This is a genomic window from Rubritalea squalenifaciens DSM 18772 (assembly GCF_900141815.1).
Classification (GTDB): Bacteria; Verrucomicrobiota; Verrucomicrobiia; order Verrucomicrobiales; family Akkermansiaceae; genus Rubritalea; species Rubritalea squalenifaciens.
Genome location: NZ_FQYR01000005.1, coordinates 400,686 through 458,356 on the forward strand (window position 1 = coordinate 400,686; position 57,671 = coordinate 458,356).

48 protein-coding genes (2 of these 48 cut by a window edge) are annotated in these 57,671 nt (G+C 50.8%); 27 read left to right on the top strand and 21 right to left on the bottom strand.

Features of this window, described 5'->3' with window-relative positions:
- Nucleotides 1–564, top strand: the 3' portion of a protein-coding gene (locus BUB27_RS15030; RefSeq protein WP_143184680.1) for a GNAT family N-acetyltransferase. Its footprint begins 504 nt before the window's first position; 564 of the gene's 1,068 nt are visible here — the last part of the coding sequence; its start codon lies off the left edge, out of view; its stop codon occupies nt 562–564.
- Here the strand turns inward: BUB27_RS15030 and BUB27_RS15035 are convergent.
- The 3 genes from BUB27_RS15035 to proC form a co-directional block, all read right to left on the bottom strand.
- Nucleotides 561–1,487, bottom strand: a complete 927-nt coding sequence (locus BUB27_RS15035) for an endonuclease/exonuclease/phosphatase family protein (RefSeq protein ID WP_159434993.1) — start codon at nt 1,485–1,487, stop codon at nt 561–563. The two genes, BUB27_RS15030 and BUB27_RS15035, sit on opposite strands and share 4 nt — an antisense overlap.
- An 80-nt stretch (nt 1,488–1,567) precedes the next feature.
- Nucleotides 1,568–1,807 carry a Sec-independent protein translocase subunit TatA/TatB gene (locus BUB27_RS15040; RefSeq protein WP_143184682.1) on the bottom strand — a complete coding sequence of 80 codons (240 nt, stop codon included), beginning with the start codon at nt 1,805–1,807 and terminating at the stop codon, nt 1,568–1,570.
- Between the two features lie 113 nt (nt 1,808–1,920).
- Entirely contained in the window at nt 1,921–2,730 is an 810-nt protein-coding gene (gene proC, locus BUB27_RS15045; protein ID WP_143184683.1) for a pyrroline-5-carboxylate reductase, read from the bottom strand.
- Between the two features lie 108 nt (nt 2,731–2,838).
- Between proC and BUB27_RS15050 the strand changes: the two genes are divergently transcribed.
- Complete coding sequence (locus tag BUB27_RS15050; RefSeq protein ID WP_159434994.1) at nt 2,839–4,470, top strand: tetratricopeptide repeat protein; 1,632 nt, start codon at nt 2,839–2,841, stop codon at nt 4,468–4,470.
- A 5-nt stretch (nt 4,471–4,475) separates the two neighbouring features.
- Here BUB27_RS15050 and BUB27_RS15055 read toward each other — a convergent pair whose 3' ends face one another.
- The 5 genes from BUB27_RS15055 to BUB27_RS15075 all read right to left on the bottom strand — a co-directional run bounded on the left by BUB27_RS15055 (nt 4,476) and on the right by BUB27_RS15075 (nt 14,334).
- On the bottom strand, nt 4,476–5,180 hold the full coding sequence (locus BUB27_RS15055; RefSeq protein WP_143184685.1) for a hypothetical protein: 705 nt from the start codon (nt 5,178–5,180) through the stop codon (nt 4,476–4,478).
- A gap of 108 nt (nt 5,181–5,288) precedes the next feature.
- Nucleotides 5,289–7,757, bottom strand: a complete 2,469-nt coding sequence (locus tag BUB27_RS15060) for a WD40 domain-containing protein (RefSeq protein ID WP_143184686.1) — start codon at nt 7,755–7,757, stop codon at nt 5,289–5,291.
- 8 nt (nt 7,758–7,765) lie between these two features.
- Nucleotides 7,766–10,561 carry a PSD1 and planctomycete cytochrome C domain-containing protein gene (locus BUB27_RS15065; protein WP_200797136.1) on the bottom strand — a complete coding sequence of 932 codons (2,796 nt, stop codon included), beginning with the start codon at nt 10,559–10,561 and terminating at the stop codon, nt 7,766–7,768.
- 5 nt (nt 10,562–10,566) lie between these two features.
- Entirely contained in the window at nt 10,567–12,987 is a 2,421-nt protein-coding gene (locus BUB27_RS15070) for a PPC domain-containing protein (RefSeq protein WP_143184687.1), read from the bottom strand.
- An 18-nt stretch (nt 12,988–13,005) separates the two neighbouring features.
- Nucleotides 13,006–14,334, bottom strand: a complete 1,329-nt coding sequence (locus BUB27_RS15075; protein WP_143184688.1) for a DUF1501 domain-containing protein — start codon at nt 14,332–14,334, stop codon at nt 13,006–13,008.
- A 256-nt stretch (nt 14,335–14,590) separates the two neighbouring features.
- On the opposite strand from BUB27_RS15075, the gene BUB27_RS15080 reads away from it, so the two are divergent.
- The 5 genes from BUB27_RS15080 (at nt 14,591) to BUB27_RS15100 (ending at nt 20,092) form a co-directional block, all read left to right on the top strand.
- Nucleotides 14,591–16,360: a hypothetical protein gene (locus BUB27_RS15080; protein WP_143184689.1), complete on the top strand. Its 1,770-nt coding sequence runs from the start codon at nt 14,591–14,593 to the stop codon at nt 16,358–16,360.
- Between the two features lie 83 nt (nt 16,361–16,443).
- Nucleotides 16,444–18,075: a hypothetical protein gene (locus BUB27_RS15085; RefSeq protein ID WP_143184690.1), complete on the top strand. Its 1,632-nt coding sequence runs from the start codon at nt 16,444–16,446 to the stop codon at nt 18,073–18,075.
- Nucleotides 18,076–18,195: 120 nt separating this feature from the next.
- Nucleotides 18,196–18,843 carry a hypothetical protein gene (locus tag BUB27_RS15090; protein WP_143184691.1) on the top strand — a complete coding sequence of 216 codons (648 nt, stop codon included), beginning with the start codon at nt 18,196–18,198 and terminating at the stop codon, nt 18,841–18,843.
- Nucleotides 18,844–18,884: 41 nt separating this feature from the next.
- Complete coding sequence (locus tag BUB27_RS15095) at nt 18,885–19,613, top strand: hypothetical protein (protein WP_143184692.1); 729 nt, start codon at nt 18,885–18,887, stop codon at nt 19,611–19,613.
- Nucleotides 19,614–19,681: 68 nt separating this feature from the next.
- Nucleotides 19,682–20,092 (top strand): hypothetical protein, encoded by a 411-nt coding sequence (locus BUB27_RS15100; protein ID WP_143184693.1) that lies wholly within the window; start codon nt 19,682–19,684, stop codon nt 20,090–20,092.
- 71 nt (nt 20,093–20,163) lie between these two features.
- Here the strand turns inward: BUB27_RS15100 and BUB27_RS15105 are convergent, their stop codons facing one another.
- The 6 genes from BUB27_RS15105 to BUB27_RS15130 all read right to left on the bottom strand — a co-directional run bounded on the left by BUB27_RS15105 (nt 20,164) and on the right by BUB27_RS15130 (nt 25,299).
- Nucleotides 20,164–20,436, bottom strand: coding sequence for a type B 50S ribosomal protein L31 (locus BUB27_RS15105; RefSeq protein ID WP_143184694.1), 273 nt, complete (start codon nt 20,434–20,436; stop codon nt 20,164–20,166).
- Nucleotides 20,437–20,554: 118 nt separating this feature from the next.
- Nucleotides 20,555–20,992: a hypothetical protein gene (locus BUB27_RS15110; RefSeq protein WP_143184695.1), complete on the bottom strand. Its 438-nt coding sequence runs from the start codon at nt 20,990–20,992 to the stop codon at nt 20,555–20,557.
- On the bottom strand, nt 20,989–21,918 hold the full coding sequence (locus tag BUB27_RS15115) for a hypothetical protein (protein WP_143184696.1): 930 nt from the start codon (nt 21,916–21,918) through the stop codon (nt 20,989–20,991). The genes BUB27_RS15110 and BUB27_RS15115 overlap by 4 nt, the downstream gene beginning before the upstream one ends.
- A gap of 226 nt (nt 21,919–22,144) precedes the next feature.
- On the bottom strand, nt 22,145–23,050 hold the full coding sequence (locus BUB27_RS15120; protein ID WP_143184697.1) for a LysR family transcriptional regulator: 906 nt from the start codon (nt 23,048–23,050) through the stop codon (nt 22,145–22,147).
- 56 nt (nt 23,051–23,106) lie between these two features.
- Complete coding sequence (locus BUB27_RS15125) at nt 23,107–24,075, bottom strand: LysR family transcriptional regulator (RefSeq protein ID WP_143184698.1); 969 nt, start codon at nt 24,073–24,075, stop codon at nt 23,107–23,109.
- 345 nt (nt 24,076–24,420) lie between these two features.
- Nucleotides 24,421–25,299, bottom strand: coding sequence for a C39 family peptidase (locus tag BUB27_RS15130; RefSeq protein WP_143184699.1), 879 nt, complete (start codon nt 25,297–25,299; stop codon nt 24,421–24,423).
- A gap of 520 nt (nt 25,300–25,819) precedes the next feature.
- Here BUB27_RS15130 and fusA point away from each other — a divergent pair.
- From fusA to BUB27_RS15155, 5 genes are all read left to right on the top strand, one after another.
- On the top strand, nt 25,820–27,934 hold the full coding sequence (gene fusA / locus BUB27_RS15135; RefSeq protein ID WP_143184700.1) for an elongation factor G: 2,115 nt from the start codon (nt 25,820–25,822) through the stop codon (nt 27,932–27,934).
- 121 nt (nt 27,935–28,055) lie between these two features.
- A complete protein-coding gene (gene rsmD, locus BUB27_RS15140; protein WP_143184701.1) occupies nt 28,056–28,613 on the top strand; it encodes a 16S rRNA (guanine(966)-N(2))-methyltransferase RsmD in 558 nt (185 codons plus the stop codon).
- Complete coding sequence (locus BUB27_RS15145) at nt 28,610–29,890, top strand: 3-deoxy-D-manno-octulosonic acid transferase (protein WP_143184702.1); 1,281 nt, start codon at nt 28,610–28,612, stop codon at nt 29,888–29,890. Before rsmD ends, BUB27_RS15145 begins: the two co-directional genes overlap by 4 nt.
- Nucleotides 29,891–29,993: 103 nt before the next feature.
- Nucleotides 29,994–31,526: a hypothetical protein gene (locus BUB27_RS15150; protein ID WP_143184703.1), complete on the top strand. Its 1,533-nt coding sequence runs from the start codon at nt 29,994–29,996 to the stop codon at nt 31,524–31,526.
- A gap of 8 nt (nt 31,527–31,534) precedes the next feature.
- Complete coding sequence (locus tag BUB27_RS15155; RefSeq protein WP_143184704.1) at nt 31,535–31,912, top strand: hypothetical protein; 378 nt, start codon at nt 31,535–31,537, stop codon at nt 31,910–31,912.
- Nucleotides 31,913–31,918: 6 nt separating this feature from the next.
- Here BUB27_RS15155 and BUB27_RS15160 read toward each other — a convergent pair whose 3' ends face one another.
- Nucleotides 31,919–32,212 (bottom strand): hypothetical protein, encoded by a 294-nt coding sequence (locus BUB27_RS15160; RefSeq protein WP_143184705.1) that lies wholly within the window; start codon nt 32,210–32,212, stop codon nt 31,919–31,921.
- A 263-nt stretch (nt 32,213–32,475) separates the two neighbouring features.
- Here BUB27_RS15160 and BUB27_RS15165 point away from each other — a divergent pair, with 263 nt between their 5' ends.
- The 11 genes from BUB27_RS15165 to BUB27_RS15215 are packed head-to-tail and all read left to right on the top strand — an operon-like array spanning nt 32,476 to nt 44,246.
- Nucleotides 32,476–32,940, top strand: coding sequence for a division/cell wall cluster transcriptional repressor MraZ (locus tag BUB27_RS15165; protein ID WP_143184706.1), 465 nt, complete (start codon nt 32,476–32,478; stop codon nt 32,938–32,940).
- 30 nt (nt 32,941–32,970) lie between these two features.
- Nucleotides 32,971–34,014: a 16S rRNA (cytosine(1402)-N(4))-methyltransferase RsmH gene (rsmH, locus tag BUB27_RS15170; protein WP_234991769.1), complete on the top strand. Its 1,044-nt coding sequence runs from the start codon at nt 32,971–32,973 to the stop codon at nt 34,012–34,014.
- 19 nt (nt 34,015–34,033) lie between these two features.
- Entirely contained in the window at nt 34,034–34,378 is a 345-nt protein-coding gene (locus BUB27_RS15175; RefSeq protein ID WP_143184707.1) for a hypothetical protein, read from the top strand.
- Between the two features lie 3 nt (nt 34,379–34,381).
- Entirely contained in the window at nt 34,382–36,271 is a 1,890-nt protein-coding gene (locus tag BUB27_RS15180) for a peptidoglycan D,D-transpeptidase FtsI family protein (RefSeq protein WP_143184708.1), read from the top strand.
- Entirely contained in the window at nt 36,268–37,767 is a 1,500-nt protein-coding gene (locus BUB27_RS15185; RefSeq protein ID WP_143184709.1) for a UDP-N-acetylmuramoyl-L-alanyl-D-glutamate--2,6-diaminopimelate ligase, read from the top strand. Before BUB27_RS15180 ends, BUB27_RS15185 begins: the two co-directional genes overlap by 4 nt.
- 6 nt (nt 37,768–37,773) lie before the next feature.
- The gene (locus BUB27_RS15190; protein WP_143184710.1) at nt 37,774–39,150 is read left to right on the top strand and encodes a UDP-N-acetylmuramoyl-tripeptide--D-alanyl-D-alanine ligase; all 1,377 of its coding nucleotides are present in this window, start codon (nt 37,774–37,776) and stop codon (nt 39,148–39,150) included.
- Between the two features lie 3 nt (nt 39,151–39,153).
- Nucleotides 39,154–40,431, top strand: coding sequence for a phospho-N-acetylmuramoyl-pentapeptide-transferase (mraY, locus tag BUB27_RS15195; RefSeq protein ID WP_143184711.1), 1,278 nt, complete (start codon nt 39,154–39,156; stop codon nt 40,429–40,431).
- Nucleotides 40,431–41,735, top strand: a complete 1,305-nt coding sequence (gene murD, locus BUB27_RS15200) for a UDP-N-acetylmuramoyl-L-alanine--D-glutamate ligase (protein WP_143184712.1) — start codon at nt 40,431–40,433, stop codon at nt 41,733–41,735. Before mraY ends, murD begins: the two co-directional genes overlap by 1 nt.
- Before the next feature lie 33 nt (nt 41,736–41,768).
- Nucleotides 41,769–42,551 carry a LysM peptidoglycan-binding domain-containing protein gene (locus tag BUB27_RS15205; protein ID WP_143184713.1) on the top strand — a complete coding sequence of 261 codons (783 nt, stop codon included), beginning with the start codon at nt 41,769–41,771 and terminating at the stop codon, nt 42,549–42,551.
- Between the two features lie 4 nt (nt 42,552–42,555).
- A complete protein-coding gene (locus BUB27_RS15210) occupies nt 42,556–43,722 on the top strand; it encodes an FtsW/RodA/SpoVE family cell cycle protein (RefSeq protein ID WP_143184714.1) in 1,167 nt (388 codons plus the stop codon).
- Nucleotides 43,719–44,246, top strand: coding sequence for a CAP domain-containing protein (locus BUB27_RS15215; protein ID WP_159434995.1), 528 nt, complete (start codon nt 43,719–43,721; stop codon nt 44,244–44,246). Before BUB27_RS15210 ends, BUB27_RS15215 begins: the two co-directional genes overlap by 4 nt.
- 79 nt (nt 44,247–44,325) lie before the next feature.
- On the opposite strand, the gene BUB27_RS15220 is transcribed toward BUB27_RS15215, so the two are convergent.
- From BUB27_RS15220 to BUB27_RS15235, 4 genes are all read right to left on the bottom strand, one after another.
- Complete coding sequence (locus tag BUB27_RS15220) at nt 44,326–45,552, bottom strand: aspartate kinase (protein ID WP_143184716.1); 1,227 nt, start codon at nt 45,550–45,552, stop codon at nt 44,326–44,328.
- Nucleotides 45,553–45,876: 324 nt separating this feature from the next.
- Nucleotides 45,877–46,068, bottom strand: coding sequence for a hypothetical protein (locus BUB27_RS15225; protein WP_143184717.1), 192 nt, complete (start codon nt 46,066–46,068; stop codon nt 45,877–45,879).
- 65 nt (nt 46,069–46,133) lie between these two features.
- Nucleotides 46,134–48,044: a ferrous iron transport protein B gene (feoB, locus tag BUB27_RS15230; protein ID WP_143184718.1), complete on the bottom strand. Its 1,911-nt coding sequence runs from the start codon at nt 48,042–48,044 to the stop codon at nt 46,134–46,136.
- 18 nt (nt 48,045–48,062) lie between these two features.
- On the bottom strand, nt 48,063–48,317 hold the full coding sequence (locus tag BUB27_RS15235; RefSeq protein ID WP_143184719.1) for a FeoA family protein: 255 nt from the start codon (nt 48,315–48,317) through the stop codon (nt 48,063–48,065).
- A 143-nt stretch (nt 48,318–48,460) separates the two neighbouring features.
- Between BUB27_RS15235 and BUB27_RS15240 the strand changes: the two genes are divergently transcribed.
- The 4 genes from BUB27_RS15240 to BUB27_RS15255 all read left to right on the top strand — a co-directional run bounded on the left by BUB27_RS15240 (nt 48,461) and on the right by BUB27_RS15255 (nt 56,007).
- The gene (locus tag BUB27_RS15240) at nt 48,461–49,912 is read left to right on the top strand and encodes an NfeD family protein (protein WP_143184720.1); all 1,452 of its coding nucleotides are present in this window, start codon (nt 48,461–48,463) and stop codon (nt 49,910–49,912) included.
- On the top strand, nt 49,909–50,625 hold the full coding sequence (locus BUB27_RS15245; protein WP_143184721.1) for an RNA polymerase sigma factor: 717 nt from the start codon (nt 49,909–49,911) through the stop codon (nt 50,623–50,625). The genes BUB27_RS15240 and BUB27_RS15245 overlap by 4 nt, the downstream gene beginning before the upstream one ends.
- A 341-nt stretch (nt 50,626–50,966) precedes the next feature.
- Nucleotides 50,967–55,040 carry a hypothetical protein gene (locus tag BUB27_RS15250; RefSeq protein ID WP_143184722.1) on the top strand — a complete coding sequence of 1,358 codons (4,074 nt, stop codon included), beginning with the start codon at nt 50,967–50,969 and terminating at the stop codon, nt 55,038–55,040.
- A gap of 13 nt (nt 55,041–55,053) precedes the next feature.
- Complete coding sequence (locus BUB27_RS15255; protein ID WP_143184723.1) at nt 55,054–56,007, top strand: hypothetical protein; 954 nt, start codon at nt 55,054–55,056, stop codon at nt 56,005–56,007.
- A gap of 82 nt (nt 56,008–56,089) precedes the next feature.
- On the opposite strand, the gene BUB27_RS15260 is transcribed toward BUB27_RS15255, so the two are convergent.
- Together BUB27_RS15260 and BUB27_RS15265 are read right to left on the bottom strand one after the other, a co-directional pair.
- Nucleotides 56,090–57,010, bottom strand: a complete 921-nt coding sequence (locus BUB27_RS15260; protein WP_143184724.1) for a PEP-CTERM sorting domain-containing protein — start codon at nt 57,008–57,010, stop codon at nt 56,090–56,092.
- A 140-nt stretch (nt 57,011–57,150) separates the two neighbouring features.
- On the bottom strand, nt 57,151–57,671 hold the final stretch of the coding sequence (locus tag BUB27_RS15265) for a hypothetical protein (RefSeq protein WP_143184725.1). Its footprint extends 547 nt past the window's final position; the window shows 521 of its 1,068 coding nt (coding positions 548–1,068); the start codon falls outside the window, past its right edge; the stop codon is at nt 57,151–57,153.

Genomic DNA, 57,671 nt, shown 5'->3' on the forward strand with positions numbered 1-57,671 from the left:
AAGGCATGCAGTGAGGGTGTGAAGCGTGTACACATGCTTAATGCAAACATTCCCGGAGTGCTGCTGGATGAGCTCTTTTCCAACGAGGGGGTGGGCACCATGGTTTACAATGACAAGTATCGTCAAATTCGGCCACTAAAAGAAGAGGATATTTCCGAGTTGCTGGGCATGATTGGGCGTTCGGTACGAAACACCAATCTCGTCCCACGGCACTATGAAGACATAGCTGAGTGTCTGGATGCTTATGCCGTGATGCAAGTCGACGATAACGTGGTCGGCTGTGTGGCTCTGTACGAATATGACGGCATCGCTGAGATTGCTTGCCTCTATGTAAAACAATCACACGGCAGCACTGGATACGGGGCTGACCTCGTGCATTATATGGAGAATAAAGCGCGCCAGCTTGGGATGCCCGCAGTCTTTGCGCTGACCAACCGGGCTGCGGCTTTCTTCCAGGATAGGCTTGGTTATGCTGAAATGAATGTAGCGGAACTGCCTGAGGATAGAAGGAAGGTGCTGGAGTGCAGTGGCAGGAATTCCAAGGCCTTCAAGAAGTTGCTTTAGTTGATTTCCACGTAGAGAGGCCTGTGGTCACTGGCTTTTCTGACCTCGGGAGAGCTAATGATGTGACTCTTGGCGTGATTGATTCGTTTTTCCAGTCTCTTGGAAACGAAGATGTAGTCAAAGCGGGAATAGACGTCCTGATACTCCCAGTAGTGCGTCCAAGTGCTCAGATCCTTATCTTTAAGGTTAAGAGGTTTTAAATGCTTAGTGATGCTTCGAATACTGGTGGAGCGCTTGGTGTCATTGAAGTCACCATAAAGCAGCAATGCCGGATGGTCTCCAAGTTTGGCAAGATGTTGAGCCAAGAGGTAAGCTTCATGCCGGCGCATGAGCTCCTCGTCGTATTCAGGAACCTTGCGCTTGGATTTCAAATGAACTCCGAGAAAACGCACAGGGCCACCTGGAAGTTGTATGGAGACATCCAAAATTCCCCTGAACATTTGAAAATTCCTGCCATCCATCTGGAAATTGATATTTGGCTTAGGGCTCACAGTGATCGGGTAGCGGGAGAGAATGGCCTGACGACGGTAAGGGTCAGAGCCACTGCATAAATGGCTGTGTGGGAGCTCGAGGCCATTCGCTTCTAGCCTGTCTTGAAGGTTGTCCAGATCTGCCTGTGTACCGATCTCACACACTCCTAGGACGTCAGGCTGGGCCTTGGTCAGTACACTGATCAGAGCTGTGATTTCTTTTTCCGGCTTGGAGCGCATCGATTTCTTGTCGTCATCGTGGCGCACCATTGTCAGGTAATTCCTGAGATTATAGGAAACAAAGCGTGCTGGCAGCTTGCCAGTGACCGGATGATCCAAGGGGCGCGGTGCATCGATAGGCGCGCTCGCTTGCTCATGCTCTACCTGTCCTGAGGTACTGCGTGGCTTCCAGGTCTCGGTGGCAGGGCGTTTGTCGCACCCAGTGAGAAGCAAGAGCGTCAGGCAGAGACAAAAAACCCCGCTAAGCTGAATCGCTCGCGGGGGTTTGGGAAAACTGTGCATGCGGCACTAAATTAAGCGTCTTTTGATGCTTCTTCTGTTTTAGCGGGCTTTTTAGCGGAGACTTCGTCCTCACTACGGGTGATTTCTTGTTCGAATTCGTCTCTCGCGCGTTTAAATTCACCCATGCTCTTACCAATGCCTCGTGCGAGCTGAGGAAGTTTTTTTGCTCCAAAGAGAAGCAAGACGATGAGGAAAACGATCATCATTTCCTGACCGCCGAAACTTCCAAGGAAGAGTAGATAAGTATTCATAAGATTAGTCTAGGCTTGTTTACCGATGTTGCAAATCGCAAATCGGGAATGAGGGATACGACCACGAATGTCAAATCTTTCGTGAGTCTCCCAAATTTATGACCGTGAGGTGGTTATTTTCTGCCCAGCTCACGCGCCTTGTTGGCTGAGGCGCTTACTGCATTGATGGCAGCAGAACGGAAGCCATTGTCCTCCAAAGCCTTTACGGCCGTGATCGTAGTTCCGCCTGGAGAGCAGACCATATCACGCAAAATCGCCGGGTGCAGGCCTGTCTCAGCTACCATGGAGGCTGCTCCCAGAACGGTCTGAGTAGCCAGTTCGAGCGCTTGTTGACGTGGAAGCCCCTCAAAGACACCGCCGTCTGCGAGTGCTTCGATAAAGGTATAAACGTAGGCAGGGCCTGAGCCGGATACGCCTGTGACCGCATCCATGAGTTTTTCCGGTACCTCAATCACGCTGCCGGCTGCGCCGAGTAGCTTGCAAGTAGTCTCTGCATCAGCATCATTGGCATGGGTGCCTAGCGTGTAGGCGGCTGCCCCTTTGCCGATGAGAGAAGGAGTATTTGGCATGCAGCGCACCATGCGGGTGCCATGAGGTAGTGGTGACTCCAGAGTCTCCAGGGTGAGGCCTGCAGCAGCTGAAATGAGGAGGACATCATTGAGGCATTCTGGCTCTTCATTCAGTTCCACGAGAACGAGTGGGATGATATGTGGCTTCGTGCAGAGGTAGACGGCATTAGAATTCTGAACTACTTCCACATTGCTCTCCACCGCGTTCACACCGAGTTCATCAGAGAGAGCCTGGCGTGTCTCCGCAGTACGGGAGGATACATAGACGTCTTCTGCTTTTACGATACCGGCTTTGAGTGCTCCTTCGAGTAGTGCGCGGCCCATTTTGCCGCATCCGATTAATCCTAACTTCATAGATCTATCATGCTTGATGAGTGTATGGCTGTCCAGATTAACTCATGGATTCTCCCTGAGATCGTGTTTCCTGATTGATAGAAGATGCTGAATAGGAATAGTGGCTGCATGCAAAGAATCATTCTCGCTAGTCTGCTCCTCCTGATGTCTCTGCTCAGTGCCGGAGCAGAGGATGAAAAGCAGTTCGATGTGAACTCGGTCATTGCTGAGCCGGTGGCTAAGTTACCTGAACCTAGATTCTGGAATGGAGTGGGTGAGTTGAATCTACTGGTTTTTACGGAGGACGAATCAGTACGCAAGCACGTGAACCAAGGCTTTGTGTTACTACACGCCTCATGGGACTTTGAAGCTTATCGCCACTTTACCACTGCCCTAAAGAAGGATCCAAATTGCTTGATGGCTTACTGTGGGCTGGTTCTCTCAGTGGCAAACCCCACTCACGAATGGAAAGCGGAGAGAGCGAAAGCCTTTAACCGAATGATCACACTCTCGGAGTACAAAGTTGGTGAGGGTGAGCAAGCCAGATGGTATTATCCAGACATTGAGCGGGGCTATGCTTTCTGTATCGCTACACTGTTAACGGAAGGGTCCGGTCCGGGCTCAAAGGCTTTCAGGCAACTATCCAACAAGTATCCAAAGGATCTCCAACTGAAGCTCTTGGCCGCATTTCTTGAGCGTGGAGGCTACAGTGATTACGGCGACATACGACCATCTCAAAGAGCGTCTTTGGCAAAAGTGAGAGAGCTGGTTGACTTGTACCCAGAAAATCCTCTGGTATTGAACTTTTGGTTAATGATGCAGGCCGAAGCTCCTTATCAAGCTGTCGATGTCATGCAGGTTTTGATGCCTACAGCAAAGAAACTAGTGGTGCTGAGTGAGGGTAAGTTACCAACCTGGCATGCGGTATTAGGTCACCTGGCATGGCGCAGTGGTGAACTGGAGCTTGCTCGCTTGTCTTTCGAGAGAGCTATTGAACTCTACAGTCAGTGGCAGAGCAACGATCAGATCTCGGATGTGAATGCCATCGGCTTATGTCGGGCGAAGATTTTTCTGGCCGCTGTGCTGTATGCTGAAGGGAAGATTCAAGATGCTCTCCAGTTACTAGGTGAAGTGAAATCCATCGAGTTGCCTGATGGTAGGCAATTTTCCCAAGTGGCCACCGCCTTGCAATGGCATGCAAAGCTTCTACCTGCTCAAATCTATTTGGCCAGAGGAGGCAAAGGAGATCTCAAAAAAGCTCTCAGCGTACTACCTACTTTACCGGCTCAAGCTTCTGGCGGGTTTGACCCCTACAAAATTGTCATTGATGGTTATACTCTCTATATCCGGGCATTGGAGTCGGAGGAGGCTGGGAAGCCCGAGCAGGCAAGGGAATATTATGCCAAGCTGGTGCAGAACCTTGAACTGATGCAGAAAGCCCAGCCAAAGATGGTCCAGCAGCCATACTATGTGGATTATGTTCGCGCCCTTGGGGCTCTCAAAATCCACCAGTTCGAACTGCTAGGACTGCTTTCCGCGGAGAGTGAGTTGGCTGCAAACTGGTACAGGTCGGCAATCGATAGGCAGCACCCAAGCTCCCGCCTTCTACCTCCCGAGATTCTCTACCCGATGGAATTTCGTTTGGCCGAGTACTACCAAAATGAGAGTGATTTGGAGAATGCTCGTAAATTTGCCAATCAGGGACTGAAGCGCATGCCTTCATGCCCCAAGTGCAAAGCCTTGTTGAAATCGCTCAAATGAGTTCCCTACTTTTGGTTCCAAATGACCGTGATCCCGTTGTCTCCTTTGGTAGAGTAGATCAGAATAGTCACTTCTCTGTTATCCTTGGTACCCGTTAGGTTCCATTGGCCAGAGCCCTCAGCGGAGACGTGGTGGCGGTTCGTAGAGTAGTCCTGGTCGCCGAGCTGGGAGTTGAGTTGTTCAAAGGCGCTCTCTGCGGAGCCGCTTAAGGTGGCCGTGTATTGCCCCTTGGTTACTTCGTCGTTCTTATCCACAAAGAATACTCTCATGTTACTCAGGCCGTCAGGCTGGGGGACCCAGCCGGGAATTTTAGAAGTGTCATTGGAGCCCAGGGTGATGACGTTCCCGTCACTATCTTTGAGTACTATTTGTCCCTTGGCCGCATCTTTGTAGTCTAGGGTATAAGACTTGCCGTCTTTCTTATAGACGACGGTGACTGTGTGATCTTCGTCATTAAATTCCGCAGCCTCCAAGTCAGGGATGTTCTTGATGACGAGCTCAGCGGCGGTTTTCTGAGGATTCTCAATGAATTTACGGACCTTAACGACAACGATCCAGATACCAATGGCGGCAATGACCACACAGACTAGAGCGGCAGCACCGCAGCCAATGCCGACCTTAGCTCCGGTAGACATTCCTTTCGCTGGAGGAGTGTTCTCTGCTTGTGGTGATGGTGTAACGGGGGGAGAGGGTGGGGTTTGTTCAGACATGACAGTAAGCACACATTCATGCATGAGTGTTTCATGCTCTGATAGATTAGATCAAACTAGGTGGGCCTGTCCAGAATCATGTGACTAAGTGACTAATGGTCTGAGTCATTAGTTTTTGAGTGAGCTGAAGTACTCTTGGTCTAGTTTCAGATACTCTTCTCTGGCTCGCTGGCAGCTCAGAGCCATGTCATCGATTTGCTTTCTGAGTGTGAAAAGCGTCTGGGTATCGGGTTGCTTGCTTTTACTGAACTCCGAGAATTCATTCATAAGGCCTATCTGTTTCGCAGTAAGGTCTTCCAGAAGGTTCTTGGCGCGCAGGCGGTCGGTATTAATGGAAGCAGACACGAGAAAAGCCTCATGCTCCTGAAGCTTGTGCTGCTTTGCTCGGGTATTTTCCAGTTCTTTGACTATCTTGTGCTGCTCAGTTTTGGTTTGTTCGAGTTGCTTTTCTAGATTGGGTAGCGCCTTTTGGGTTTTAGAAATGATTTCTTGAGTGGTCTTTAGAGAAGCATGCGCTTGTTTCAGAGCTTCATTGATCTCTCTTCTGGAGTTGGTGAGTTTCTCCCAAGAGGGCACTGTGGCTTGCCACTTGGATTCCGTATCTTTTGAGCTTTGCTCAATCTTGGGGGTTAGTTTGACCAGAGAGTCGTGCTTCGCATAGCTAGATTTTTCCTGAGTTTTGAGTTCATTAAATTCAGACTCTCGTTTACTGAGTTGTTCGGATTTGGTGGCTATTTTTTCTGTTAGTTGACTATTATCAGGTTCATTAGCGGCGGCTTCTTTTAGCTTCTCTAGATCGGCCTTTAGTTTGCTGATGTGATTATTTGCCTGTTCGCGCTTATGTTTGGCTTGATCACAGTCTTTTTGAGATTGTGAAAGCTGTTTCCTGTGGTCTTGGAGTGCGGTGCGAGTATTTTTCCTCAGCTCAAGAAGCTGCTTTCTCTCATCGTCTAGTTTGGAGATGGTTTCATTCAGTTCTCGGACCTGATGATTGTGTCTCTCAATGGCTTTCTTAAGCTCTTCACGTTTTCGGTTATTCTTTGCGATGAGTTCCTTGCTTTGATTGCAGTTGGTTTGTAGCTGCTTGAATTTATCTGAGAGCTCCTTGTTTTTCGACTCAGTCGTTTGGATGGTATTTGGGAGTTTGTTGACTTGAGATCGGATGTTTTCCAATCGTTGCGCGATGCCTGCAGGTATCGAGCTTAGAGAAGCTATGACTTGGTGTGTTTTGCTGTCCCAGACAGAAAGTTTTCCCGCATAGTCACTGGTGATAAAACGTTTTGCGTCGTGAGAGAAGGTTGCCTGAGTAGGTAAGGATTCTTTCGCTTCTATTTGTTTAACCATCTTGTAATCTGGCGTCCAAAGCTTGATCATGTGGTCACGGCCAACAGAGAGAATATGTCCATCTCTAGCCCAGTCGAAATCAAGAATTCCAGCCTTATGAGCCTCAAGCTTCTTGATCTCTTTGCCTGAGCGCATATCCCAAAAACGAAGCGTGCCGTCTTCTGAAGCGCTGGCCAGGAAGTTGGCGTCCGCTGACCAGCGTAGCGCTGTGACCCGGTCTTGGTGGCCTCTTAGGGTATGTAGCAGATTGCCGGAGTGAGCTTCCCAAACCCAGAGGCCTCCGTTGCGGTCTGCTGACGCCAGCAGGATACCGTCTGGAGAGTAAGCCAGAGCTGTCACCCAGTCGGTGTGTTTCTTGATTGAGTGCTCTTGGCTATTGGTGGCTGTTTGCCAAATCTTGATCAAACGAGAAGGTCCTCCTGTCGCAATAGCTTTCATGTCCGGGCGTATCGAGGTGGAGATCACCGAATCGTACTCTTTGGCAATTTGCATGACTGGCTGACCATTTGTAATGCTGTAAGTAATGGTGGTGCCTGATTTGCCAGGTACGCCGCCTCCTACCGTGAGGAATTTACCAGATGGATGAAATGATAGTGAGTCAGGCTGACCCTGAGGGAATGGCAATACGCCTGCCAGTCTGAGTGTGTCCGTGTTGTAAAGAAGGACTTGTCTCTGAGAGGTGATGGCTACTAGCGGTGCCCATGGACTGGAGGCGATGTCCCTCACCACGGTGGAATGTTCTGGGGTGATGACGGGTTCTAGTAGGACATGTTCGGGGAGTGGAGGTGGGCCATCAGGTTTTCCTGTGTCGACCTGACTGAAGGATATCTTAGGCGTATCTGATTTTTTAGCCTTGGAGTCTTTAGTTTCTAACAGTCCTCCATCAATCCAAGCCCGGATAAGATCGGTCTCCTTTTTGCTGAGCTTTTCACCTTTGGGGGGCATGAATGGCTCTTCTGAGTGTGTAGAAGTGAGGAAAATGCGGGAGCTAGCTCCATCACCTGCGTCGGCAATTTTACCACCAGAACCACCAGCCATGGCTGCGGAGTATGAGCTGAGGTCCAGGCCTCCCTTCTTCTTGTCTGGGTTGTGGCAGTTTGTACAAGAGTTCTCTAAGATAGGAAGAACGTGGTCTTGATAAGTGATCTTCTCTTGTGCTAGGGCACTGCTGATCAGTGCGGCTGGAATCAACCTGAGGTAGATAGAGTTAAGTCTGTTGAAAAGTACGGGCATGGCTCGATCTAGTGGTTGAAGATGAATTCTTTGGAGTTCAGGAGAGCCCAGAAGATGTCTTCTAGTATGGCTTGCCGCTGATTGCGCTCGTTAGCCTCTTTCAGGTAGCCTTGTAGATTATTGAGTTCTTTTGCGGTCGGCTCACGGGTCAGTGTTGTGAGATAAAGGTGAGTAATGATCTCTTGGTTGGTTTTCTTCGCGTCCAGTTGCTGCTGGATGATTTTACCTTGGCGTATCCGGTTGTTGGTAGAGTCACCATTGAGTAGGTGTAGTGCCTGCGAGAGATTGGGCTCTAGCTTCACCTCACAAGAACATACTGTCTGGCGTGTGGCGCGTCCGAAGGTGGTCAGGAAATAAGTAGAGGTATTTCCATCGGCAATACGTACCGCTTTAGCTCCCTTGGGGAGGCCTTTGAACTTGTTTGGCGTGTTGGTGACTTGAGAGATAGTGTCTAACAATACTTCTGCTCGCAGGCGACGAGGGATGGCATGAGAAAAGTTGGTGGTATCACTCTGGTTGGTATCATTAACTTGTGTTGAAAGCTGGTAGGTGCGTGATGTGCAGATGTCTCTGACTAGTCGGCGGAAGTCGTAATCATAGTCTACAAAATGCTGAGCTAAATCATCTAGTAGCTCCGGGTTGGAGGGGGGATTTGATACCCGTACATCATCGACAGGGTTTACGATGCCGATTCCGAAAAAGTGATCCCACATGATATTGGAAACATTGCGTGCAAACCAGGGGTTGTCAGGAGATGTCAGCCAATCTGCAATGTGCTCACGGCGCTTTCTCCGGTCGTCCTCAGGTTCACCTCCGCCCAGAAACCTGGGCTTCACATTCTCTTTGGTGACCGGGTGTTTTACATCACCGCGTCCATCGAAGATAATCTGCTCACGCGGGTCTTCAGCCTGCTTGCGCTTCACCTCAGAGAAGAATGCTGCGAAACCATAGTAGTCGTCCATAGTCCAGCGGTCGAATGGGTGGTTGTGACATTGGGCGCATTGGATGCGGGTGCCCATAAATACCTGGGCCACATTCTCAGTGAGTTTCAGGTTGTCCCGCTCGATTTGGTAAAAATTGGTCGGAGGGTTGGCGAAGGTTCCGCCTTTGGCGGAGATGATATCCTTAACAATCAGGTTGAAGGGGCGGTTAGAGGCGATCTGCTCGCGTAACCAGGTGTGGTAAAGAATGGCAGCCTTGTAGCTTACTTCATTGTTGAAGGTCCTAATTTGCAGGAGTTCAGCCCACTTCATGACCCAAATGTCGGTAAACTCTGGTTGTTCTAACAGATGGTCCACAAGTGCAGAACGTTTGTCGGTAGCTTGATTGGCGAGGAAGGAGGTTCTTTGCTCCGGGGTGGGCAGCTTCCCAAGGATGTCCAAATAGACGCGTCTGACAAATACCTCGTCTGAGCAAACGTCAGAGGGGGTAATGTGTAGCTTGCCTAATTTGCGGTGAATGTGTTCATCGATATAATTGTAAGCTCCTATGGCGGGCGCGCTGTAATGGTCCTCTGCAGGGATCACAATTCCTTGAGAACCCTCTGTAAAGGTGTGGAACCGAGCCATGATAAAAGCTTCTCCTCGTTTCTTCGACTCAACCTGTGCGAATGTTTTGGGTACGATAGAAAGTGAGTTGTCATTACTTGTGGTGAAGGTAGACAGCTCGGTGACATCTCGATCCGTGCCGTCAGAATATCTTGCTCTCACGGTGAATCTGGATCTCTCTTCGGAGCCTTTGGTGACGATTTGCTTAGGCTCCACCTCAATGGATGTGGGGTGAGGGATGTCATCCTTGTCGAACTTGGCCCCCGACTGGATCCATTTTAGAAGGGTGGCGTATCCTGGGGAGTCAGGTAGCAGAATTTTTCCTCCTGTGTGAGGAACTTGGCCAGCGGCTTTGGTCAAGAGTAGGGATTCTTCCGGGATCGCTAGATTCAGTCTTCTGCCTGGAAGTTCTTTGGTAAGTCGGTGGTAATCGCCCTTAGGGTCAAAGCCGAAAAGGGAGAGGTGGAAACCGTCTTGGCCCCGGGCTGAACCATGGCAGGAGCCGGTGTTGCAGCCAGCAGCTGTCAGGACTGGCATTACATCAAGCTGAAATGAAATCGGACGTTCCTTGTCGGCATCCTTGACGCTCAGAGGAACAAGAACCTTGTGTTCGCCCAGATTGATCTGGATAGAGGTAGTGCCATCTTTAAGAGGAGTTAGTTTGTTGCCCTCTATTTTGGCAATGCTTGGGTCAGTTAGGGTGTATGTAGATATGTCTGTTAGGTCCTTTGTGGTGTCATCTTTGTAGTGTCCATAGATGATGAGCGAGTGATAATCTGAGGCGGACTCCAGGCTTATTTTTGAGGGGAATGCACTCAGCTTCTCTAGGTTTTTGGAGAGTGCAGCCACGCTGGGCTGGGATTTTTTCTCTTTAATCGTGGCGCCTTCTGGCCAAGGGGCTTTGGCGGAAAACCATTCTCTTAGCTTTTTGATCTCCTCTTGATTCAGTGGACGTCCTTTCGGCGGCATGATGTCATCGTGATCATGAGGTAGTGAGATGACTTTGAGCAGATGAGATTCCAGAGGTGAGTCCATGCTGATTGCATCCTCGTTGTCTCCTCCCTCAAGAAAGGCTTCCAGGTTGTCTAAGCGCAGACCACCTTTGGATTTGTCAGGCCCATGGCATGAGATACAGTGTTGCGATAGAACTGAGGCTGCCTCCTCAAAGCTTGACTGAGCAGATAGGGGGATAGCCGTGGTGCTCAATAGCAGGGAAGAGAGGAGGATGGTGTTTCTGGATGTTCGCGGCATCGTCATGGTTCCTATTTAAGTTCTTGGCGCAGCTGCTCTAGGCGTGACAGAGGCTTGGGTTTTGAACTGGGTTTCTTGCTTTCCTTCTTGGCCGTAGGTTTGTCTTTAGGAGGAGCATTTACTCGAAGGGATCCTCCGTGGCCTGTATTGTGGGAGATGTTGTGGCCGTTCTCAGGAACTTCGATATGGCAGAAGAGATTGGAATGGTTGCCTATGCGTGCATTCTCCGCTAGTTCGACAGGGATAAGCACTTCGGTGGTGCTGGAGTTAAGCGTTACAGGCTGGGCTTTGAAACCATCTGGGAGCCCGTGTAGTGTAAGTGTCGCATTTCCGGAGAAGTTGGCTAGTTGCTCTATCTTACAGGGTAGCGAGACTGGGGTTCCCTGATTAGTGGCTGCTATTTCCAGCTTTGCTGTCAGATACGGAGTCTTGACGTTTAATGGGACAAGGTTTGAGGAGAGAAGCACCTTGCCCCTATCAGTATCACTGAGGGCAGACACGCAGAGTTGCCAGTTTTTGACAGGAGCATCACCTTTGATCGAGAGATGGTAGACGGCTTGATTCTTTCCTTTAGGGATTTTTACATTTCCAGGTGCGGTGATTCCCGGAGGTAGCCAGGGGAAGAACAAGGTAATCTCTTTATCGAAGCCATCTTTACGGGTTACTGTGATTGTCAAATCGATCGTGCCGTTCTGAACAGCAGGGATCGCTGGTGTAGCCAGAGAAATATCAAAGGGCGCTGCCTCGGTCACAGCAATAGCCAGCTTGTCCGACTCGTAAGAGCAGTACACTCCTTGGTTGTTGATGGCGATGTGCTCAATATCCTCTGTGATGGCTTGCTTGAGATTTGGGTTTTTGGATTCCACATAGACTGGGTAGAGGCCTCCGCTGAGAGGTGCTGTGTCTGTGGCTTCAAAATACAGTGGGATGTTATTCACCCCATTCTCGGCCGTTAAGGAGGTTAATTTTACACCTTCCGGTAAATTATGCGCAGTGGTGAAGACGGCTGCGGAATGCCTGTCTCTGGCTACGTTCAGTTGGTAGGCGAGGCTGCTACCTCGTGGAATGTTGATCACCTTGCGCAATTGTGAATCATTGCGATCAGAGCGATTGATAGAAGCTTGCAGCGTCTGCTTGCGCGGGCTCACCTCAATCCGGTATGTAAAGTTCGGACCAGCGTTTGCCAGGTGGTCTCTGATATTAATGAAGTAAGTTCCGTCCTTGGGGATTTTAAAATTGAGGCTCGAATCTGGTCTATTGTTAGAGTCATCATTTGCAGCAAGTTGCTTGCCAGCGGAATCACGCAGAATGATTCGTGCGTCTAGAGGGGATCCTAGTTCTCTGGCCAAAACTTGGATGGAGATATCCTGATCTTTTTTTGCGGAAAACTGAAACCAATCGACATCATTTGTTTTGCTAATAATGCCATGAAACGCATGGGGAATCTCTTGAGCAGGTAGACTTTCTTTGGAGCCGTTGTTTGGTTCTTGCTCGTTGGTGAATGGATAGTGGCTCAATTTTAAAGGAATGCCGCTAGGGGAGATGAGCTGATTTTCACTGGCATGGATGAGCGCTGGTGCAGACGGTTTGAGAGTTTTTTCCAAGCGAGAGCCATCTGTGTTGATAAATTGAAAGGAGCTTTCCTGGCCGCTTATAGCACCGGGTGGGTAGATGGCTGCAGGGCGGGGAAAGTGCCCGGCGGTTAGAAGATAGTGAGAGGAATCCGACCCTTCGTAAGAGGACTCCCTGACAGCAAGGTAATAGGTGCCATCCTTGGGAGCTCTAATAGAGATAAATGGGTCTTGTTTCGTGAGGGAGTTATCGTCTGAGGTGGCGATTTCCCTGCCGTCGGGATCTAACACGGACAGGTGGGGGTCGAAGAACTTCCTGCCCAGTCGCATGCCTGCGATTTCTGCAGAGAGGACTTGCCCGCGCTTGAGAGGTATTTGGTAATAATCGACATCTTCGTTGGTTGTGATGCCGTGAATACACGTGTTCGGGGAGATGAGCTGGGCCTTGTCTCTACTGTCATTATTCTCCTTGGTTTCCTGATGAATGGGGTAGGCGGAGACATGAAACGTTTTCTGGTAGGTGATACCGTCCTCGCACCTGAGCCGCACTGGATGCATGCCGGGAGAGCTCTCAGGAGAAAGGTGAACCTGAAATGAAACGTGCTTTGGTGAGTGAATAGTAGGAGCCCCCTCTACGGTGACCCCTGGCTTGTAGAAGAGTAGCTCTTTGGCTTTATCGAGCCGATCGCCGTGGAAGTGTAATGTAGCTTTGGTCCCGTTTTGAATTGCCACGGGAGCCACGTACTTGAGTTCTGGGCTGTGAGCGTGGAGCTGCTGGGCCCCCGCGAACGCTGAGGCGAGCAGGCTTACTCGGATAAATTGATTTCTTCTGGAGTTGGTGAGTGTCTCTACAGAGGGCATGACTCTGGGCAATTTTAGTTAGGCGAGGATTTCCTTCAGAACGCGACCTCCGTCGACGATCTCGATCGGGCGCTCACCAGGCGCCATGAGTTCCTTGTCAGCATTAATGCCCAGCTGGTGATAGATTGTTTTGGCAAAGTCCTCCACTGATACCTTGTCTTCTTCCGGCTCTCCTCCAAGGGCATCAGATTTACCAAAGACCATGCCTTTTTTGACACCACCTCCAGCCATCATGGTTGAAAAGACGCGTGGCCAATGGTCTCTGCCCCCAGTGTTGTTGATCTTGGGGGTTCGACCAAACTCGGTGGAAAGAATGACCAATGTGGAGTCTAGCAAGCCACGTTCTTCAAGGTCATTGATCAGCGCCGCGACAGCCTGGTCTACCGATGGAAGATTGGACTCGATACCCTTCTGAAGATTATCATGGTGATCCCAGGAGCCTGAAGTCAGTGATACAAAGCGTACGCCTGCCTCGACCAGTCTGCGCGCTAGGATCATTCGCTGGCCTGCTTGGTTGCGGCCATAGCTGTCACGAAGCTTGTCAGGTTCTTTTTCCAAATTGAATGCCTCTCGCGCTTTTTCGGAGGAGATCAGTTTGTATGCGTGTTGGTAGAAGGCGTCCATCGACTCCAAGGCATCCGAATTTTCGAGAGTTCGGAAGTGATGGTCGACAGTTTCTAGTAGTGACTTGCGGCGATTGAATCGTGCTTCGTCCACTCCGCCGGGAAGATTCAGGTCGCGCACTTTGAAGTTACCCCGGGCAGGGTCTGCACCGAGTGCAAACGGGCCATGGGCTGAGGAAAGATAGCCAGAATTAGCATATTCGTTAGGGACATTGGGTACACACACATAGGGGGGAAGGTTGTTCTTGGGGCCGAACTCTTTGGAGATCACAGAGCCCATGGAGGGATACTCAACTGCCGGTGAAGGGCGGTAGCCCGTGAACATGTTGTGGGTGCCTCGCTCGTGAGCTGCCTCTCCGTGAGACATGGAATTAATCACTGTGATCTTGTGGGCGATTTTGGCCAGATGGGGGAGTTTTTCGCCAAAGTGAATACCGGGGATGGAGGTTTTGATTGAGGAAAAGGGGCCGCGATACTCTGGTGGAGCATAGGGCTTCGGGTCGAATGATTCGTGTTGGGCGAGCCCTCCTGGCAAGAAAATCTGAATGACGGCCTTGGCTTTACCTTCGACAGTTTCGTAGTGCTTTTGAGCTCCCATGGCCTGTATGCGGAGGAATTCTGGCAGGGTGAGACCAAGTCCACCTAAGAGGCCGACGTTAAGAAATTCCCGACGCGAAAAAGGTGAGGCCAAAGGGTTTCCTGGGCAGGATGTGGATTTTTTCATGGCTAAGTGTGTATTTGGGTGAGTATGGGAGACTCCTTGGTTTTCTAGGTACAAACAGAGGTTACGTTACACCGGTGGTGAAACTTTTCAGTTTAATGTTGGAAATATCGTGGAAAGTCCTTTAGAGGGTAGATTGTCTAAGATGACATTTTGTTCATAAATGATGATGGCCGTAAACTGAGGTCCCCCAGCTCTACCCCAATGGTGCTGCATCATGGAATAAGACGCTGAACCAAGATATCAAAAAAGGGGACCCATGAAGGATCAACATGTAGACGAGAATACCAGCAATCAGACAGGGGAGAATGATTGGTGGCACAAGTATGTCGACTCATCCGAGTTGCCGCAGCAAGAGGAAGTTGTGGAGGATCAGCCCCTGGAAGATCCTTGGTGGCGGAAAGTACTCGATTTTAGGCCGACCAAACTCCAGCTAATTTCAGCGGCGGGAATCACAGTCGTGGTGAGTGCGGCCAGCATTATCATAAGTCTCGCAAGCGATGTTTCATCGCTTGAAGCGTTGGTAGCGGAGCAGTCACATTTCAAGTCAGAGCTGGAGGAGAGGACATCGCAGCTTCATGCGCGAGGTGAGGAGATCGATCAGCTCAATTCACTGCTGGCTACAGAGAAGCGCTTGGTGGCAGCAAAGCAACAGGAACTGGAGAAAAGGCAGAGCCTGTTCGAAAAACACAAGCTAGCCGCTGAGTCAGAGATAGACCACTGGAAGCGACCCATGAGCAAGCTTCTGGGTACTCTGACAGATGTATACTCTATGAAGCTCGCCAGTAAGGACCCAATATACGGAGAGTTTGAAAACAAAGAAGAAGTATCGCGCCGAGTCCAGCAATCTTGGGAAGAGCTAGCTCAGGATCTGTCCTACTATGAGGAATATCGCAAGGAGGAGGCACTGCTGCGTGTCAGATTACTTGAGTCCTATGCCGCGGAAAAGAAGTGGAGTCAGGTAAAGCCTGAAGAGATTGATTGGAAATCGGCCGGCAAGGAGGCTGAGAAGCCAATGATTCTGGCCAAGACCTATTACTCAATGGCTATGCACTATCTCTCCACGGGGAATCAGGCTGATGGACAAAAGAGTCTCGATCTTTGCAGGAAGTATGCCGCGGAGGTAAAAGGAGATGAAGTCAAACTGGCGTACACCCGGGCGATGCTCGATCTGCTCAAGGGCAGGCAGATAGTAGCTGAGGATCCGGCAGGCTCCTTGAAGTATTTTAAGTCCGCCATCGCTGGATTGGATAAGGTAGTCGTCAAGGTGCCTAGCAGTGTCATGGTCCGCAGTGAGTTTGCAAAAGCCTGTCGTGACGGTGTGATGCTGTCCATGGAGGGGAATGATGCCGCTTGGGGAGAAGAGCTACAGAAGCAAGCCAAGCAAAACGCCAGTTGGTTAGTGAAGCATCATCCTGAGGTGAAGCTGCCTCACCTGATGTACGCTGAACTGGATATCGCGGAGGCTGAGGAGTGTGTTCGCAGTGGGCGTGAGGATGAGGTCGAGCCGCTACTGAAACGAGCAGAGAAATCCATCAAAGCTGCGGGAGGAGATGTTGTCTTGGAGTCCTCCGTGGAGGGTGTGCGTGCCTTTATTGCTTGGAATAAGGGCTACCTGACCAAGGCTAAGCAAGAGATGCAGAGCGAGATTAATAAGGTGAGTAAGCTCGTGAGTAGAGAACCAGCAAATATCGAGGCTAGATACAGGCTCTCAGCCCTACTTTGGGAACTCTCATCGATGCATACGGATCGGGAAGGTGCCCTAAAAGATGGTCATGCGGCAGCTGAACAGCTGAGGATCTTGCTCAAAGCCGGAGCAGGAGCTAGAGAGGCGTCCGTACGTAGGATGGCCGCCCTTGTATTGAGTGACCTGGGTCACTTGTCTGCCGAGAAGGGAGATAAAACGATCGCAAAGCAATGCTTTGGTGAGGCCAAGCAGCACTGGGGGTACTTGCGTGACAAGTGGGGTGATTGTGCGGAATATCGTGAAGGTGAGGCTTGGTGCTCCTACAAGCTACGCAGGCTCTGAGTGGGGGTAAGTGCTTCATGGTAGGTGCGTGCGTGCCTGAATCAGGGCTGGTAAATTAAGCGGGAGCTGTTAGCTTTTCTTTGATGAGCAACGATCCTGTGGTCCCCAAATACTCATGGTGTTGCGATAAGCGGAGTATTACTGTTTCTGTACTAGCCTTAGCCAGTGCTGTGGGGCTTGTCGTCGTCGGTGAGAATCTGCTGCGCCGGAATGTGGAGGTGCGTGATCTCGTTGAGGAGCGTGATCAGTTGAAGCAGGAGTTATCAGAGCTTTCTGAAGTGAACGGCAGTCGTTTGGCTTCCCTTGAGCAAAGTGAAAAAGAGCTCAGGAAGAAGGTGGATGACCTTGAAGTCGGTAATCAGGCCTTGACCGAGCTTGTTGCGCTCAAAAACCGCGACTTGGCTCGTATCAAGGAGCCTGTGAAGACGATTCTTGAGTCTATGCAGGATGTCTACGCCATGAAGTTTGAGGCGAATAATCCAGTCCTCAGGGAGCTGGAGAACCTGTCGCCACGTGGCCAGGAAATCAGAGACAAGTGGGAGCTGATTTGCAAAGAGCTGGAAAAGGATATCGATTTTAAGCGAGAATCTTCCTTGCTGAGGTTGCGCATAGCTCAGTCCTACATGGCTGCGGGCGTGTGGGAGAAGGTGGATGTTTCTAAAGTGGACTGGTCGCAAGCAGGCTTGGTGGATCGCAAAGCGGATATCCTTGCTCGTTTGTATTATGGCATGGCATTGTCCCAGATAGAGGGGGGCAAGCGCGAGCAAGCTGCCGCTTCTCTCGCCAAGTGCCTTGAGTATGCCAACCAGATGCCAGCGGATAGCGAGGGTAAAGAATATGCCCAAGCCATGGCCAATATGCTGCAGGCCAAAATGCAGATCACAGAGCAGCCTGCTCTGGCATTGAAGCACTATGTGGCGGCAATCGGGCATCTGAGGAAGGTGGTCGTGGACATGCCGGACAATGTATCGCTGCGATGCACCTTTTCCCAAGCATGCATGGACGGTGCGTTGATGACTTCGGGGGGGGAGAGTGCCGGCTGGTCTGAGAAGTTGCGCAAGGAGGCTCACGGTCATGCTTATCTTCTCACGCAGAAGCACCCCGAATTAAAACTGGCTCATGAGATTTGTGCTGAGAATGACATCTTAGTGGCTGAGCAAAAACTCCGGGACGGAGAGACTTCTGTGGTGGAGCCATTACTTCAACGGGCAGAGAAATCTCTGCAGAAAGTGGGAGGTAATTCAATCCTCGAGTCTTCTATTCTGGGAGTGAGAGCCTTCATGGCCTGGGATAAGGGAGAGAGGGAGAAGGCTGAGCAGATGATGGAGAAGGCGGTCTCTAACATGCGTAGCTATCAGGCAAAGCATCCAGAGGAAGTAGAGGCTAAATACCGTTTGGCGTCGCTATACTGGGAGCGTTCATCGATGAGAAATAGTTCCCCGCAAGCGATTGCTGATGGGAGGCTGGCTGCCGAGCAGTTGGCGGCTCTCATTAACCATGGTGCGGGAAGAAGAGAGGCATCGGCTCGTAGGATGCTGGCGATTATTTTTGGAGATATTGGCCACATGGCGGCAGAAGCCGGTAAGTCCAAGGAGGCAAAACAATATTTTAGTAGCGCAAGAGACCAATGGAGCTATCTTAGTGCTAAATGGGGCGATTGTGATGAATACCGTGAAGGGAAACGCTGGTGTACCTCGCGCATCAATGGCCTCTGATGACAGATTTTGCCTAATTTAGGCGTATATCCCCCTATGTGTAAGTGTTTTATATTAATGGTTGGAGTGTTTGCTCTAACGGCGGATAGCTATGGCCAAGAGCCACCGCTGACTATTGTCATGAATAGGAATGCTGTTCTCGAGAAACGCAAAGCCTATTCTGAGACAATCAAGGCTCTTGAGTCCTACCGGAATGCTCAGAGGAAAGAATATCAGGAAGCTAATTCCTCCGTGAAGAAAGAGATTCTGGCTGCAGTTCGCATGCGCTTGATTCAGGATTTGTGCGATGAGATTTTTCCCGCCTGGTACGGTACAACGTGGTCTTCCGCTGGTAAAAGTGAGCAGCCTGGCCAAGGGTCCATATCGCATGGTTACTTTGTTTCAACCAGCCTTCAGCACGCAGGTTTCAAGCTGGATCGTGATGAAGTGGCGAGGCAGCCTACAGAGAAAGTCATAGTCGCCATGACGAAAGGGAAAAGGGGAGTCGTGAGCGGGAGATCTATGGATGCGGTCATGAAATATTTACAGAGTCAAGGTGATGGTATCTATCTGGTGGGGATGGACAGGCATTTTGGCTATATCACCGTCAGGGGGCCTGATGTGCGTTTTGTTCACTCCAGTAGCGATCGGCTTCTCCGAATGGTGGTTTGTGAGCCGGCTCTGGGCGAGAACGCTTTGAGTGAGGCGCGATATCGTGTTTTTGGGAAACTGCTGGATGATGCCATGCTTGTGAGCTGGATGAAGGGTGAACAGTACACCATCAAGTGATTTGCTGATAAACTTGGAATGTGGCCATAGTAGGTAAGACTATGTGTAAGTTTATTGTGTGTGTGCTAATGGCTGTGGCAGGCCCTTGCCTGCAAGCGCAGCAGCCGCCACTCAGTAGTGAGGTGAGGGGCGATGACTTGAAGAAAAAGAGGGCTGAGTATAACGAGGTAGTTGAAGCTCTTGAAGGCTATCGTCAGGCTCAATGGAAACGCTATCGGGAAGCTAGCCTGGTGGCAAAGAAGGCAGTACTCAGTGAGGTGAGGGAGAGGTTAACGAGTGATCTCTGCGAGAAGATTTTTCCTGCCTGGTATGGCACGGAATGGGCTTTTTCAGGGATGTCCAAGGTGCCCGGAGAGGGACAAGTGGCGTGTGGGTATTTTGTGTCGACCTGTCTTCTTCATTCAGGCTTTAAGGTGCAGCGTATCAAAATGGCTCAGCAAGCGTCTCAGAAGATCATCATCACCATGACAGGAGGCAAGAAGGATGTCTCTGCAGGTAAGTCCATGCCCAGGATTCTGGAGAGATTAAAGAAGAGTGGGGATGGGATCTATATTGTGGGGTTGGATCAACACGTAGGGTTTGTGTCAGTGAAAGGGGATGTGATCAGATTCGTGCACTCAAACTATTATCAGCCGGATAACAAAGTGGTTTGCGAGGAGGCTATTGGGAAGAATCCCTTGAGTGACTCAAATTACCGGGTGTTTGGAAAACTGTTGGATGACGGCATGCTCGTAGCGTGGATGCGTGGCGATTCTTTCCATATAAAATAAGTGAAATCGGGCTCTTTCTAACTGGATGTACGATTGACTCCGTAAGCGATCTGCAATAATGTTATGGAGTGATTAAACCGCAAAAAATTCTGCTGGGTAAAGGGCTGGATGACCTTCCGTTTGGACTCACTCAAGATCAGGTGAAAGAGGTTTTGGGAGACCCGGAGGAGAGGGACCAAGTCGACCTCGGCGATGAAATGTCTATTGCATGGCATTACTGGGACCTGGGAATTTCCCTGAACTTTGATGAGAGTGAGAACTACGGGCTGACATCCATTGATGTGGCTAGTCCTGAGGTGACGCTCTTCGGCAAAGCACTCATCGGGATGACCCGTGAGGAGGTGAAGGATTTCCTCGATTCTCAAAGTATCGGGCAGTCCGTAGACGAGGTGCACAATGGCCTGGTCTATCCTGACGTGGAGCTGAGCCTGTGGTTCAGTGGTGGGGAACTCTCAGAGATCCAGTGGGCCAAGCTCTAAGCTATTTAAGGGCATAAAAAAAGCTCTCCTTGCGGAGAGCTTTTGGGAAATCTTTGTGTGATTCCAGATGATTAAGCGTTGAGCTTTGGCTTCTTGGCGCGGCGAACAGCACCGAAACGCTTCTGGAACTTGTCGATACGACCTTCGGTATCCACGAATGTGGTCTTACCTGTGAAGAATGGGTGAGTATCAGCAGTTACGCCCATGGAGATAACGTAGTACTCAACACCGTCAACGGTCTCTTTGTTGTCAGACTTGGCAGTGGAGCGAGTGAAGTAACGCTTACCGGAAGTCATGTCCTGGAAGATAACCGGATTGTAGTCTGGATGGATATCAGCTTTCATTTTGAACTAGTAGGTTACGCCACGTTTCCGTCGCGGCGGGACGGGGAGAATGCAAAGATAGCACAGGGTGTCAAGGTTATTGCGGTTTTTCGCCGTAATTGGACGGATTACGCTAGATTCATAGGATGGTCGTCCAGATGATGACCAGCCGTTCGAAATATAAGGAAGTGAGTCCGAAAAAGCTGATAAGTGCAAAGGACCAGATGGATGAGCGCACCTTGGGCAGCCAGGGAAGGGTCGGCAGGCAAGTGGTGACTATCATGTATAGGTAAGCCCACCAGTAGGGACCTGTAATCCTGATTTTGAGCGATTCCATTTCATATTTAGCTCCGCCGAAGTAGGCAGTTAGGAGTTCTCCCACGTAGATGCTGAATACGATCGTGGCGCTGAGAGCTAATGTCAGGGCAGAGTATTTTATCAGTTTTTTGACGGGGTTCAGTTCCTTGCGCATGATGAGCGCCACGATACCCACAAGAGTACAGTGGGTGAGTAAAATTCCATAAATGAAACCCAGAGTATAATACAGAAGGTCGATGGAGACATGGTACTCGTTCATTGTAGAGGGAGGTACTTGCTGAGCGTTAGGTAGGATAGCTCGATGAAGTCCATGAAGAGTACCGCCCAATTGTAGAGATAGGCGCTGAAGGTGAGTCCTTGGGGAACTAGGCAGAGAAGTGTGGCCAATAAGAGTACATTAGCCAGGTAGATAACGACAAGTGAGAAGAAAGTGCCGTTTTCCTTGAGGTCGGGCTGGTCGCGCGGGATCATCCAGAGGGTCCAGACCAGATGGAATGTCCAGGTGGTGCCGATGAGGAGATAGAGGGCCTCATCCAGATAAGGAATCTGCCAGAATAGTCTCAGTACCAGAGAGGTCAAGAGTACCACGACAGACCAGAAGGGGACGAAGTAGGGAGAGAGAGAAATGAGGATGTTTGACTTGTTGGTCATCACGTAGCCGCCAGCGGTCGTTACTTTAAAGCCTGAGACCTTGCCGCCGCATATATAGATGAAGAGGGCGTGTGTAAGCTCATGACCCAGAACATAGAGGTAGAGAAAGCCTTGGCTGGCGATTTTGGAGAAGAACCACCCTAGCATCAGGAAGGTGCCTACGGCGAAAAATAGGAAGGGTTTGCTCGAGATTAACTGGGACCAGACATTGGCTGTTGGCTGGCTGATGTCGTAGACATCGGTAATGGTGAATAGAGCTAGTGTGCTGATGACGCTGGGAATGAGCAGCAGAAGGCCGAGCAGGGTGCGTAGTGTGAGCTGCGGAAGGCTCAAGAGGTATTCCTCGTCATGAGTGTCTGCGATCGCTGCACGCACCGAGGTGAGACCTTGGCGGCGCCAAGCCCGTTGATTAGCTCGTTGATGAGCCCGGCTGTTGGCGTTTTGAATGGCTTCAAAGATGGACGGGCGCATAGCACGGCGGTTCGCTTGCTTGGAGCGACTGCGTGGTATTCGTTTATGAGTGCGACGTGTCATCTTTGGTTCATCGGGCACTTGCGCGAGGAACATTAAGATCGCTTAAATATCAACTTTTTGCAAGACTGGAATGCTGTCGTTACTGAGACGTTCAAGAGGTCTCAAGGCGCTCACATGTAAGGGGTTGAGCGGGTTGTGTTTCGGGGAGGACAATGTTGAGCCAGAGCTGGTTAAGCTCTGGCTTGTGATAGAAGGCAAAGATGCCGCCCTCGGTCTTGTCGTTGCTCTAGAAGCTGAGTTTTTTCTGCTGGATAAGATCCTTCAGGGTATTTCTCTTTTCCTCGTTGAGTTCCTTGGAGGAGACCAGAGAGATACTGAGACGGAGGTTGTCGTAAGCGATAAGGTTTTTGAACTGCAGGCTGTTACCGTAGATGTTTTGCCAGAGCTTTTTGTTTCCTGGTAAAATGCCTAGGTTGCAGGGGTTGAGGCAGGACGCCGCGAGCTGGTCAAAACAGGTCAGCTGATTGATGGTGTAGTCGTTCAGGCTCAATTCCTGGGTGGTCAGGAATTCTTTGATCTCTTTGATACCCATGACAAGTTCTTCAGCAGGCATGAGCAGTTGCTGGCACGAGGCCGGCAGGTAGAAGTCGCTCTGATTGGTGTCGCTGGCATTAATCGTGGCTGACATGGCTGAGCAGATGCCGGGGATGACCATGACTTCCTCTACCTGGTAGGCTTCATTTTCAGGTAGAGGCAGGTAGTGGTAGAGAAGGGCAGCATCACATTCAGCAGGGATCAATTGATCTGGCTGAGGATAATGATTGGACGAGTATATCACAAAGCGCGGATCTCTTGAGAGGGCCGTTTTGATGAGAAATGTCCAAGGTGATGACGAGACGGAAACATTGAGAGGTCCGTCATTGTTTAAGGCGATTTTTTGCGCTGAGGTAAGGACCCGCGTATAGCTGAACAAAAGTCTTTCGATCCGCGGAAGTAATAGCTTGCCGGCGTTGTTTAGTGCCAGGCGGCCTCCGCTTCGGTCAAACAGCTGAATCGCCAGGTCTTGCTCGATTTTTTGAAGAGCGGCGGATAGTGCGGGTTGAGTGATGTTGAGCTCGGATGCTGCAATGGAGATATTCTCCGATTTGGCGATTTGTACGAAATATTCTAGCTGCTTAATAGTTAGATTCATTAGTCAGGGAAGACAGAAATAAAGTGAGGGCCATGGGTTATTGGTAAGTTGTTTTTTTAAGTTGAGCGTAGCCTGCTGACGGTGCTGTCGGCGAGTAAGGCCTCTAGTTTAGAGGGCTGGCAAATCATGTAGATATCGGCATAGGCCTCGGCATCGATCGTGGTTGCTTCTACATTCGAGGGTATGATGTGTTTACAGAGTGAAATGGATGGAAAGATCCCGATGCCGTGCGAGACATATTGGAGAGCCTCGGTAGCATTCATGGCATGGATGAAACTCAGTTCTTTGCCTTGGTACTTGGGGTCTGTAGAGAACAGTTCTCTGATTTGAGTCTCTGTAACTGGAGCTTGTAAGATCACACTGAGGCTGGTGTCCTTGCTATCCGTTTCTTCTCCATCCGTCTGCTGGTAGATTACGATATGGTCTCTGTAGACGAGTTGGGATACGAGGTTTTCGTTTCTCGCTGGCTTGATACCGAGGAATGCTTCGAATTCACCATTATTCAGTTTGTCCATGTCTCCGCCCGGGTGGAGAATCCACTGGTTCTGATCAGGTGTTTCAGGGTTCTGGGGGATGGTGTCCCAGAGTCTGCTGGAGAAAGACAGGTAGGCGTCTAAGCCGATATTGATTCTCTGGTTTAGCTGATGAACGTCTTGAATGGCTTGATCTAGGCTTTTGAGAGCGATGTGTAGCTCTCTGAAAGATTTCAGCCACTGGGTGGCGCTGACGCTGAGGCCTAGTCTGCGATCGCTTTTTTTCTCGATCAGTACAAAGCCGACGGCCTTTTCCATGGCTCTGATTTTTCGTCTCAAGTGCGCTTCAGAGATTTGCAGACGATAGGCTGCCTCTGTGTAAGAGTCTGCATTATTTAAGGCAAGGAGACGCTCCAAGTCTTTGAGGGTGATTTGCTCAGAGGCCAGGCTGTTGGCTGGATCGAGGCTGTGCGCGCCAGTCTCAGGAGAGACGGTCTCATTGGCACCCGCAACGAGGTTTATTGGAGAAGTATCGTTACGACGGTTATACATCACACACAATTTGGATTTTCTATTGAACTCTGCAGATCAAACTACAACAAAGAGATGTGCCAAGTGAAGCGCAAATGCATCAAAGTCTAAACGTTTGTTTAAATTGCGCCGGGATAGGCCGTGCTCCATGGTGGTAATTTTTTCGATCTTGGGTTTAGTATATTCAGATTAAACTCTGATTATAAGATTATCTATACTGTTAGAGTCTAACATTGCAATCACGAAATCATAGGCGGGGCAGTGAAGTGAGGTGCCTTATTATAACTCCACCCTCTCCAAAAGAGCTGGAGAGGGTGGGGCTGTGTTGTACCAGGAATGGTGTGTGTTGCTATGAATCGTTGAGGTCTACTTCCCGAGGTAGTAAATGTTGTATGCTAGTTTGCAAAGTCCTTCAGCGGATACTGATTCGCTGGAAGCATGCGAGTTTGAGTTTCTGATGATGAATTGGTCCTTCTTGCTATCGTAGCCACTGATGACCACGCAATGGTAGCGGTACTGGATGCTAGCGCCTGGTGAGCGGTGAAGGGTGCTGTAGTCCTTGACGTCAACAGCTACCGGGCGAGTTTTCAGCTGCTGCATGATGGTTTGGCGAGCGTTGCTGGCGCTGGATGGTTTCACCTTTTTGAAAGAGAACTGCTGGGCGAAATGGCGAATGCTGTTTCGGCTGGAGAGGTTTGGCTTAATGGAGAGCTTGCTGGTAAGGCGGTCATCCATGTGCTGACTGACCAGGTTTTGTACGGCAGCGCGGCTGAAACGGCCAGATGTCTTCATCTGGGAGGCCGACTTATTCACCTGAGTACGCAGATTGCGTAATTTGTCCATCAGCATGGACATGCCAGGGGAGAAAGATGATTCGTAGGGGACTTCTTTCTCAAGGGCGACACCATAGGCTTTTACGAGATCGAAATCTGAAACCGGGCTGGCCGCCTCTTTGTAAAAGGGAGAGAGCTTCTTGTGAGCCGCTGCAGTAAGCTGGCCGCGGATCATTTCTTCAGAGCTTCTGTAGCCGCGCATCAGGTGGCGGGTGAAGAGGTCTCTTTCTGAGAGGTCAATGGTTCTACCGTTTACGAGATAATACTCGGCCTCCAGAAGTGCAAGAGTAGCAAACGTGTGGCAACTGCCCACATTCTGCTGCTTCTGCTCATGCCTCCAAAACTGGCGAGCCTGTGCCAGGCCAGTCAGGTTTAGAGCTGCAATGAGAAGGAGTGTGGTGGTTTTTTTCATGAGTGGAAATGGGGAAAGGTTTTGTTTGTGGGAGATAATACGTAAATCGCTTATCGAGAGTGTTCAATAAAATTTATGATGAATTTGTGAACAAATGTTTAGAGAGGGCTTGAATGTTAAGCATTGCGATGCTTTGTGTGTCTTAAGTAAGGGGTTGGTAGCCATTGATCTATATGGGTTGTGGCTGTTTGGGGGGGTGTTGTTTCAGTATTTGAGGATCCTCGGGCTCGGTGATCGTTATTAACTTTTAAGGAGAGGAAGGGGATAGGTGTGAGTGTGAATGAATCATGAACATCTATTTCATTGTAATTGGAGGATTGTGAAGCATTGATTCAGCATCTAGCGCTACGAAACAAGAGCTTGCGATTGCAGCGCAGTCGTCAGAGTCAAGGTTCCGAAGCATTAGAAAAGGCAAATTTTTTGCAAAAATAAGTCAGTGTGTGGTTGCCAAAAGGTGAGTGGCACTGTAAGGAGCGCTGCAAGTTACTAGGTTACAGACCGGAACACGAAAGGACAGATTATGTCAGATCTCGCAAAATACAGAAACATTGGAATTTTCGCTCACGTGGACGCGGGTAAGACCACGACCACTGAGCGTATTTTGGCGCTTACAGGTAAGATTCACAAGATTGGTGAAGTTCACGACGGTGCGTCTACTACAGACTTCATGGAGCAGGAAGCTGAGCGTGGTATTACCATTCAGTCAGCGGCTACTACTTGCTTCTGGCCAGGTAGTGACCAGCAGTGGGCTGGTGATAAAGCATACCGCTTCAACATCATTGATACTCCCGGTCACGTTGACTTCACCGTGGAAGTTTACCGTTCCCTCAAGGTTCTTGATGGTGGCGTAGGTGTATTCTGTGGTTCTGGTGGTGTTGAGCCTCAGTCCGAAACAAACTGGCGTTACGCGAACGAGTCTGAGGTTGCACGTATCATCTACGTGAACAAGCTCGACCGTCTTGGTGCTGACTTCTACCGTGTAGTGGATCAGGTGAAGAACATCCTCGGTGCTAAGCCGCTCGTGATGGTTCTCCCAATCGGCACAGAGTCCGAGTTCACTGGTGTTGTAGATCTACTTACGCGTAAGGCATGGATCTGGGATTCAACAGGTCAGCCTGAAAACTACACTATCGAAGATGTTCCTGCTGACATGGCAGACAAGGTTGAGGAATACCGTGAGCAACTCATCGAAACTGCTCTTGAGCAGGACGACGAGCTCATGGAGGCTTACCTTGAAACTATGGAAGAGCCTGCGCTCGAAGACATCAAGCGCTGCATCCGTAAGGGTACGATCGCTCTCGACTTCTTCCCAACTTTCTGTGGTTCTTCCTTCAAGAACAAGGGTGTGCAGAACGTGCTCGACGCCGTTGTTGACTACCTTCCTTCCCCGACTGAGGTTGATCCTCAGCCAGAGGTTGATCCAGAAGGTAACGAGACTGGCAATTTTGCTGAAGTGACTACTGAAGGTCCACTTCGTGCGCTTGCATTCAAGATCATGGATGACAAGTTCGGTGCACTTACTTTCACTCGTATCTACTCCGGTGTTCTTAACAAGGGCGATACAGTACTTAACAGCTTCACAGGTAAGACTGAGCGCGTAGGCCGTATCGTAGAGATGCACGCCAACGACCGTACTGAGCTTGACCGTGCTCAAGCAGGTGACATCGTGGCACTTGTAGGTCTCAAGAATACTCAGACAGGTCACACACTTTGTGATCAGAAGTCTCCAGCAACTCTCGAGCCAATGGTGTTCCCGGATCCGGTTATCTCCATCGCGGTTGCTCCTAAGGACAAGGCAAACGCAGAGAAGCTTGGTATCGCGATCGGAAAGATGGTTGCAGAAGATCCATCCTTCTATGTTGAGACTGACGAAGAGTCTGGCGAAACCATCCTTAAAGGTATGGGTGAGCTTCACCTCGACATTAAGGTGGACATTCTTAAGCGTACTTACGGTGTAGAAGTTACTGTTGGTGCTCCTCAGGTAGCCTACCGTGAGTCCATCACTAAGGCGGTTAGCGACAGCTACACTCACAAGAAGCAGTCCGGTGGTTCAGGTCAGTTCGGTAAGATCGACTACACCATCGAGCCTGGCGAGCCAGGTACAGGTTTCGTATTCGAGTCCAAGGTTGTTGGTGGTAACGTTCCTAAGGAATACTGGCCAGCAGTTGATAAGGGCTTCAAGGTGTCCATGGTTAAAGGTGTTCTCGCTGGCTACCCAATGGAAGACATCAAGGTTACTCTTACAGATGGTGGTTACCACGCAGTTGACTCCTCCGCTATTGCGTTCGAGATCGCAGCGAAGGCAGCTTACCGTCAGTCCATTCCAAAGGCTGGTCCACAGATCCTTGAGCCTATCATGAAGCTCGATGTCTTCACTCCAGAAGACAACGTAGGTGACGTGATTGGTGACCTCAACCGTCGCCGCGGTATGATCCAGTCTCAGGACACTACTCCTACTGGTATCCGTATCAAGGCACAGGCTCCACTTTCAGAGATGTTCGGTTACATTGGTGATCTTCGTACCATGACTTCTGGTCGTGGTCAGTTCTCCATGGAGTTCGATCACTACTCAGCATGTCCTAAGAACGTGTCTGATAAGGTGATTGCTGAGGCTGCTGAGCGTGACGCTAAGTAAGTATTAGTGATACAGATCATTTAACAGCGGCCAGCGGGTAACCGCTGGCCGTTTTTTGTGTGCTAGTGGAGTCGGGAGTAGTTTGGATTGCCATTTGGGGCGGCCTTGTTAGCTTCGCGGCATGCGTATCATTGCTGGGACAGCGGGTAGGAGAAACATCAAGGTGCCAAGGGCGGTGGTGCGTCCGACGACGGACCGTACCCGCGAGGCCTTGTTCTCGATACTTTCTCCGCGGATTGAGGGGGCTCGTGTGTTGGATTTATTTGCTGGATCTGGAGCTTTGGGGATGGAGGCTCTCAGCCGGGGGGCAAAGAGTTGTGTCTTTGTTGATGGTGACCGGGCGTGTACGAAGGTGATACAGGAAAATCTACGGACCTTGAATTTGGGTGGAGGGAGTGTGCTTCAGGCGGATGCTGTCCAATATTGTAAGAGGGTGCAGGGGGATTTTGATCTTGTCTTTGCGGACCCGCCTTACAAGAAGACGGCGGCTGACCGTGACTTTGTCATGGAGTTGATGAGTGAAGTTGCTCTGCAGCAGGCTGTTGCTGAGAGTGGTCTTCTGGTTGTGGAGATGGATGCCGGTGTGAACTTTGTTTGTCCTGAAGGTTGGAGTGAATTGGATGCTCGGAAGTATGGGGGGTGTGCGGTTTATATTTTTGAGAGGGAGGATAGTGTATGATTCGGGCTGCGGTTTTGCTGCTCTATAATCTCCTGCTGCCACTTGTCTTTCTGCTCGGTTTTCCGGGCTGGTTGATCAAGATGTTGAAGCGGGGTGGTTATGGCACAGGTTTGCTGGAGCGCTTCGCTTGGTATGATGAGAGTATCGAGTATGAGCCGGCTGGGGTCGTGTATGTGCATGCCGTCAGTGTGGGGGAGGTCATGATAGCGCTGAAGCTGATCTATCAGTGGCAGGCTGATTATCCGCAGGATCGTTTTGTTTTGGCTCCGACGACTACAACGGGATTGCTTGTGGCAAAGGAGAAGGCGCCAGTAGGTGTTCGGGTGATATACAGTCCTCTGGATTTTAGCTGGGTGTTGCAGAGGGTGTTCAAGAGGTTTGAGCCAAAGCAGATTGTTTTGATTGAGGCTGAGGCTTGGCCGAACATGCTTGGGGTTGCCAAGCGGATGGGGGTTCCTGTTGGTCTGGCGAATGCGCGTTTGTCTGCACGTTCTGAGCGACGCTACAAGAAGTTTTCTGGCTTTGTGGAGCCGATGTTTGGGATGATAGATCAGGCTTGTGTTCAAGAGAGGGCGGATCTTAATCGATGGGCCTCAGTAGGTATTCGTAGAGACCGTATTGAGGTCACGGGAAGTATTAAGTTTGATCAGTTGGGGGCTGCTGGGCCGCAGCGAAGGGGTGAGTTTCAGCGGATGTTGGATGTATTCGGTGAGGGGAGGAAGGTAGTTATGGCAATCAGTACGCACGCCGGAGAGGAGGCCTATATAGGTGAAGTGGTGCAGAATTTGGGTGAGGAGGTGCTGTATGTGGCTGTGCCAAGGCATGCTGAGAGGAGGCAGGAGGTTGCCAGATCACTCAAAGGCCTGGGTTACGAGGTAGTCTTGCGTAGTGCCTTCCATGAGCCGCGTGAATCGGAAGAGGCTTGTCTGATTGTGGATAGTACTGGGGAGTTGCGTGATTGGACGGCACATGCAGATGTTGTTGTGGTTGGTAAAAGTCTATTGGGGGAAGGTGGGCAGAATCCCACGGAGGCAATTGCAGCGGGTGTGCCCGTGGTGGCAGGCCCTTCAATGGGGAACTTTGAACCCTTGGTTAGTATGCTCAGAGATGCTGGAGGGATTGCTATTGTCAGGGATGAGGGTGAATTGCTGTCCGCCTTGCGAAGGTGTCTGGAGGGAGGGGTAGAGGTCGCCAGGCAGTGCGGGTCTGCCCTTGAGGTTTTGCATGTTCATCAGGGGGCTGCAGCCCGAACGGTAGAAATACTTCGGAAAGATTAGCGATAATTGCTGGTAATCTGCCACAAAAGCTTGTGGTATCGGCGCAAAGCTTAGTAAACATTCACCATCTGAAGCTAAGACATCATTGCCATATGGATAAAATATGGCAGCATCCGCACGTTACATGAACGAGAAACCAGAAGACAAAAACTCACTGGATTTGAGCGCACTCGATTTCGGGCCTGCTTGGGCTCGAGAGGGTGAAGGTAAGACCAAGAAGAACTACAAGGATTACGAGCCTAGAGGAGCTGGTTCTCGCAAGCCTTTCAAGGGGAAGGGTGGTCGTCCTCAGCACGGTGAAGGCCGCAAGTTTGATCGTGGTGATAAGCGCCGTGGTAAATTTGATGGTAAGAAAGGTGGTCGTCCACCGCGCCCAGCATTTGTACAAGCTCCAGAAGGGGTGTCTGCAGAAATTATGCCTATTGAGGCTGGTGTGGATAATATGGCAAAGGAGATTTCCGCAGCTGGCCGTACCTATTCAGTTTTCGAGCTCGCACATGTGGTGCTAGGTGCAAGGGAGCGTTTTCATATTGTCTTCCGTAAGGAGGAGGGTGCTGAGGATTTGCTGCAGTGTAAGAAGGATCATTCAGTTTATTTAACGAAAGAGGAGTGCGTTGCGCATTTCTTGGTTTCGGACTGGAAGAGTGAATTCTACGAAGAAGAGGAAGTCGAGACTGAGCCTCCGACTGGAAGTTTTCAAGCGATCGCCAAGTGCGGTCTGAGTGGTGAGATCTTGGGTCCGCCAAACTATCATGCCTACACGCATAATGTGCTGGAATTACACCGCACTCGATTTGCGCACATGGATCTTGAGCGTTACAAGTCTCGCATCCAGACCGTGAGGTCTGAGGAGGCGGTGAGTGAGTGGCTTGAGTCCATGAAGAAAAAGACTCAGTACAAGGTAGTGGGTGAAGAGGGTGTTGTTCTGGATGATCCTCTTGCGGTGACCAAGCATTTCCAGGAAAAGCATTTTGATGAGGTCTTCCGTGCTACTCACCGGGCTGATGTGCCATCAGATATTCCAGCCAAGTTGCTTTCACCTGGTTTGCTGACCTTGTTGAAGGAGACTGTGGCGGATCAGCGTCGTTATCCTGGTAAATTGGCATCCTTCTTGTGTCGCCAGTTGTCTGGGAGGCATCTTGCAGTCTTTAAGTGGCAGGGTAAGTTGCATTGCGGGCCATCTCGTCCACATGTGGTTCCTGAGGAGACTACGATTGCAGATCGTCCCAAGCAGATGCTTGATTGGGTTCAGGCGAATCCTGGTGGAGGGGTTGATCAGCTCTGGAAGGATGTTCTCCCTGAGGGTATCTCTGAGGAGGCTAAGAAGGAGTGGTACCATGATCTTCATTGGCTGCTCAACCAGGGCTATGTGGTGTTGATGAGTGACGGTCATCTTTATGATTCAGCTCTCTCTAAAGAGAAGCCCAAGGCTAAGAAGGTTAAATCCGCGAAAAGTGGTGTCACTAAGAAGTCTAAGCCGCAGTCTAAGTCGGCTGAGCCAGAGTCCTCTGAGGAGGTAAAGTCTGAGCCTGTTGCTAAAGAGTCTGCTGATAAGCAGTCTGAGGTGCCAGCTTCTGATTCTAAAGAGATTGCTGAAGAGGTGAAAACTGAAGACTCTGAGGCTGAGGAGGCATAGGTCTATCTATGGGGATTGGCTATATACTTGTCATTGTGGTGGCGGGGCTTCTCGCCTCCTATTTCTTTGGCAAGTTAGCTAAGGAAAAGGGGTACCCCGCGGCAAAGGCGCGAAGGTACCCTATTTTGCTGATGATTGCAGCGGTGATTGTCAGTCTTGCTTTTTTGGGTTCCGCGTTTCTTCTCGGAATCATGATGGAGAATCTACGCAATGTACTCAGTATGGTGTACATGCTTGCGAACTGGTTCCTGATTGCCGTCTATCTGGTGGTTCTAAATAAGGCCTATTCGAATATGAAGGAGGCTCCGGATGCTCAAAAATTGCGCGAACGGATGGAGGCTCTTCAAAAAGAAAGAGCTGAAGCAGGTGCCCAATCAGAAGAGTGATCTCTTCTAGTGGTGTTTTTTCCAAGGATGCAGGTAGTCGTGCATGCCATGCCAGTCTTCCAGGTAGTAAGCGCTGGCTATGACGGCCGCCCAGTAGAGTGCGGGTACTAGGAGTAGGGATACGCCAAAGGTGGCTAGTGAAAGCCAACCAGCGATGAAAAGCATCAGCAGGTTACCGCCTATCAAGATTCCAAAGCCTGATAGGTAGTGATGCTTGTAGATGTGTCCCAGTCCGGGAATCACGCTGAGCACGGCAGCTACCCTGTCTCGCTCCGATTTGGTGAATTGAGGTAGATTCATACTTTTTTGGGGTGTTTCTCTAGTACACAATGTAACAGGTCCTTGAATTTTAATCAATTGTATACGTGTAGGGCTTGAGGTGTCTGTTTGAGGGGTGATTTCGGGTAGTTTGTTAGTACACCCGCTTGAATCAAGTGTAGCTAAAGGATTTAGCGGGAATCGTAAGTATTTTTGTAAAACTCTTAGAAGCAATCGATTTCGCGGTTGACATCAAAGTGTACTAAAGTGTATGTATGTGTGCTTCCGAGCTAAAAGACACAGCCATGAGGACGTATGAACATACCCTGGAGGGGGTGTATGAACATAAGCTCGACCCCAAATGCCGGGTGTCGGTGCCGTCCGATTGGCGAGTGTCGGCTGGGAGTGGGACGTTACGTTTGCTGCGCTCCACGAAGTACGAGAAGCCGATCCTCAAGGTCCTGACAGACCAAGAGTTTGCGAGCTTGCTGGCACAAGTGGATGAGCGCACGGAGTGGTCTCATGCTCAAAGGCAGCTGATGAGAGGAAGACTCTTCTCTGATAGCCAGAAGACGAAGCTGAACCCGCAGGGGAAGCTTCCGATTCCGAAAGCACTATGTGAGATGGTTGGTCTCGAGCCGGATGGTCCGGCCTCCTTGGTGGGGCGGGGCACCTACTTCGAGATCGTGAAGCCAGATTACTACCACGAGATGCGTGTTCGCGAGGACGAGGAAATCGCCAAGCTCAACGCGGACATGGGCATCTTCTGATCTTTATCATCCCCAGACGGAGCAAAAACAATGAAGCTCAAATTTCTACCAGCCATGGCCATCGCCGGGGCAGGCAATCCAATGATTTCCTGTTCAGAGAATTCTTGGCTCTGCGCGGAAGGAGCAAATGGGGTGAGTGGTACCGATTCCGAGGTGCCTTATTATCACGAAACAGTGCTTCTCGAAGAGTCGGTACACTTCATGGCACCAGCTGAGGGCAGAGTGCTTGTGGATGGTACACTCGGAGGTGGCGGTCACACTGAAAAGATGCTGGAGAGTGGCGCTGCGGTTTACGGCATTGATCGTGATCCGGAGGCTCTCGAGCATGCAAGTAAACGTCTGGCTCGATTCGGTGAGCGTTTTCAGCCGGTGGAAGGCAACTTCCGTGATGCCCTGAAACTGATGAATGCCAGAGGCATTGAGAAAGTGGACGGGGTCCTTGTGGATCTGGGAGTTTCGTCACGTCAATTTGACAGTGATGAGCGAGGGTTCTCTTTCTCTAAAGAAGGACCACTGGATATGAGGATGGGGCCATCTTCTCCACTAACTGCTGCAGACATCGTAAACAGCTGGGAAGAGCAAGAATTGGCTCGCATTTTCTGGGAGTATGGAGATGAACGCGCATCGCGAAAGATTGCCCGTCACATCTGCCAGGAAAGGCAGAAACAGCCCTATGTCACCACGACCCAGTTAGCGGACAGCATCGAGAAACTGATCCCTCGTCACGGTAAGAAGATTCATCCTGCCACCAAGGTGTTTCAAGCGCTCAGGATTGAGGTGAATGATGAGCTGGGGGCTCTACGTGAGTTACTCGATACCTCAGCAGACCTGCTGGCTAGTGGCGGTCGCCTCTGCGTGATCAGCTTCCATAGCTTGGAGGACCGCATGGTGAAAAGATTTATCAAGGCTACCTCGAAAGAGGAGATCGATAGGCCTGAATGGCCGGAACCTAAACCAAACCCTGACTTCGCGTTCCGCGAGCTTACCCGCAAGCCGGTGAAGCCCTCGGATCAAGAGGTCAAGCGAAACGCCCGCTCACGTAGTGCCGTGTTGCGTGTCGCTGAACGAATTTAACCAATTACCATTAAAGACAATGAACAAGAGACGTTCTCAAGCAAATACCTTTGGAGCTTCCCATGTTGTGATTCTGATCGGAGCCGCATTCATGCTTGCTGTTGCTGGCGTGATGCATGCTTATGTCAAAAACCGTCAGGTGGAAGTAGCTCGTGAGATTGATGAGACTCAGAGACACATCGAGGAAATTCAGGAGCAGACTAAGCTCATCCTGGTAAACAAAGATCGTAAGTTGAACAGGCACCTTATCCGGAACGAACTCTCTGAGAGAGGTTCGGAGCTCTGTTCTATCCCCCCGCAAGTAGTGGAGGTAGTCGAACCTGCCACCGGATCTGGCGATGCAGTCGCCGTGTCGACGCCTTGATGAATGGATAAAACTGCCCAAAGTCGTTCTCTCATTCTATGCCTGGTCATTGTAGCCGGGCTTAGTTTGTTGTCGGTGCGATTGGTCAACCTGCAGGTGGTCAATCGTACTCTTTACGCAGAGAAGGCGGGCAGATCCTATGAGCGCACTTACGAACTCATGGCGGAGCGTGGGGTGCTTCTGGATCGTAACGATGAAATCATCGCGCGTACGATTCGCACCCAGTCGGTCATGGTGGACAAGTATCACCTCGAGGATCCACGCATCGCAGCCAAAGGGCTGGCCTGCCGTGAGCTGATGAGCGACCCGGAGTGGAATCTCTGGGATGCAGAAAAGCGGAAGCATAAGATTAATATCAAAAGCAGGAAGATTCTCGCCGAGATGGATACCACTGAGATAGTCAGTGAGCATCTGGAGTATGCGATTGATATGTTGTTTCGACCATTGGGCATGAGTCGAGAAGAGCTCAAAGACAAGATCGGCTCACTGGATTCTAAGCCCAAGGATAAAATCATCTACAAGGATCTGCCTGCTGAGCTGGCGACGTTGTTGGATGAGCTGATCAGCGAGCGCTACATTCAGGGTTTCAGGTTCCATGAGTCGGTGAAGCGCTATTACACCTCCCCGTGGCTAGCGACACATCTTACTGGATATGTGGATCATGAAGGCCATGGTATGGCGGGTATCGAAAGATCCCTGGATGAATACCTCTCTGGAAAGAATGGTTATCGTAAGGAGATGAGGGATATCACCGGGATGGTCATGCCAGCCCACAAGGGAAGTACGCTGCCTCCAAAGAATGGTAAGAATGTGAAGCTAACTTTGGATATGGGGCTTCAAGCGATCTGCGAGGAGGAACTCGATAAGGGAATGGCCGAATTCCAGGGAGTGAAGGGATGTATTGTGCTGATGGACCCACACACAGGAGAGATTTTAGCGATGGCCAGCAGGCCTCATTTCAACCTCAACAACCGCGAAGGTGTGGCGGAGTATGGGTTTAACTATGCTTTGCAAGCGATCTATGAGCCAGGATCTACATTTAAGGTGGTGGCTGCCGCTTCAGCTCTGAATGAGGGTGTGGTGAATTATGATACGGAGATCTTTTGTCACTGGGGTAACATGATTGATGGAAAGGTTCGTGTACCGGACCATCATCCCTATGGTGATTTGCCGGTATGGAAAGTTTTGCAGAAATCATCCAATCCAGGGGCATACACTTTGGCGAAGATGACTGGCAGGGAGAAGTTTTTCGATTATGCAGCTGCATTTGGCTTCGGGAAAAAAACAGATGTGAGCCTTGCGGGGGAGAGTCAGGGGTTGCTCCGTGATACAGGAAATCTGGTGGACTTTTCTCGTGTCTCGTACGGGTATGCGGTGAGTGTGACTCCCCTGCAGGTTGCCAATGCCTACTGTGTTCTCGCCAATGGTGGAAAGCTCATGCGTCCGCGTATTGTGAAATCCATCGATACGAACGCTGGGATCGTGATCGAAGAAAGGCAGTCTGAGGTAATCCGTAGGGTGATCAGTGAGAAAACAGCTTCCGACATGAGGCGGGCTTTGGCGACAGTGACACAGAAAGGAGGAACCGCTACACAAGCAGCTGTTCCAGGATTTACCGCAGGTGGTAAAACAGGTACCGCCGTAAAGCATGATCCAGTAAACGGGGGCTACCTCGAGGGCCGCTATACCGTGTCTTTTGCAGGAATGTTACCAGCGGAAGACCCTGCCTTTGTTTGTGTAGTGGTAATCGATGACCCTCAGACAAACGAGGTGAAGCGCTACGGAGGAACGATTGCTGCACCAATTTGGCGTGAGACTGCAAAAAGAGTTGCCGCTCACATGAATTTAATACCTACAGAACCTGTCCAAGAAACAGTGACAAGAACGCAATGACTTTACGTGAATTAACATCCTATCTGCCGAAGTCGGTTGCCTCTGGTGACCTGGGTAAATCCGCTATCGACGTGACCTCTGACAGTCGCGAAGTAAAGGAGGGTTTCATCTTTGTTGCCATCCGGGGTAATGAGTCCGACGGGCACAAGTACATCAGCCAGGCAGTTGAGGCCGGGGCCGTAGCTATTGTTGCCGAGATCGCTCCTGATGAGCGGTGGGGCAATGATTGCACATGGATTCATGTGAAAAATTCTCGTTTGGCGCTCGCCAGTCTTGCAAATGCCTTACAAGGGCAGCCATCCGCGAGCCTAAAAGTAATCGGAGTGACTGGCACCAATGGTAAGACGACGACAACTTACCTCGCACACCATATTATGCAGACGGTGCTTCGTCGTGCTGGTCTGATGGGGACAGTAAAGTTTCACGATGGGATCGAGGAAGTGGATGCTACGCATACCACGCCTGGGCCCGTCGAGCTGCAGAAGGCGCTCAAGTCTATGGTGGATAATGAGTGTCGTGGTGTAGCCATGGAAGTGAGTTCTCACGGTATCGAGCAGAACCGTGTGGAAGGTGTTCAGTTTGACGCCGCGGTATTCACCAACCTGACGCAGGACCATCTCGATTACCATGGCAGCATGGAGGCTTACTTCGGTGCCAAGAAACGTCTCTTCGCCCAGTTGAAGATGCAGGAGGGTAAGAAAAAGCCAGTGGCTGTGATCAATCTCGATGATCGCCATGGCGAGAGCCTCGTGAAGGAATTGGGTGATCAAATCAAGGTGACTACCTATGGGATGGGAGCTCACTGCGATTTCAAGGCGAGCAAGATTCGCCAGACAATGCAGGGGACAGAGTTCCAGCTGGATAATCGCGGTAAATCATTTTTGGTGAGAACGCCACTGATCGGGCGCTTCAATGTCTACAATGCCTTGGCTGCGATTGCGTCTTGTGCGGCAGTGGGTGTCAAAGTGCGTGATGCGGTCCAAGCGATGGCTGAGGCTCCGCAGGTGCCTGGTCGTATGGAGCTGGTTGGTTTCAAGGAAGGCTTCAGTGTGTTCGTGGATTACGCACACACACCAGATGCGCTGCAGAATGTTTGTACGACTCTCAAAGAGCTCGAGCCTAATCGACTGATCACGGTATTTGGCTGTGGTGGAGATAGGGATCAGAAGAAACGCCCATTGATGGGTGAAGTGGCTTCTGAGAATTCAAATATTTGTCTGATTACTTCAGATAATCCGCGTTCCGAGAATCCTGAAGACATCATTGCGATGATCGAGAAGGGGATGAAAAACAAGCAGTACCGAGTGATTGCCGATCGTGAGGAGGCCATCCGTGCTGCCGTGAATATCGCAGACAAAGGTGATGTGGTGCTCATTGCTGGCAAAGGGCATGAAACCTATCAGCAATTTGCAGACGACAAAATTGATTTTGATGACCGACAGGTAGCTCGCTGGGCTCTCAGAGATAGACCAGCACCGAAGAACGATAAGCGTTAAACCGTCATGAAAAAGACCCCGATAGCCCAAATAGTTGAAGCCGTTCACGGTACCCTGCACTGCGGGGATCCGAGTGCGGAGATCACTTCGGTATCTACAGATACGAGAAGCTTGGGTGAAGGGGCCGCGTTCTTTGCGCTCAAAGGTGAGCGTTTCGATGCTCATGATTTTCTGGATCAGGCTGTCGAGAAGCAGGCGACAGCCATTATTGTAGAGAGAGTACCGGAAGGATTTAATGCCGGTGGCTGCGCAGTGATCATTGTCGAGGATGCGCTGACAGCTCTGCAGGCATTGGCGTCCTGGTACCGCAGGACACTTGATGTCGAGGTGATCGGTATCACTGGATCTAACGGGAAGACATCTACGAAGGATTTCACCCGGGCTGTGCTTGAGCAGAAATTCTCAGTCAACGCTACAAAGGGAAATCTCAATAACCACATCGGCCTGCCTCTCACGGTGCTCAACACTGAGGAACATCATCAGGTCTGTGTGCTGGAGATGGGAATGAACCATCCCGGTGAGATTGCACCGCTATGCAGTATTGCCCATCCACGCATCGGTATCATTACCAATATCGGAACGGCGCACATCGAGTACATGGGATCCCGCGAGGCGATCGCTGAGGAGAAAGGTGAACTTGCCAGAGCGCTGGGGAACGATGGAGTTCTTCTTGTGTCTGCTGCCTGCGATTTCGCTGAGTATTTCCGCAGTAGGACCAAAGCCAGGACGATTGTGGTGGGCAATGGTCGCGGACTAGTCCGAGCAGAAGATCTGAAGATGGATAACACTGGGTCGGAATTTTCTCTCATCGTCGATGAGGAGGAGCCTATACGAGTCAAGATTCCCGTGGTGGGACGCCACATGATTTCCAATGCTCTTTTGGCAGCGGGTGCAGGATACGCGCTGGGAATGAGCAAAGAGGAGATCGCCAAGGGCCTGAATAGTGTGAACCTGACAAGTGGCCGCCTGAGAACCTTCGACTCCGGTGGAGTCACAGTCTTTGATGACACCTACAATGCGAACCCTGAGTCCATGAAGGCGGCTATCGAAACTCTGTCCGAAGTCAAAGTCACGCCGAGTTCCCACCGTTATGTGGTGCTGGGGCAGATGGCTGAGCTCGGTAATCATGCGGATAATGCCCACCGTGAGGTTGGTGAGCTTGCTGCTGATAGGGGCTTGATTGTTCTGACTGTTGGTGATCAGGCCTTGGCTATTTCCGAAGGTGCTGCCAGCAAGGGCGGAGAGGCCAGTCATTTTAATACAACAGAATCTGCAGCGAAATGGTTGCAGGAAAAATGCGTCGCGGGTGACGCGGTACTATTTAAAGGCAGTCGCGCTGCCGCTATGGAGCGCGTGATGCATGAAGCTTTTCCTAACAAATAATCAATGTTATATACAATTTACGAATGGTGGCATGAAGCCTCAGAAGCTGGAGCTGATTGGGCTGAGACTTTCAGCTTCTTGAATATCTTGCAGTACATTACCGTGCGGGCCATCTTGGCTTGTTTGGCTACCTTCTGCCTGTCGTTGGCCATGGGGCCTCGAATCATCCGTAAATTGATTTCCCTCAAAGTGGGTCAGCCGATTCGCTCTGCAGAAGAGGTGCACAAGCTCAACGAGCTGCATGGAGCAAAGGCAGGAACTCCTACCATGGGTGGAGTACTTATTTTGGCAACCGTCACTATCGCGGTTTTCTTATGTGGTAGACCACTCAACCCGTTTGTCGCAGTAACGATGTTTGTGATGCTGGGACTTGGTTTGTTAGGCTTCCTGGATGACTACACGAAAGTGAAGCAGAAGAAGTCTGATGGGGTGAGCGCCCGTGGTAAGCTGGCGTGGCAATGTGGAATCGCCATCGCTGCTGCTGCCTTCTTGTTCTTCAAGCCTGAGGTGACCGGTACAGCTGGTCAAGTGGTGGCTCAAAAGGAAGTCATTACCGAGCAGGTGAGTAGTGAGACAAATCCGATAGAATCCAAGGCGGAGCTTCCGCTGAAGGGAGTTAGTGGCTACTGGATGAAGGTCGATAAAAAGCCTCAGCAGCTCAAGGCGGGCGAGATTACTTTCCCGCTCTACAAGAAGCCTTTGTTCAATCTCTGGTATCTTGCCATTCCCTTCTTTGTGTTGGTGATCATCGGGACTTCAAACGCGGTGAACCTTACAGACGGTCTGGATGGCTTGGCCACTGGTTGTACGATTACGACAGCCATGGCGTATGCCTTGATAGCCTACCTTGGAGGTAACGTGATCATGGGGTATGACTACCTGCACATTCCCTACAACCCACTATTAGGTGAACTTACCGTGGTGCTGGCCAGTCTGGTGGGGGCAGCCTTTGGCTTCCTCTGGTTCAACTGCCACCCTGCAAAAGTATTCATGGGGGATACCGGGTCCTTGGCGATTGGTGGAGCCTTGGGCACTGCTGCGATCTGTACCAAGCAGGAGATTTTGTTAGTCGTGATCGGGTGGGTCTTCGTGATGGAGGCGATGTCCGTGATGTTACAGGTGGGTAGTTTTAAGCTGCGTAAGAAGCGTATCTTTGCGATGGCTCCCATCCATCATCACTTCGAACTTCGAGGCTGGCATGAGAGTCAGGTGATTATCCGCTTCTGGATTATCTCCATTCTCTGTGCGCTTCTCGGTCTAGCTTCACTGAAAATTCTCTAATGTTAGCAGGTAAGAAAATCACCGTACTGGGAGCCGGCCGCAGTGGTCGGGCTGCAGCCCGTCTTGCACAGCAAGCCGGGGCTGAAGTTCTTGTGTGCGATGCTGCCGGTGAAGCAAGTTTTCAGGGGATGCCCGAGGGGGTGAAAATCCAGCCCGAGGCAGATGAGGCGTATGGTAAGGAGACGCAGTCTGATATACTTGTGGTCTCACCTGGCATTGATACGTTTGGCTCCTATGTAAAGGCGTTCTCAGAGCAAGCTGGTGAGGTGATCGGCGAGACGGAATTGGCCTATCGCTTTTATCGTGGCAAGATCATTGCCATCACGGGAACCAATGGAAAAACGACCACGACTGAACTCGTGGCCAAGATTATGCGTTCCGGTGGGGTTAGCTGTGAGCCTTGCGGTAATTATGGGGTGCCGTTCTCTGAAATCGTAATGATGGATGAAGTGCCTCAGTCCGTAGCCCTCGAGGTGAGTTCCTTCCAGATGGAGACGATCGTAGAGTTTAAGCCAGATGTGGCCATTTGGTTGAATTTCTCAGCCGATCACATGGACCGTTACACGGCGATCGAAGATTACTTCAATGCCAAACGCAGGATTTTCGAAAACCAGACCGAAAGCGATTTCGCGGTGGTTCGTGCAGGTGAGGACCTGGGTGAACTCAAATCATCTGTGGTTAGCTTTACCACGGAAGATGAGCCGTCAGATTATGCGCTGGAGAATGGTTGGATCACCTTCCGTGGTGAGAAACTGCTCGACTTGTCCGTTACCAAATTGCGTGGCTTGCACAATGCTGAGAATGCCATGGCTGCTCTTGCTGCGTGTCGCTGTGCGGGTGTTAGTTTGGGTGCAGTTAGTGAAGCCCTCGCAGGGTTTGCTCCGCCACTGCATCGATGTGAGCTGATTCGCACACTAGATGGCGTAGAGTATCTTAATGATTCGAAGGCAACGAACTTGCATGCTTTAGATAGTGCTTTGAGATCGCAGACCAGACCGGTGGTCTTGATCGCAGGCGGTAAGCAGAAAGGTCTCGATTATTCAGAAATCATTGGACGTCTCAGTAAGCACGCCCACAGTGCTGTCGTGTATGGTGAGATTGCGGATGAATTAGCTGAAGTATTTAGCAAGGCCGTGTCGACGAAGCGCGTAAATAATTTAGATGAGGCTGTGGCCGAGGCTCGGCTGTTAGCGAAGCCTGGTGATGCCGTGTTACTCTCTCCAGGAACCTCATCATTCGATCAATTCAAAGGGTACGAGGACCGCGGGGATCAGTTCCGGGAACTCGTACATGCACTCAAATAATTGCTCAAAGAATAACCCACCGAACCAAGCAAAATGAAAGACGATAGACTACAGACCAAAAGGCAAACGAAGAAAGGCTTTCGCGTTCTTCAAGCCAAGATGACTCGCCGTAAGCAGCGGGTTAGTGCCGCGGCCACAGCGGATAGTCTGGACCAAGACGTGCCTAACGTAGGAGTAGGACGTGCACTTACTGTGATCCTGGCTCTGCATGTGGTGGCCATCGCCGCCATCTTTATAGGTACACAATGGAATGATAGAGAGCTTGCTACTGTAGAAGAGGCTGCTCCTGCCAGTGTTGATATTTCTAAAGTGAATACAAAGCTGGATACGGCTTTTGTCCACACTGGAGATACTTATGAAGCTTTTGCTGCCAGGCATGGAGTGGATGTCAATGAGCTGAGAAAGCTAAACAATGACATGATCCTGCGAGCTGGTGTGAGGCTTACTATTCCTGAGAATAAGATCAGCAATGTGGCTCCAGCAGTTGCTAACCAGGGAGCTGTTCAGTTAGATGATAACGCCCGCGAGGTGGCTGTCTCTGAGCGTCCACCTGTCGGGGCACTCCCAGTGGAAAATGTGGAAGAGACGCCAAAAGCTGTTTTGGTGACACCTAGAGGTAGACCAAATATTCCTAGAGCGATTCCGGTGGCCGAGCCAGTAGCTTCTAATGGGTCTTACGTTGTTCAGAGTGGAGACACCGTCTGGCGCATTTCCCAGAAGTTTCACGTAAGTCAGGATGAGCTACTCAAGCTCAATGGCCTGAGTGACCCACGTAAGCTCAAGGTGGGAGATAAACTGATCATTCCAGCAAACTAAGACAATGACGCCTAAGCAGTCAGCTTTTGCAGACCGACGCAATGGAATTTTTCTTTGTGTAGCTGCTGCTGGACTCATTGTACTAGGTTTGGTGATGCTTGCTTCGGTGAGTGTCTGGATGGAAGATGATGGCCAGCAATATTCGCATCTCAGAAAGCAGAGTATGTGGATGCTGGTTGGAGTCGTCGGAGCCACGACTCTGGCGATGATTGACTATCGAAGATTCAGAAAATGGATTGTACCCCTGTACGGGTTTGCGACTCTTCTTCTGATTCTTTGTTACGTGCCGGGTATTGCCCGTGAAATTAAAGGGGAATCTCGCTGGATTGTTGTGCCTCTAGTAGGGCAGTTTCAGCCATCTGAGGTTGCGAAGATAGCGATTATGATGGGCCTTGCGGCTTGGTTCGCCCATCACCAAGCTGAGACTCGCAAGTTCTGGAAGGGCTTTGCTATTCCGATGGCCATTTTAGCGGTGCCTATTCTGTTGATCTTCTTTGAAAAAGATATGGGTACGGCGGCTGGCTTAGGTGCCGCAGGTGTTGCCTTATTGTTTATTGCCGGTACGCGTCTCCGCTACTTGATACCGAGTTGCGGTGTGGCGCTGGCTGGTTTCTATGTGCTGGTTCGTATGAATGAGAACCGATGGAACCGCATCATGGCGTTTTTAGATCTGGAGGAACACAAGCTTGGGTATGGTTTCCAGCAATGGCGTGCACTTTTGGCCTTTGGTAACGGAGGGGTCGAAGGTCTGGGGCTTGGTAATGGTGCTGAGAAGCATGGCTACCTCCCAGAGGCACACAACGACTTTATCTTTCCAGTGATTGGTGAAGAGCTAGGTCTCTGGTTTGCACTCGGAGTCGTCTTTTGCTTCGTCATGATTACGGTTTATGGAATCGCCATCGCGGTTCGTGCTCCTGACGTTTTTGGTCGCTTGCTGGCAATTGGCCTCACATGTGCGATAGTGATTCCAGCAATGATGAATATTGGCGTGACTACGGCCGTGCTGCCGAACACCGGATTGCCTCTTCCCTTTGTCAGTTACGGGGGAACTAACCTGGTGTTCACGATGGCGGCTTTAGGTTTGTTGGTGAGTATTCACCGGCAAAGTTATGGTGGTAGAAAAGAGCATGCCAAACTCCTTGCTGAGAAAAAGCACTGTATTCGTTTGTGAAGACCTGTTCCTTGATTATTAGCCTCGTACTTGCCTGCTTGCTTGCGTCATGCACTGTGCAGGATGCGAACCCCAGAGTGGTCATAGCAGGAGGTCATGTCTCTGAAGAAAAGTTGGAGAGTGAGCTATTTTCCAAGGTGAACTCCGAGCGTCTGTCTCGTGGATTGCCGGCTCTATACCGGAGTCGAGGACTCGATCTCTTGGCTCAACAGCACAGTGACCGTATGGCGGCTAAAGCGAATTCCAGTGGTAGAATAGCTATCAGCCATGATGGTTTTGCCGAGCGAGCCAGTATTGCTCGAGACGAGCTGGGTTATCATAGGACGGCAGAAAATGTGGGAGTGAGTGCGGGGCTACGTGAGGTGAATCTTATCGCAACATCTTTGGTGGATGGCTGGATGGACTCCAGAGGTCACCGGAAGAATATTTTAGCCAACTATCGGTATGCAGGAATCGCTGTCAGGACTGCCAGCCATGGAAGAGGAGTCTACGTGACCCAGATGTTTGGTAGTGTAGGCAGGTGATTTGGAGCTAAGAGTGCACAAAAAAGCACGCCAAGCAGCATGCCTGGCGTGCGTGTAAAGTTGCTCTGATTGGGGAAGCTTACTTGCTAGGAACTTTGTCGAGTTCGAAGGCTGTGTGGACAGCGCGTGCAGCGTCTTCGATTTGAGTCTCGTCAACAGTAACGGCGATTTTGATCTCGGAAGTCGTGATCATGCCAATGTTGATTTGTGCTTCACCGAGAGCTTCAAACATTTTCGCTGCTACACCTGAGTGAGAGCGCATGCCGATGCCGACACAGGAGAGCTTGGCGATACCGGCCTCCGTTTCGATCTTGCTAGCAGGGAGAGTCGCGATGACTGGCTTGAGAGCTGCCTGAGCTTTGCCAAGGTCATTGCTGTGCATGGTGAAGGAATGGCGAGCCATGCCATCGTGGGCAATGTTTGAGATGATCATGTCGATGTTGATCTCAGCATCGGCGAGACAGCCAAGGATGCGAGCGGACATGCCAGGTTCATCCGGAATACCGGTGATGGTGAGACGTGCTTGGGAGCGCTCGATCGAGACGCCGCGAATGACTACAGATTCCATTTGATCGTGTTCTTCGGTTACTATGGTTCCGGGATTATCGTTGAGTGAGGAGCGAACTTCAAAGATAACTCCGTATTTTTTGGCAAATTCTACAGAACGGGATTGCATGACCTTGCTTCCGGAGGAGGCCATTTCAAGCATTTCGTCGTAGGAGATTTCAGGGAGTTTACGTGCGTCCTTCACGACTCGTGGGTCGCAGGTGTAGACGCCATCAACATCGGTGAGAATTTGGCAGAGGTCTGCTTTGACTGCGGAGGCGACCGCGATGGCTGTAAGGTCTGAGCCGCCACGCCCCAGGGTGTGGATCAGGTCGTCGTTACGCAGGCCTTGGAAGCCGGCAACGATGACCACCTTTCCTTCGCTGAGGTATTGGTTCATCATGGTCGGATCGATGGAGTCGATCTTGCCGCGTGTGTGAGAACCTGTGGTGCGAATGCCAGCTTGTCTGCCTGTGACAGAGGCTGCATCGACACCGAGTTCATGGAGGGCCATGGTGACGAGGGCGATAGACTGCTGCTCTCCAGTGGAGAGGAGTACATCCATTTCTCGCTCTGCTGGCTCGCCAGTGAGTTCTTTGGCCATGCCGATCAGCTTGTCGGTAACGCCGCCCATCGCTGAAACTACGGCAACCACCTGGTTGCCTTCGTCACGAAGCTTTTTGATGCGGTTCGCGACATTGCGAATACGGTCAAGTGAACCTACGGAAGTACCGCCATATTTTTGAACGATCAGGGCCATGGATGAGTCGTGTTTGGAAATCTTTATTCGTCGTCAGCCACCTGAGTTGCGACTGCAGAGGAGGGCGTAGCGGGAAAATGGAAAGAGGGCAAGTGTTGCTTTTGACTGCATTCCGTGAATTGTGACATCTTAGAGCAAAATGGCGCTAAAACATGACAAGCAACCGTTAGCTGTGTGGGCGGAAGTGGCTAAGATGCTTGCGTGCTCTTGAGGTAAGTAGCACATACGAAACGGGATCTGTTGTCCGTGGTGTCATGCCTCGCTGGTATTCAGGAAGTGCCAGCGGGGCTAAAATTTTCAGCCAACAAGTCTGACAGGCAAGACTTAGGATTGTTGCTTGGTGACAGTCTTTTGCTTCCGCTTGGCGAGCATCTTTTTCTTGGCCTTGTCAGACATGAGATTGCATCCGCAGCTGCCGCAGCAGGAAGAGCGCTTGAGGCTCACGTATGCCCGCCAGATGACAATGATGACAGCGAGCGCTACGATGATCAGGGCAATGGTGGTCTGTGATGGCACGGATAAAATATCTTGCTTGCTTCAGATTACGCAGGAATGACTCAGGCGCAACTAGTTTGAGCAACTTAGGAGAAGCCAAGGAGTGAGCCGACTTGGAAGACCAAGAGAGCCGCCAAGTAGGCAAATAGTGACATGCCAACTAATTGGCCTGCGGCCCATTTCAGTGACTTGGTCTCTCTGTGAACAACGGCAGTAGTCGGTAGGCACTGTAGTGCGTAGATGAAGAAGATCAGGAGGCTAACGAGGGTGAGAGGTGTATAGATCTTGCTTCCATCGGGCCAGGTGGCTGCAGACAGCTGCTCACGTAGCAGTGTGTCCTGCTCTTCTTCCTCCAGGTCTTCGCTGATGGAATAGGAGATCTTGAGGGAGCTAACGAAGACTTCGCGGGCTGCGAATGAGGTGAGAACAGAAGTCGCCGTGCGCCAGTCATAGCCGAGAGGTTTGAAGGCCGGCTCGATGGTGTGACCCAGCTGGCCCATGTAGGACTCTTCCAGGGCGAGTGCTGGCTCCTCAGCGGCTGGGCTGCCTTCGTCTGGTTTCGGGAAAGTTTGCAAGGCCCAGAGAATAATGGAGAGAACCAGGATGACGGAGCCAGCCTTCTTCAGGAATGCCCAGGCTCTGTCCAAGACGTGACGGAAGAGGTAGCCGAGTTGTGGGGCGCGATAAGGAGGAAGCTCTAGCATGAAGTGGCTTTCCACTTCGTCGTCAGGAAGGCGGGTGCGCAAAATGCGTGCAGCGACCAAAGCTGTTACGATGCCAGCCAGGTAAATGCAGAATAGCAGGAGAGCCTGGGCCGCGCTGCCCTGAGTGGGTAAGAGTAAGGCAATCAGCAGAAAGTAAACCGGGAGACGCGCTGAACAAGACATCCATGGCGCAATGAGGATGGTAATCAATCTCTCGCGGGCGCTGTCGATGGTGCGGGTCGCCATGACTCCAGGAATGGCGCAGGCGTGAGCAGATAGCAGGGGCAGGAAGGCCTTACCTGAGAGTCCCGCTTTATTCATGATGCGGTCCATGAGGAACGCAGCTCGCGCCATGTAACCACTGGATTCAAGAAGACCGATAAAGAAGAAGAGGAGGACGATCTGTGGTAGGAAGATCACAGTGCCGCCGACTCCGGCGATGACTCCATTGACGATCAGGTCGTTCAGATCACCCTCAGGCATGGAATTGGCTACTGTGTCGCCGAGTGATGCGAAGGCTCCGTCGATGGCATCCATCGGGATGGAAGAGAAAGAGAAGATCGACCAGAAGACGATAAGCATGATGGAAATGAGTGCAGCCCAGCCCGTGAATGGGTGGAGCAGATACTCATCCAGCTTGTCGCTGAGTGTGAGAGTGTCGTTGCTTTCACGGCGAGCCGCCTCGTTACAGATGGTCTGGATAAAGGCGGTTCGGGCGTGCTGGCGCTCGAGGTCGGTGCCTGTGGTTTGCCAACGAGTCTCAGGTATCGCTGGAGCTGGAAGGCGCAGGGCTTGCTTCAGTTCGACGATGCCTTTGCCTTTGTTGGCCTGGATGGGGACGACCGGTACACCAAGTTCCTCGGAAAGGATAGTGGGATCGAGATGGATACCTCGTGACTCTGCCACATCGACCATATTGAGGGCGATGACGACAGGGTGACCGAGTTCGATGACTTCGAGAGCGAGGTTGAGATGGCGCTCTAGAGCAGAGGCGTCCAAGACACAGACGGTGATTTCCGGTGCGGGCTGGTCAGCAATGTCTCCGCTCAGGAAATCACGGGTGACTTTCTCATCAGGAGAGTTGGGATCCAGTGAATAGCAACCGGGTAAATCGATGAGGTTGATCTTGCGCCCGTGGGTATTACGGAAAGTTCCCGTTTTGAGATTTACAGTGACGCCGGCGTAATTCCCAGTTTTCTGGTTTTCGCCTGTCAGGGCGTTGAAAAGCGTTGTTTTACCACTGTTTGGATTACCGACGAGGGCAACGGTGTGTTGCTCAGGTGTGGAAGACATGGTCAAAGTCCGTCTTGATTAAGCTGGGCAGACTAGAATCTGGTCTGCGAGTTTGCGATTGAGTGCCATTTTAGTGCCGCATACGGAGCAAAGCAGAGTGCGGCCATTGGAGAGCTTTTTGACTTCCATGGTTTCACAGAAGCCCATGCTGCGGAGGCGTTGGCAAGATGCCCCATTCAAGTGACTGATACGGAATGAACAGCCTACGCTGGCCTGACTAAGTGTCATGGCTGAGTCGGCTTCGAGTTCGTGTGCGATGTCCGTAATGTTCACGTGGATACAGTTAATGTAGTTGAGATTCGTTTGCAATAAGAAAAAGGGTCTAAAAGACAAACTTTCAGAGCTATACGTGAAATCGGTGGTTAGATTGCGATAATTTTTATTTTCTGATGGTCACGCTATGCTAGATTTTCTGCATGAATAGATGGATTTTGGCGGTGTGGGTGTTCCTCGTGTGTGGATTCGCCACGGCAAATGAGCAGGAGGAGAAGAGTCTTTTTGGCAAAAACTCGGGTGAGAGTTTTGAGGGCAAAGTGGTCGTTCTCAAAGTTGGGGAGGATTCTTTGGTGAATACCTATGCCTTCAAGTACTGGAAGAAAGTCCTGAAGCGGGCGGATGAAGAGAAGGCCAAGGCGGTGATTTTTGATTTGGATACACCTGGCGGGCTGGCGTTTGACACGGCAGATCTGATCACGCAGGTGCTTCCGGAAGTGAAGGTGAAGACGATTGCCTTTGTGAATACGGATGCAATCAGCGCGGGATCCATGGTGGCCTTTGGTTGTGACAAAATTTATATGCACCCCAGAGGATCTATTGGAGCTACAGGCTTGATATCTGGATCAGGTGCGGAAATTGAGCCGGTTATGCGAGCCAAGCTGGAGTCAGTATTTGCCTCTTACGTCAAGATTGTGGCCAAGGAGAAAGGGAGAAATGCTGATGTGATGAAGGCCATGATGTTCAAGGACAAGGCCTACTCTTTCGCGGGGGGTAAAGTAGTCGTGGAAGAGGGGGATCTCCTGACTTTGACTGGAGATGAAGCTGTCTTGATGCATGAAGGTAAGCCTCTGTTGGCGGACGGCATTTGCGAGGATCTGCTTGCCGTGCTGGCCAAAGAGAATTTAGCCCAGAGTGATGTGGTGGTGGCTGAGCCGACAGGCTTCGAGGCTTTTGCCTACTGGGTTGCTAAATTTTCCGCCCTTCTTATCGCCGTGGGCTTGATGGGAGCCTTTTTGGAAATGAAGACTCCAGGTTTCGGGATCTTTGGTGGGATTGCTATTCTGGCCTTTACTGTGTTCTTCCTGGGTAACCATGTGGCGGATAATTTGGCAGGTTATGAGCTGGCAGCCTTGTTTGCCGTGGGATTGATTCTCGTCATCCTGGAGTTCTTGGTGATTCCCGGAACCTTCTTTGCCGGGGCAGTTGGGGTGGTGATGATGCTTTCCGCCTTGCTGATTGCCATGGTAGACAGAGATAGCTTTGAGGGATTTGATACGGACAAGGGACTCATCACACTGACCTCTCTGATCGGGTGGCCTATTATTTTTCTGGCCATCGGTTTGGCTGGTTCCACTTTGTTGGTGACTCTGTTCATGCGCTTTTTGCCTAGTGTTCCACTTTACAATAGCTTGGCGGTGAATGCTGAGTTGAAGCGAGGCACAGGTATTGAGAAAGGTGAAGGAGAAGAGTCGGTCCTACTTGGTGTTGAAGGGGTCGCGGAAACAGAGCTTCGCCCTGTTGGTAGAGCGAAGATCAATGGAAAGTTGTTAGAGGTAGTGTCTGACGTCGGATTCATTCCGGCAGGTGCCAAAATTGTCGTAACGTCCGAAGACGGTATGCGTATAATCGTAGAGGAGATCAAAGAAGCATGACGACAGCAGAAGGTAATAGCACATTCCAACCCACGCGCTGGACTCTGGTTCAGCGAGTCAAAGACGCCTGTGCGGGCGAAGCCCAGGAGGCGCTCAATGAACTCTGTGGGATGTACTGGAAGCCGCTCTATGCTTATGCCAGAGGTTATGGCAGATCGATGGAGGATGCCGAGGATGTGGTGCAGGGCTTCATGGCGAAAGGTGTAGAGAAAGCTCTCTTTGCGGCTGCTGATAGAGAGAAGGGCAAGATGCGCACCTTCCTACTTACCGCGTTCAAGCGCTACTTGAGAGATGAGCATGCAAAGTCGATTGCCGTCAAAAGAGGTGAGGGCAAGGTCGATACCATGGACATCGCCGCTGAGGAGGCGCGTTGGGAAGATAGTGATGCGGAAGATCCTACCCTGAGCTTTGACAAGCGCTGGGCGCTTATCGTGGTCGAAAGTGCTCGAGAGCAATTGCGCAAAAAATATTACCGCGAAGGTAAGGAGGATTTCTACGAAGCACTGGCACAATGTCTCACGGGTGAGTTGGACGGAGGTTATCAGGAAGTGGCGGACCAGTTAGGGGTATCGCTTTCTTCTGTGAAGGTGGGGGTTCACCGGATGCGTAAACGCTTCGGTGAAATGCTGAGGGCGGAGATTTTGGAAACCATTGGTGAAGGTGAAGATCCTGATGATGAGCTGAAGTATCTCATCGCGGTGCTTTCCGATTAGTCATAGACTTGCTTGGCTAATGGTGGCGTCTTGCTTTGTGCTTAAATAGAGGATGGTATGGTGTCGTCCGGTTCCTTTTTGGGTCCGGTGTAAATGCTTTCAGGTGTTTTGACTGAGAGTGATTGGGTGAGTACGTTGTACGTACCAATGATTAATAGGGCTCTCAGTGTATTTTTCATTTTTCAGGGGAATGTATGTATCATGTGATTTCATGATGCTTCTAAAGCAACTACAGAAACCGAGGTGAATTGTTGCAAGTGAGGGTTCAAAATACGCAATTCGTCTAATTCCTCAGTCATGACTGAGGAATTTGGCTAAAAGCTCTAATCCACATGCAAGCAATGAAAACTCAACCCATCATTAAAACTAAAATCGACTCCATGGCTCCGAGGGGATTTGCCCTCGTGTCTGCGATGACAGTCATGATACTCTTGGTGGTCGTGGCACTCGGTGTCATGTCGCTCTCTTCTAGCACCAGCCGGCAAAGCTCTTACGATAAGCATGCCGCAGTAGCCGAGGCTAACGCTCGCATGGCGCTGACGATTGCATTGAACAAGCTACAAAGCTATGCGGGGCCAGATCAGCGCGTGACTGCCAATGCTCAAATCTTGTCTGAACGTGAAAGTGTGCGCCATCCGCATTGGGTAGGAGCCTGGAAAACGACAGTCGAGGAGAATGGGGTAGAGTATCCCGTCGTCGGGAAACGCTCGGATGACGGATCTGGTAACCTCTACCAAAATAAATACCTTTATACAGATGTACGCCAGAACATGAGTTCATGGCGAAATGATCTTCTGCAGGGCTGGTTGGTCAGTCAGCGTCCGCAACAGGGAGACTCAAAGCAGTTGCATACGCAAGAATTGGATCCTGAAGATCCGATGAATCTGCGCATTGTTGGTGAGGGAACTCTGGGGGATAAGGCGCCAGATAGTGATCATGTAGTGGTTGAGAAAGTGTTGGTAAATGCCACTGAGAAGCAGAACAGGGGAGCCTATGCTTGGTGGGTAGGTGATAATAATCAGAAAGCCTCGTTGAACTTGAGTCTACACAGGGATGATGAGGACAAGGCGCGCCAGAGTGTGGCGGCGAGTCCCAAAAATGATCCGGCGGTGATTGATCCTCAGATGAAGGATTACTATCCAGCATCCTCATCACAAGACCAAGAGCTTAACGAGACATTGGAAAAGGTCGTTTCACGTCGCTCTACTGAGTTGGCCAATGACTCTCAGGAGTTCTTTAAGGAGCATTTCCATGCTGTTACTGACATGGCTCCAGGCATTCATGTGGATGTGCAGAATGGAGGCCTGAAGAAAGATCTGGGGGCTTTGTTGCTGGCCAATCCTAGTGAAGCTTCCGTGAGTTTCGGGGCGCCTAACAGCGCATGGCCAAACTCAGGTTTCTCTAGCTCAGACCCGATCATACCAGGGAGCAAGCATGCGATGGTGGGCCCTAACTTTGATATGTTGCGCTCGTGGATGAAGCTGAAGGACATGTCCTTCAGTGGTTATGGAACCAGTGGGGTAGCACGAGGGCAGACTTCCTCTCAAGGCAGCGGCAGTGGAAATATGTGGCTGAAGCCTCACAATACATGGATCACTGGTGCCTCCGATGGCTACACTTGGTCATGGGAAAAATGGGGGCAACAGGCTCCAGTCTTTCATCCGGTGGTTACAGAAGCGCGCTGGAACTGGTTTTTCACTTACTCTAGTACGACTGGAAACCTGCGTCTGCATATCCTTCCACGAGTTTGTGTCTGGAACCCATTTAATGCGGATATGGAAGCTGAAAAGCTGGTGGTGATGATCGAAAATCCGTTCTACAAGGACTTCAGAGGATGGGCGCGTCATATGAGCTTCCGTCCATCGAATGCAGCCATTCGTTCCGTCAAGGCGGCTTACAAATCCAAGGACCCAGGGCTTGCCAACTGGAACGAAGGTAATGGCACAATTCAAATGCTCATGAATGAGGGGATATTTCCTCGTGAGCAATTCCTCTGCTTCACTTTGGACAAAGCCACGATTCCGGCCGGTGAGTGCTTGGTATACAGTGCCGCTCCAAAAAGAAAGGTTACCGATCTGGCTGGTGGGGTAAAAGTGGGTGAGTATGATGCGAACAATATCAGTACGAACTTGCTGAGTCCTATTTCAGAAGCGAACAAGGATCACTTCTACTATGACTCGAAGGCTACGCGCTACCGATTCAGAAACAATGGATTGGGTGAGCCCTATGCTCCTACGGTGACGGGGTGGAAGAATTTTAATGATGTCCGGTGGAGAAATATTTTCAGAGATCTTTACAAGGCGGATCCTTTAGCTTTGCTGAACTATGCCCCCTGGATCACGGCGCAGTCCAATTTCCGCGTGGTGCTCAAGGGTGTGAATGGCAGTGGGGCGGTTAGTCACAATGACCTTATCAATGGGCCCCAGTACCCAACCTTGCAGATGTTCAACGGGTCGAATGGTGGCAGTAACAACTGGGGTTTCTTCACTTGGAAGTACTTCTTCGGCGAGGGTTATCCTGGCTCCAGCAATCGGGTTAAAGTTTGTGAAGGCGGAGATGATATTCTCAGTAATATTCCCAAGCTTCACGTCTGGGGAGCAAAGCTGCTCTACTTTGATGAATCACTTTCGGAGGCCAATGCACCACCACTGCGCGTCAATCGCTGGGGGGACAAGGATCATGCCGTATGGAACCAGGCCTTGATCGGAAACTGGAATGTGCGCTCCAACTACACAGCGAGAGCTCCATTTTCTCCGAGTTCTGCGGAGTGGTATGTGAACAGCGCTGGGCCTTGGGCGCAGGAGTTTGTGCCTTTGCTCGATAGTTCAGACCTACCATTCATCTCCAGCAACGGCTTCTTTGCAAAGCCACCTATGGGTAGGAGCAATCAGTTTGGCGCAGCCTCATCCATGGTGTTGTTTGATCTGCCTCAGCCCAAGTTTGGTGCTTTGTCCTTGGGGGCATTCAGGCATGCTAGACTGAGCCCGTTCTCATGGCACCCCACTTATGTGGTGGGACACTCGCTGGCTGCCCACGGCGTTCCGTCCTACTCTACGGCACCACCTAATGTGACGATGGGACCAAGTAGTGATCAGGCAGCAACTCGCTGGGATCAGATGAATGGTGGTAAGGAGCCTTTTGGCTATGGGCCTAGAACTCCTTCCAAAAGCCAGCCAGGCAATTCTCTGGCAAGAGTGTCAGGGCGTCCCGTGGTGGATTCGGCCGCCATACTTCAGCAACAAGATTTTGCGGTGTCTGGTGTGAAGGTTGAAGGACAGGGGGTTGATGTTTCTGATGAGATTTTCCTTTATGATATCGCGTTTGAGGTAAACCAGAACCTCTGGGACCAGTTCTTCATTTCGTCCATCCCCATGAATAATGGCAGACCGAGCTGGTCACCGAGTCAGGGGGATCTTCTCTGGAATTCACGCTACGCTCTTAATTCAAATATCGAGATGCCTGTCGAGCGGATCGAATCACGCTTGTCTTCAGAAGGGGCAGAGTTTGCATTCTGGAATAGCGCGTACTTTGTGAAGAACCGTGGAGCATTCAATGTGAACTCTACCTCTGTAGAGGCTTGGGCGGCCTTCTTATCTGGACTCCGAGGTGTTAACCGAACTTCACGTGATGGTTCTGATCTTGAGAGTTCTGAGCTCACAATCTTTGCCAGATTGTTCTCACCGGACGAAGTCACCGCAGGGGCTAATGGCTCCAGCCCCGATAGTGCATCCGCCTGGGCAGGCGGGCGCAAGCTGTCCGATCAAGAGATCTATTTGCTGGCTGAGAAAATTGTCGACCAAGTGAAGGCGAGAGGGCCTTTCCTATCCATGGCGGACTTCGTAAACAGGCGCTTGGAGGGCAGCCAGTCTGGCTTGTCCGGAAGTGATACGCCAGATTCCAGAATGGGGGCTTTGGACGCAGCTATTCTTGCTGCGGAGCTGAATTCCCAATTCGCTTCCGCTCCAATCTGGGAAACGACGAACAATCAAAACAGCCGGGCGAATCAAGCTTCGCTCGAGTTGAACCCAGCGCGCAGCCCAAGAGAGAAAGCGTGGGGTGCTACGGGCTTTCTCATGCAGTCTGATATTCTGGAGCCATTGGCACCAGCCATGACGGCGCGTGGCGATACCTTCACAATCCGAGCCTATGGAGAGTCGCGCGATGAGCAGGGCAAGATCATGGCCAAGGCATGTCTGGAGGCAGTCGTGACGCGGAGTACTGAGTTTGTGGCTGCCGCACCACTGAATGAAACCAACGTGGACCAGGCGGTGGAGAATCGGGCAACGGATCCTGTTTTGAGACTTAACCGGTCCAGTGGAAGTTATGAGCCTGGTGAAATTGCCAATGTGAACCAGCAATTTGGGCGTCGTTTCAAAGTGATCAATATGCGTTGGTTGCCAATCAATGAACTCTAACAGAACTATATTTATGAATTTTCAGATTAAGTCATGCAAATCAGTGATCACAGGTTTAGCAGTCCTGTTGTTAGTTCCTGCTCAGGTCTCTTTGGCCCAGCAGCCTGAGGCAGCAGCTAAGGGGGGAGCTTTGGATGCCGAGGGGCGACCACAAGCCTACCTCTCACTGATTGCTATCGGTCCTGAGGCGAAGAGACGTTATCGAGCGATGACAAGTGAGGAGCGCGAAAATATCGCCGGAGGTGCATCTAAAGGTGAGGCCGCGGAATTGTCTGCGGAGGAGTTAAAGTCTATGAAGGGCTTACCGGTACTCATGCCGCCCAAGGAAGGGGAGTTGCCACCATCATCCCTGATGTTTGCCGATGGAAAAACGACCACAGCGGACGGTAAGAGTGTCGATAAGATTGTCCAGCTGTCAGTAGGTTTTAATGCCGGGGGAGCCTTTGTCCCTGTGCCCGCTGGTAAGCCGTTACCACTGAAAGCGCCGGTGCAGAAAGGTGGACGTGAGGGTTACGATGATTGGTTTACCGTGGCTCCCATGCAGCCGGGAGCTACCAAGTTGTTGTTGATGTATCCGAGCAACAAAGGGGATCATCGCTGGAACTATAAGCCACATTATCGTGAGCTGAAGGCTGACCCTGCCTCCTTTCCTGAGAATCAGGTTTTGGCTCTCAACTTCACGAGACGTCCTGTCCAGTTCATGATCGGTGCTGATACGCAGATCATCAAACCAGGGGGCTCCCAGAAATACACCGTGGAGAATGCGCGTAAGTTGATTCGCTGTGTGGCTGCGGCTAAAGGTTATGGAAAAGGCTATATCATCAACAGCGGTTTCAGGGGCGATCAGTTGATTCGTAAAATCTATATTTTCCACGAAAGCTTGAGTGCTGATGGAAAATCCAGCGAAATCAAAACGATTCAGGTGAACCTCCCGCATACAGATAGTTCACTGACGAAAACACCTTGATGAACCATGAAAAAGTCCTCGCACTGACAGAATAGTACGAGGACTGAATATGAGTTTATGGTGTCGTTTTTCTGGTAAGCACTTAACGGCGTCTTCTCAGGATCATGGCGATGCCGCCAAGTCCAATCAGGGCGGATGAGCTAGGTTCTGGAACGGCCACGAGTTCCACAACGACCTCTCCTGAAGCGGCTAGGCCAGTGCCATAATGGACGGTGAATTGATGACCGCTATTGTTGGGGTCGAGCACATTGCCGAATACTCCGGTGCCGTCGCCGCCGCTGACTCCCGTGAAGGCATCGATACCAGTGATGATAGTCCAGGTGTCGCCAACATTGTAGGCGCCGCCCAGTTCCATGTGCAGGGTAGAAGTGGAGCCCAGCTCGAGAGCGTTAAGTGTGCTGGCGATCGTGGTAATGCTGGTGCCGCTTGTGGCAAATCCTAAGATGCCGTTATTGTCTACAACGAGTTCGTCTTGTGGTCTGTTTGCAGCATAGGCGGATCCAGCTTCGAAGAAGAGTTTACCATTGATGATCTCAAGTGCCTTACGCGCGTCTAGTGTGCCACCAGTGCTCACATTGACGAAGCCCTGTCCGCCGCTGCTATCGCCTAGAAAGAGGTCGGCGCCAGCACCGAGCACGGATAGTGTGCCGCCACTGTTCACATTAATGGTGCCCACGGATCCTGCCCCAGAGCCAACGAAGATGCCAGGCGTGCCATTGGCGGTAGAAAGTGTGCCTCCATTATTAATGTTGAGTGTGCCAGAGGTGCCGTTGGCACCGACATCTAGCCTTCCGGTCCCGATACTGTATGCGCTGCCGAGATCCGCGGTGTTACCATTTTCGATGGTGCCGTTGTTGGAGCCAGTCGGGGTGCCGTTGTCCCAGTTTCCTGCATTACTGAAGTCTGAGTCTATGCTGCCGAGGAAAGTAGTCGCGGCGTCTGATAGGCAAGTGGTAGTGAGGATAGTCGAGCAGGCTAGAATCCATGCTTTTCGTTTTTTCATAGTGTCGTGTTTGTTCTGTGTGGATTCCCCAAATCAATGGTTGTCATAGGGGATATGGAACTTACAACACTGTGAGAGACAGGTGACAAAAAGATAGCTGCTGATGACTATGCCTACAAGAGACGTGGTTAATGGGATTGCTATGACAGGTTTTTGAGGCTGTTGCCAGGTATCCAGGTCGATTCGATAATCGTTTCGTCGATTTTGTCTGGATGCTCACCTCGATTGAGTAGGTAGTCGAGGACTGCTGGCATATGCGCCAGGCTGTTATTCTTGATACGCGCGATACTGGGGCAGAGGTGATTAAAATGAGGATCTTCAGAGATTGAGATGAGGGATACCTCATCGGGAACTTTGATCCCTGCATTTAGTAGGAACGAGGAGGCCATCAAGTACTGGAAGAAATTGCCCACGATAATGCAGCTGGGTGGGGTGTGGCTGAATAGTTTGGCCAGGCCTGCATGATAATCTTCGGGGCCGTTCCCGTGGATGGAAGGCAAATGGTAAGTAGGTGAGAAGTGCATCCGCTGAGACTCAAAGAAGGGAATGAGTTCAGCTGTCATGCGCTCAATGACGGAGGCGCTTTTATTCCACAGAGGATTAGACACTCGCATGTGACCAGCCTCCCAGGCTTGCCGGAACCCTGAGGAGATCAGGTGAA

Excerpts from the sequence above, each read along its gene's own strand:
- BUB27_RS15040 (WP_143184682.1), bottom strand. The coding sequence starts at position 1,807 with ATGAATACTTATCTACTCTTCCTTGGAAGTTTCGGCGGTCAGGAAATG.
- proC (WP_143184683.1), bottom strand. The coding sequence starts at position 2,730 with ATGAAGTTAGGATTAATCGGATGCGGCAAAATGGGCCGCGCACTACTC.
- BUB27_RS15050 (WP_159434994.1), top strand. The coding sequence starts at position 2,839 with ATGCAAAGAATCATTCTCGCTAGTCTGCTCCTCCTGATGTCTCTGCTC.
- BUB27_RS15055 (WP_143184685.1), bottom strand. The coding sequence starts at position 5,180 with ATGTCTGAACAAACCCCACCCTCTCCCCCCGTTACACCATCACCACAA.
- BUB27_RS15060 (WP_143184686.1), bottom strand. The coding sequence starts at position 7,757 with ATGCCCGTACTTTTCAACAGACTTAACTCTATCTACCTCAGGTTGATT.
- BUB27_RS15065 (WP_200797136.1), bottom strand. The coding sequence starts at position 10,561 with ATGACGATGCCGCGAACATCCAGAAACACCATCCTCCTCTCTTCCCTG.
- BUB27_RS15070 (WP_143184687.1), bottom strand. The coding sequence starts at position 12,987 with ATGCCCTCTGTAGAGACACTCACCAACTCCAGAAGAAATCAATTTATC.
- BUB27_RS15075 (WP_143184688.1), bottom strand. The coding sequence starts at position 14,334 with ATGAAAAAATCCACATCCTGCCCAGGAAACCCTTTGGCCTCACCTTTT.
- BUB27_RS15080 (WP_143184689.1), top strand. The coding sequence starts at position 14,591 with ATGAAGGATCAACATGTAGACGAGAATACCAGCAATCAGACAGGGGAG.
- BUB27_RS15085 (WP_143184690.1), top strand. The coding sequence starts at position 16,444 with ATGAGCAACGATCCTGTGGTCCCCAAATACTCATGGTGTTGCGATAAG.
- BUB27_RS15090 (WP_143184691.1), top strand. The coding sequence starts at position 18,196 with ATGAATAGGAATGCTGTTCTCGAGAAACGCAAAGCCTATTCTGAGACA.
- BUB27_RS15095 (WP_143184692.1), top strand. The coding sequence starts at position 18,885 with ATGTGTAAGTTTATTGTGTGTGTGCTAATGGCTGTGGCAGGCCCTTGC.
- BUB27_RS15105 (WP_143184694.1), bottom strand. The coding sequence starts at position 20,436 with ATGAAAGCTGATATCCATCCAGACTACAATCCGGTTATCTTCCAGGAC.
- BUB27_RS15110 (WP_143184695.1), bottom strand. The coding sequence starts at position 20,992 with ATGAACGAGTACCATGTCTCCATCGACCTTCTGTATTATACTCTGGGT.
- BUB27_RS15115 (WP_143184696.1), bottom strand. The coding sequence starts at position 21,918 with ATGACACGTCGCACTCATAAACGAATACCACGCAGTCGCTCCAAGCAA.
- BUB27_RS15120 (WP_143184697.1), bottom strand. The coding sequence starts at position 23,050 with ATGAATCTAACTATTAAGCAGCTAGAATATTTCGTACAAATCGCCAAA.
- BUB27_RS15125 (WP_143184698.1), bottom strand. The coding sequence starts at position 24,075 with ATGTATAACCGTCGTAACGATACTTCTCCAATAAACCTCGTTGCGGGT.
- BUB27_RS15130 (WP_143184699.1), bottom strand. The coding sequence starts at position 25,299 with ATGAAAAAAACCACCACACTCCTTCTCATTGCAGCTCTAAACCTGACT.
- fusA (WP_143184700.1), top strand. The coding sequence starts at position 25,820 with ATGTCAGATCTCGCAAAATACAGAAACATTGGAATTTTCGCTCACGTG.
- rsmD (WP_143184701.1), top strand. The coding sequence starts at position 28,056 with ATGCGTATCATTGCTGGGACAGCGGGTAGGAGAAACATCAAGGTGCCA.
- BUB27_RS15145 (WP_143184702.1), top strand. The coding sequence starts at position 28,610 with ATGATTCGGGCTGCGGTTTTGCTGCTCTATAATCTCCTGCTGCCACTT.
- BUB27_RS15150 (WP_143184703.1), top strand. The coding sequence starts at position 29,994 with ATGGCAGCATCCGCACGTTACATGAACGAGAAACCAGAAGACAAAAAC.
- BUB27_RS15155 (WP_143184704.1), top strand. The coding sequence starts at position 31,535 with ATGGGGATTGGCTATATACTTGTCATTGTGGTGGCGGGGCTTCTCGCC.
- BUB27_RS15160 (WP_143184705.1), bottom strand. The coding sequence starts at position 32,212 with ATGAATCTACCTCAATTCACCAAATCGGAGCGAGACAGGGTAGCTGCC.
- BUB27_RS15165 (WP_143184706.1), top strand. The coding sequence starts at position 32,476 with ATGAGGACGTATGAACATACCCTGGAGGGGGTGTATGAACATAAGCTC.
- rsmH (WP_234991769.1), top strand. The coding sequence starts at position 32,971 with ATGAAGCTCAAATTTCTACCAGCCATGGCCATCGCCGGGGCAGGCAAT.
- BUB27_RS15175 (WP_143184707.1), top strand. The coding sequence starts at position 34,034 with ATGAACAAGAGACGTTCTCAAGCAAATACCTTTGGAGCTTCCCATGTT.
- BUB27_RS15180 (WP_143184708.1), top strand. The coding sequence starts at position 34,382 with ATGGATAAAACTGCCCAAAGTCGTTCTCTCATTCTATGCCTGGTCATT.
- BUB27_RS15185 (WP_143184709.1), top strand. The coding sequence starts at position 36,268 with ATGACTTTACGTGAATTAACATCCTATCTGCCGAAGTCGGTTGCCTCT.
- BUB27_RS15190 (WP_143184710.1), top strand. The coding sequence starts at position 37,774 with ATGAAAAAGACCCCGATAGCCCAAATAGTTGAAGCCGTTCACGGTACC.
- mraY (WP_143184711.1), top strand. The coding sequence starts at position 39,154 with ATGTTATATACAATTTACGAATGGTGGCATGAAGCCTCAGAAGCTGGA.
- murD (WP_143184712.1), top strand. The coding sequence starts at position 40,431 with ATGTTAGCAGGTAAGAAAATCACCGTACTGGGAGCCGGCCGCAGTGGT.
- BUB27_RS15205 (WP_143184713.1), top strand. The coding sequence starts at position 41,769 with ATGAAAGACGATAGACTACAGACCAAAAGGCAAACGAAGAAAGGCTTT.
- BUB27_RS15210 (WP_143184714.1), top strand. The coding sequence starts at position 42,556 with ATGACGCCTAAGCAGTCAGCTTTTGCAGACCGACGCAATGGAATTTTT.
- BUB27_RS15220 (WP_143184716.1), bottom strand. The coding sequence starts at position 45,552 with ATGGCCCTGATCGTTCAAAAATATGGCGGTACTTCCGTAGGTTCACTT.
- feoB (WP_143184718.1), bottom strand. The coding sequence starts at position 48,044 with ATGTCTTCCACACCTGAGCAACACACCGTTGCCCTCGTCGGTAATCCA.
- BUB27_RS15240 (WP_143184720.1), top strand. The coding sequence starts at position 48,461 with ATGAATAGATGGATTTTGGCGGTGTGGGTGTTCCTCGTGTGTGGATTC.
- BUB27_RS15245 (WP_143184721.1), top strand. The coding sequence starts at position 49,909 with ATGACGACAGCAGAAGGTAATAGCACATTCCAACCCACGCGCTGGACT.
- BUB27_RS15250 (WP_143184722.1), top strand. The coding sequence starts at position 50,967 with ATGAAAACTCAACCCATCATTAAAACTAAAATCGACTCCATGGCTCCG.
- BUB27_RS15255 (WP_143184723.1), top strand. The coding sequence starts at position 55,054 with ATGAATTTTCAGATTAAGTCATGCAAATCAGTGATCACAGGTTTAGCA.
- BUB27_RS15260 (WP_143184724.1), bottom strand. The coding sequence starts at position 57,010 with ATGAAAAAACGAAAAGCATGGATTCTAGCCTGCTCGACTATCCTCACT.